The organism is Sphingobium psychrophilum (assembly GCF_012927105.1).
Lineage (GTDB): Bacteria > Pseudomonadota > Alphaproteobacteria > Sphingomonadales > Sphingomonadaceae > Sphingobium > Sphingobium psychrophilum.
In genome coordinates, this window is record NZ_JABBFV010000012.1 from 1 (window position 1) to 55,869 (window position 55,869).

A 55,869-nucleotide genomic window follows, 5' to 3' on the forward strand; every position below is an offset into this window, starting at 1 on the left:
TCGATCAATTCTTTCCGCGTTGCCATGCTCATCTTCCTCATCGTTCCCTCCCGACCGTTGCCGGGAGCATTCTAGATGAGGCAACGGCCTGTCACTCAGGAGCAAAAAGGGTGAGGCAATGCGCATGGCGGGCAGCGCGCGCGATGCTTGAGGGCGGGACTGTCCCCGTAATTTTCCCGATTTGCGACGCTCGACATCAACCCGTCGCGGGAACCTATCGCGTTACACATAGCGACGACACGCCATTCTCTGACGACAGCCTCTATTCCGGCGGCGATTGCACCGTAGCCGCCGCTGCGGACGTCGCCTTGCGCGGCACCGCCATGACGCTGGCCATCACCACACTCGGCAAGCCTCTCATTGGCGGCGAGCGGTTCAGCATCAAGCACCCGGTATGGGGCGACCGGCTTTACGAGATCAAGACCGTCGTCGGCAACGAGATCACGTTCCGTCCGCCGCTGCGCGAAGCAGTGACCGCCGGGACTGAAATCAACTTCTCCGCCCCACGCTGCGTGATGCGCCTGGCCGCAGACAGCGACATGGCAGCGCCGCTCAATGGGCCGCGCGCAGCAACCGGGTCGATCACCCTTATCGAAGATTTCACGGGGAGTTACACCTGATGGGCGCGGTTCAGGACGCTATCAATCTGGCATGGCGCGATTTCGTCACCGAGGGTGTCCCAGCGTCTGGCCCGAATGAGCCGCGCAAGGTGGAAATTCGCGCTGTCGGTGCCGTGATCGAGCAGTTTCTCGCCGTCGCTGGCATCGACAAAATCTACGAAACCACCGCCGCAGGCATAGCAGCCACCACCAGCGGCGACCTGTTTCTGGTAAAAGGAACCGGCGACAGCTTCGCGGATCTCTATAAGAACGCGAGCGGTTCGGCGGTCTATCAAGACATTAGTCTTCCCAGCACGGCTGGCATAGACCAACGTCTCCTCTCCGCCACCCGCACCGTCCAGACCTTCGCCGACCGCGACGCCATCCCCTCTGGCGACCGCTACGACGGGATGCAGGTCAAGGTCGCGGCGGCTGATCAATGGTTCCAGTGGGACGATGCGGTCAACGACTGGAAAACGCCGCTCGAATTTGTCGAGAACACGGTCGCTTTCGAAACGCCGCCGATCATCGACCGGGGCTATCTCTATTTCCCCTCGTTCCGGCTGCTGCGCTACCGCCAGAATGGCTATGGCGATTTCTACTCGCCCGCCGCTGGCGCGCTGTTCGCAGGGCAGGAAGTCAGCGCCACCTCCGAAATACGCCGCCACGTCTTTGATGGTGGCATTTATGCCGAGGAACTCGACGGCATCGGTTCGCCAACCGACGCGCAGAAAGCTGCCGCTGCACAGGCCGCGCTGGTCATAGTGGATGGCAATGACACTCCGCTGGTCGATACCGACACACAGGTCATTCTGGCGGTCACGGCGGGTGGCAAGATCGTTGACAGCAAGGGTTGGACCTTTGTGGGCGACGTTCCGGGCGGGGCGGTTGTCAACCAGTTCCGCTATGGCAAAGAGGTGGACGAGACGCCTTTTGTCTACCCCGGCGATGTTGCCGCGACGATCACCGATACCAATCTTGTGGCGCTCGGCTTCACGCGCGGCATTCGGGGCGAGGCCAACAGCATTGTCGCGGCTGGCGGTTATCTGGACGAAAACCCCAAGGCGGGCGATTTCATCTGCGCCCGCTTCTACCTGCATACATCTGTGTCGGGCCAGTTCGGTCAGCCGCGCGTCTATCTCTACGAGAGTGAGCCGACCGCCGATTATGTGGTGCCGACGTTGCTGCGCGTGATCAGCAGCACGGTTCGCGAATATTTCTACGCTGGCCGTATTGCCGATGCCGACCGCCTCAAATGGGCTGTGGGAACCGATAATAGCGCCAACGCCTCCATTGTCACGATCGCGGGCATCCAGTTCCACGTAGGTCCTGACCCGGCCTACTGGATCGGCAGCAACGACTATCCCAGCCCGCCTGGATGGGGCAGCGGGTCCGATCCGCTCTTGTCGGATGAGTTGTTTCTCGTGTCCGACCGACCCACGCCATTTTTCCCGGCGAACGGGCTGGCCAAGCGGTCGCTGCCTGCGATTGCCGAATTGTCGGCCTCCCCTGCGATTGATCCGCCTGTGCCGCCCTATTTCGACAGTGGGCGCGCGTCGGACCTGTTCTGGCTCGATCCCACCGCATTGGGCGACAACCTCAAAATCTCCATGCGCGCCGACGATGCCCCGCATATCGTTTCGACGCGCACGGTCGCGATCAATACGCGCGCAGTGCCGCTTGCCAGCCCGGTCAGCATCAATTGCGCCTATTTCGGGGACAGTCTGTCCAACGACAATTTCAGCCCTGACTTGAAGGCGCTGCTGGCCGCATGGAATGTGGACATCAATTTCCACGGCACGCTGGCAAACAATGCCGGAGAGACGGCGGAAGGGCGCGGCGGCTGGTCACTGGCCAACTATATCGGCACGCGGCAGGGCAGCGCATGGTCAAGCGTCGTGGCCGCTGGATCGCCCGCGACAACGGCCTATCTGGCCGGGGACTACACCGCCAGGCTGAACGCGCAGCCGTTTCTCAACAACGGGTCCAGCGGTTCTGCCGCGCCGGTGATTTCAGGCGGCCCTGCGAATGGCTATCGCTTCGATCTGGTGAACTATCGCACGCGCTTTGCCCTGCCGACGATCGATATTGTGTTGCTCAATATCTGGTCGAACGACATGAATCTCGTGCCAGCCTCGGATGGGCTGGCCGATGTTGTGGCGCTGTATCCCGTCATGTTGGCCGAAATCCGTCGCGCATGGCCAAGCGCCAAAATATTGTGCTGGGCGTCTGCGCCGGGCTTCGTGAACAATGCCGAACTGCGCTGGCGCGAACGTCGCCCGGCGCTGGAGGCTATTCTCAGCGCGATCCGCGAACAGCAGGATTGGGGCGATACCAGCCTGCATTTTGCCAGCGCATGGATGCACCACACAGTGCGCAGCGCATTCGACCTGTCCACCGGCACCACGGACGATGCGTCCAGCGTCAACAGGGCCACCGTGGCGGACGATATCCATACATCGCGACCCGCAGACGCGCAGGCCCATGAGGCCGTCGCCGCTGCCATCGTCAACATCATTTAAGGGGCTGATCCATGGCATTTGATAAAACTGCGCGGGATGGAATTTCGGTGGTTTCCCAGCAGATGCAAGACAGTGCCAATCGCACTGTCTTCGAAACCTTGTCACCACAAGGCGAAATGCCAATCATCAGCGGCGACCGTCGCCGTGTCGCTGGCATACCTTTAACCGCCGCAGGTGTTCGCTATTTTGAAACACTATCCAGCAGGCGACCTATCCTGCTTGATGATGCAGGTCATGTCCTGATCGACCAGCCTGGCCATGCCCTATCTCCACCTGCATTGACCGGCCCAAACTATCGCCCCGATCGCTTGCGCAAAACAAGTATCGCTTTGGGTGGCATCGAAGCGGGTGCGACTGGCTACAGGCTCAATATCACGTTGTTTGGCGATAGTTGGGTGGACACATCCAACTATTGGCTGCGCACGGCGCTGGCTACCCTGCGGACACGCTATGGCGACGGCGGTATCGGCTATGTCGATTTTGGGTCTCCCGATTTCCTGCGCCCGGAGATCAGCAAGACGGTTTCGGGATGGACGGTATACGACACGATTTCCAGCGGCGTGCCGATCGTCGGCCCCGCGCTATACATGCGCTCCGGCAGCGTCGGTGCATCTTTGACACTGACCTGCACCGATGGCCCTATCCCAACTAGCCCCCGGCTGATTTTTGAGGGCACTGACGATGGTGTCATGAGCTATGCCTGGAACGGTGGGGCACCTACGTCGATCAATGTGCAAGGTGCGTCAATGGGTTCGGTCAGCCTTGGCTCTCCACCGTCAGCGCGCAATTGGACCTTGGCCCTTGCCGTCACTGCCGGGACGGCGCGTATCGCGGGCGTAACCATGTCCAGCGCCGCCGATGGCGTGACGATAAACAAGGTCGGCAACAACGGGACGCGCTCAATCGACTGGAGCGCGGCGGACGCGGCAAAGTGGATAGCAGGCATCGCGGCAATCCCGACAGACCTAGCTGTGATCCTGCTTGGCACCAACGACGTGCGCGATGCGGTGAGCGCTGCGACCTATGCCGCCAACCTCAAGGAGATCGTGCGTCGTATCCGTCTAGCGCATCCGGCTACGGCTAATCTGCCCGGCCCGGACATCCTGCTTGTCGTGCCGCCGGAAGTTTATAGGACGACCGGCCGGACCCCCATGAAACCGTATCTCGCGGCTGTACTTGCATCAGCCGATGCGCTGGATGTTGCCGTCCTCGATCTGACTGAGAGCTTGGGCGATCCGTACACCCGGCGCGACTGGTTCGACACTGACGGCGTCCACACGCAACCCGCGACCGCTGGACAGATTATCGCCCGGCGCGTCGTTAAAACCCTGACAGCTTGAGAGGTCATAAAATGTCCAGCAAATATGCATATCCGGCGCTTTACACATCCCTTGAAGATGACACGGCCTCAGCGCCGCTGCGCGATGATCTGCTGATCGGCGCCAATGGTGGCGTGGCGTGGCTGTTCGATCTGTCATTCCCCTACAGCTATCCAGGCGGTCCTTATTCGGGTCGCCCGGACGCTGGCGCGCCTCTTGCTGGTGCGCAAGTCGCGGACATTGCCGGTGGCGCGGCTGGCTCTGTTTCCGTGTCAGCGCCCGGTGCGATCCAGTATGCCGGGGGTGGGTTTGACTTGAGCGCAGCTGCTGGTCGCAACAATTGTGTGCGCGGTCCTGCTGGCTGTCTCGATGGGATATACGATGATGGGCAGCAATTCATGGTTGTGGGCTATTATCGTCTGCCCGCTGAGGCCGACTGGTATGCTGACAGTGGCGTGATGCCCATTTTCGCCACCAACGAGCACACGGGTGGCTATCCCTCAGCAGTCGATATGCTGACTATAGCGGCCACAAGTGGCGGTGGGCTGTCTGCGCGCCGCCAAACTAATGGTGGCTCTACGGCCGCCACAGCCTCGCTGACCATCACGTCCGGCCATTTCGGCAAGGTTGCGCAGATCGGTTGTTATCGCAATGCCGCAGGTTTCCAGCTGCAACTGCGCACGTCGTTGGGGATTTTGCTTTCCAGTCTCCAGGCAACAGGGTCTAACAACAGCGGCGATTTTTCTTCGTTGCAGCCGCAGTGGGGAATTACACAATCTTTGTGGGACTTTGGCGGCAAGCCATCACTGGCAAATTTCCGGGAACAGCGGGTATACCGGGGCTGGATTGAAAACCTTGTCGTTTCGGCGCGCGATCCGTTGGCCGTTCTGGATGCTGATTGGACGCGCGTCATGGCCCGTGGGGATTTCACGTGATTGCCGCACATGGGCCATCTAATGCTACCCAACAGATGATGCTCATAATCGGCGCTATCGGCTGGTCGCTGGTCGCGATCTGTGCGTGGGTGCTGTATCGTCGCCGCCGCGACGCTGAAAGCATGACATGACCGACGAACCAACCACCGCGCAATGGCTGTCGGGAGGTGGCAATGACTGACCTCGATTCTGCATCCATGATCATCGGCGAACTCAAGGGCCAATTTGCGGCGCTTGAAAAGTATATTCACGCCAGATTCCACGACCAACAGCAGCAGGCGCAGGTGCAATACGGCTATCTCGAAACGATCCTGCGCGAATTGAAAAGTCTGCGCGAGGCAGACCGCCAAACCAGCATCGAGAGCCACGACGAACTGGAGCAGCGCATCGCCGCGCTGGAGGCTGTGAACACCAAACGCGACGGGCTTTTGGGCGGACTGGACTGGTTTCTGAAATCGCCCGTTGTGGGCTGGATTGTCGGCGCTGGCACGGCCGCGTGGGCGCTTATTACAGGGAGGCTGCATCTGTGACCTGGCAAACCAACCTACAGGGCCGTATCGGCGTCGCCCAAGATGGCGCGTTCGGCGTGAAGTCGTTCACCACCCTGTTCCAAAAGCTGGGCGCTTCGAAGGATCGAGCGGAAGAACTGGCGATAGGCGCAGCGGTCCATCTGCCTGCCTATGGTATCATGGACAGCGCGCAACGGCTCGCCCACTTCCTCGCCCAGGTCGGCCATGAAAGCGGTTCTTTCAAATATATGGAAGAGATCGCGAGCGGGTCCGCGTATGAGGGACGCGCCAATCTTGGCAATACGCAGCTAGGCGACGGCGTGCGATTCAAGGGCCGCGGGCCTATCCAGATCACCGGGCGCGCGAATTATCGCTTCTTCGGCCGGCAGATTGGCATCGATCTGGAGCGCCGCCCTGAGATTGCTGCATATCCGTCGATCGGGATGCATCTGGCCTGCGCCTACTGGTCCAACCGCAATCTGAACGGATTGGCCGACAAGGATTTGCTGGAGGACATTACCCGCAAGATCAACGGCGGCCTCAATGGGTTGGCCGATCGCAAGTCGCGGCTGGTGGCGATGAAGGGGTTAGTGGCATGAAACCCTGGGTCACAATCAAATTCGTCACCCCGCGCGATGGCCGCGGCTGGATTGGCCTCGGCTGCTTTGCGCTGGTCGTGTTCATTCTCGGCATGGTCGCCGCCGATAAGACAATCCTCGAAAGCGACGCTTTCCTGATCCTCGCCACAGCGCTGATCGTGACAGGCTGGGTCAACGGCCCGGTTGGCTGGGCCTATCAGGCGACCAAGGGCGGCGGGGAATTGGCCGATCGCAATGCGGCGCTGGTCCAGCGGCAGGCCGAGGCGTCGCCGCCGATATCGGAGGAACCAAAGCCATGACCCTCACCGATATCATGGCCGCCTTCTGGCTGACGATCGCAATCATCGGTTTCGGCGCGTGCATCCTGACGCGGGAGGCGATGCGATGATCCGCCTCCTCCCCTTACTCCTGCTCACTGGCTGCGCCACCATCCAGTCCTACGCCACCTGCGACAACGCCCAGCGCGCCATCATCCGCGCTCAGCAGGCGGTGGAGCGGGTTTGTCCGATAGCGCGCTGATCGGTATTCCGCCCAGCATCCCTAGCCGCCCAAATCTCACGCCTCTCGTAGCTTTCGAGATGGCGGTATACGCCAAAGAGATACATAAATCTGACCCAGCCTTCGCACCCATCGGTGAACCGGCAAGGGCTGCGGCGATCGATCAGGCTGTAGTTCTCATCCACCTTGGCGGCGAGCGCCTGCAAGTCGATGTCCTTGTGGCCGTCGCATGTCCAACAGATCGCGCGGACATGACACGCGGGTTCGGCCGCCATTGCGTGGACGGTTTGGACCCATGACGGGAGGTTACCGGGAGATTTTGCGCCCATGGTCCCTGTTCGCGTATTGTTCGCGAGTCGGTCAAGGCTATAGCGCCCGCCTTCGACATCCAGATCGCGACGAAGCATGAACCAATAATCACCTGAACAGCCCAACCACAAACGCCCCCGCCGCGGCCAGCATCAACAGCGCGATCGCAACCGCCTCGATCTTGAAAGCCAAGGTCGGCGGCTCATCGTCTCGCATCAGAAATCGACGTTCCGCAGCTCCATCATGCCCAGCGCCAATTCCTCGCGGCGGGTGGGATGCTCTGAATCCGGCGCGTCCATCCAGACCTTGATCAGGTCTTCATCGCTCAAGGTCGCCAGCTCGGCTTCGATTTCGTCGTCGGTCATGGGATCATGGTCATCTTCGTTCGCGAGTCGGTCAAGGGGTGCGGGTGACGGCGTTACCTGCGACTTTCGCCCAATGGGGATACCGTCACCCTTCGATTTCCGTCCCGTTAGGAAGCTGTGAAACCGCTGTGAGAAGTCCCCTTCTACCACACCCGCGACTCGCCGGGAAGCGTCAGTTTGCAGCCCCACACTCTCGCGTCAGCCTGCGTCCGCTGTCCCACTTCGCGACATATCGCGCCGCCCCCGCCCGCAACTGCTCGCACGCCACATTGCGCCCACCCGAATAGACCTGGGCCACGGTGCGCCCATAGCGGTCGCGCGTAAATGGCGCGATCGTCACGCCGCCGCGGATTAGCTTGGCAAGGTTGGCCTTGCTCTTGTGTGGGTTGCCAGGAACGCAGGCGCGTCCCTTGCGGCAATGTCCCGGCATTTCCGGGGCGTCGATGCCCAGCAGGCGGACACGTCCGATCTCGGAGCAGCGCAGCGTGTCGCCGTCGATCGCCACGCATTGGGTTGCCGGCGTCCAGATCGATAGCAGGAGAGCAACAAGGATCATCACCCCTGCCCCTTCATGACGCGGATGGCGGCGGCGATTTGTGTTCGAGCAGACGACAGGCCGTCAGGGACGCCGGACGACAAAGGTCCAGATAGCCCACATGCGTCCACCACATTCGCGCACCTTTCCCGCTCGTCCTTGCGCGCCTCGGATTCGAAGCGGGCGAATATCTGCAACCCAGATACAGCATCCCACTCTCCTGCTAAAATGCGTTGGCGGTCAAAGGCTTGTGGATTAAACAGTTGAATGTAAGCCTCCCGCGCCCTCTCGCTCGGCTCAATCGTCATGGCTGGTGTCCTCCATTTTTGGCCACGGACTTGGGGCACAACGGACATGATCGGGTGAAGCGTTCATCCATGTCCATGTGCGATGGCATTTGACGCAAGAAAAACCAGAACGCGCTCCGTCTATCCAGGGCAGTTTCTTGTGTCGTCCGTCCTCTGTCATGGGGCATAAAACCTCCCCGCTCATTGTCCCGATCCTTGCTGGAGGGCTGACTTGATCTCGCAGACTTTTTTCAGGAGCGCTTCGGTCCTGTTGCGCCCGTTGAAGGTTGAGGCATCCATAGCATTGCGGCTCCGAGTATAGGCGTCATCAGCCCGCCAAAGCTGCTCGCGCAAATCCTGCCGGTCCATCACTTATCCCCCTCGTCCAGAGCGGCGGGCGGGGTGGAGCGTGATACGATGTTGGCCACGTGCTTAAGCGCGTTTTCGGCGCTGTAGGCGGCATTGTCCGATACCTCACCTTCCCACCATGCCGTTTTCCATGATCCCCACGGCGCGAAATAGTTGTCCACGAATTTGCGGACTTGCTCGCTCAAAGCCTCCCGCACATCGGCATGGGCGGCGGGGGATAGGGATGCGATCGATTGGCGGCGATGCTGAGCGAGCAACTGGACAAGCTGATGGTCGTCGCAAGTGCCACTCGCAATTCGTCGCGCTTCATCTGGTGAGACAAGGTCTAGAGCAGCCTGCCGATCAGCCTCTATTACTTCCCCCACACCCGCCTTTTCCTCTGCGGCTGGGAGCGGGAGGGTGCGGATTGCGTCGATGATGTTGCAAATCTCCGAATATTCATCCGGGTTGCGCCTATGGACGCCGCGAAGTCGCTCTAAGATATCCTCCCGCATAGCCACCACCTCCCCGGCCTTTGCGTTTTCTGCGGGTTGGGCGAGGGCGGCGGTGGCGGCGCGCAACTGGTCCATGCTGATCGTTTGCGATTTGCCGTCGCATCCAGAGAATAGAACGATGTTCTCCGCGCCGCTCGGTGCTTCTGAAAGGATCGCATCTGCCAGCGCCGCAAACGGCTGCAGCGCGCTCCGCAAATCCTGCGCGGGGGTGGGTTCGGTGGTCATCTCGAATAGCTCCCTGAATGGCCGCGCTCACCATATTTGGCGCGGCGGGTTTTCCATGCTTGTTTGCGGATCTCAGATATTGAGCGAGCGGGCGTGTCGGGCAGTTTGATCTCGAAAACGTAATGGCCACCACGACGCCAGCTAAGCATGTGTTGCCTCAGATCGACGCGGCGGTTGACGAAGGCGATGATCGATTCCGCGCCAGACCATCCACCGGTGCTGAAATCGATCAGTATGACCGGCTTGCCAGTGATGCCCTTGCCCTTCCGAATCCGGCAGGAGCAGCACATATGCTCGGCAGCGCGCGGCAATTCACGCAAGAGCCATTCGCCGGCCTTCTTCATGTCGAGCGCAACCGCCTCCCATTCGATAAAATCCTCATCGACCGGATAGCATTCCTCGTATTCTATTTCGGGCCATCCCTCCCCGCTCACGACGCTTGGCCGTGTGAGAGGCGGGTGGCATCATAGGCTTCGCGCTCTTTACGGGCGTAGTAAGACTGCCGCAGATGGCGGGCCATTTGCTCCCACACCTCCGCGTTGATTAAGCACTTCGCCTGCATGATGGCGTTGTCCACATAATCAGGGCGATCCTTCCAGCCATCCAGTAGCGGGCCGCGGTAGTTTTTTGACATAAGGTCGCAAAACTCTGCTTCTGACCATGCCCACGCCTCCCGCTGCTCAAGATCGTCGGGCCTTTCCGGATAGTGGGGCATCAGTATCCCACCGCCGCTTGCGCCTTAGCGTCGTCATCTGGGTGTATAAATGCCCCCTGCCCGCCCGGCGCAGTTCGGCACCTCACGCCCGCAGATTTGAACACGCTGGCGTTTTCTGCGTACCAGAGCCAGCGAACGCCTTTGATCGTGCGATAGCATTCTGCGCCGTCCTTCACCCCCGATGCGTTTTTGCTCCAGCCAGTCATATGATGCTCACTCCATCATGTGCGCGGGTGGTGGTGGGGCGGGGAGGATTTAGGCGGGCGATCTCGGCAAGGATGTCGGGGTGGCGGACGAACCATTCGCCGTGGAGGCGGTGGGCGGCGAAGCGGGAGTGATAAAGCATCTCCGCGAACATGCCGCCATCGACCGCGGCCAGCAGTCTCAAGTCCTGCTTAGACTTGGTACGCAACTCCCGCAGGCGTCGCCCAACATCGCAAGTCGCGCCGATCTTGATCGGGCCATCGTCAGCGGCGGCAAAATAGACTGCTCGCTTATAGCTGGTGCGCGGCGTCGATTTGCAGGAATTGCGAGCGGCTGCCAGTTGTTCATCGGTGAGCCTGTGGCTTGCCCTCACATCACCCACGATTCGCCTCCCCGATTAGGAGGCGGCTATCGCTGTACCGTGATTGTACGAACAAACCGCGCGAATCGAAGTTTGTTCGCGTGCTGTTCTGCGATTTGGGGAACGGGCCGAAATTCGGCTGCCCATTAACCCTTGGATTATCAAGAGAAAATGGTGGGCGCGGCAGGGATTGAACCTGCGACCCCACCCGTGTGAAGGGTGTGCTCTACCACTGAGCTACGCGCCCCCTGTAAGGAGGAGGCGGCCTTTGGCATCGGTCGCGTGCCCTGTCAATATCGGGGGATCGATTTGACGCAAAAGCGTTTCCGCCCGGCCGCATCGCCCTCTATAAGGGACCGTGGAAATTAAGGAGCCCAGCCTTGATGTCAAAATCTCTCGCCCTGCTGATCGCAAGCCTGCTGCTCACGACACTGGCCGCCTGCAATACGGTGCAAGGCGTAGGCCGGGATATCGAATCGGTGGGACGCGCCGGCAAGGACGCGATGCACTGAGGGATTATTGGAGGATGCGGCTCATCGCGGTCATATTCTTGCGCAGGCGCACGCCATCGCAATCCGGCTCGCCACATTCGCACGCTTCGATGGTATAACGCACACCACACATCACCAGCACGTCATGATCGAACGAATAGTTGGAAATGCCCGCGCGCTCGACCTTTTCCTGTGCTCTGGCCTTGAGAGTCATGCATGTCCTCCCCGTCATGATGTGGGATGTCGATAATTCATGTTGCGATGCACAATGTCAATTGATCGACATTTGTTCCTCTCGTGCTTTTAACAATATTGTCGCTGAAATGACACGCTTCGCCCCATCGCCGCCGGCGACTTGCACGCGACGGCGCAGCCTCCCATATGCCGGCTCATGAACGACCAACGCAGCTCCTCCATGCCCGTCTGGCATGGCACCACCATCATGTCCGTCCGCAAGAATGGAAAGGTCGTCGTCGCTGGCGATGGCCAGGTTTCCATGGGCCAGACCGTGATGAAGCCCAACGCCCGCAAGGTCCGTCGCCTGCACGACGGCAGCGTCATCGGCGGCTTCGCCGGGGCCACCGCCGACGCCTTCACCTTGTTCGAACGGCTCGAAGCCAAGCTGGAGCGGTTCAACGGCCAGTTGATGCGCGCCGCCGTGGAATTGGCCAAGGACTGGCGCACGGACAAATATCTGCGCAATTTAGAAGCGATGATGATCGTCGCGGACAAGGATGTGACACTGATCCTGACCGGCAATGGTGACGTGCTGGAGCCGCTGCACGGCGTCGCCGCCATCGGTTCGGGCGGCAATTACGCCCTCGCCGCCGCCCGCGCGCTGATGGAATATGAGGAAGACGCCGAAACCCTGTCCCGCAAAGCGATGGCCGTCGCGGCCGACATCTGCGTCTACACCAACGACCAGCTGACGATCGAAACGCTGGATAGCGTCGCCTGACCCCATCTTCCCCTCTCCCGCCTTCGCGGGAGAGGCCGGGTGAGGGTCTTTCTTAAAAGAAGAGACCCTCACCGACTTCGCCTAGATCGCTTTGCGATCAAGTCTCCGTAGCCTCTCCCGTGAAGACGGGAGAGGACAAGAAGAGATCGAACACAGATGAACGACAACCTGACCCCCAAAGCCATCGTCGCCGCCCTCGACGCGCATATCATCGGCCAGCAGGACGCCAAGCGCGCCGTGGCCGTCGCGCTGCGCAACCGCTGGCGGCGACAGCACCTGCCCGCCGATCTACGTGACGAGGTGACGCCCAAGAACATATTGATGATCGGCCCGACCGGCTGCGGCAAGACGGAGATCAGCCGCCGCCTGGCCAAGCTGGCCGACGCTCCCTTCGTCAAGGTCGAAGCCACCAAGTTCACCGAGGTCGGCTATGTCGGACGCGACGTCGAACAGATCATCCGCGACCTGGTCGAGGAAGCGGTGCGCCTGGAGAAGGACCGCCGCCGCGAAGCCGTGCGCGAAGCCGCCTCCGAAGCCGCCATGGCCCGCCTGCTCGACGCGCTGACCGGCAAGGAAGCCAGCGAGGCGACCCGCCTCTCCTTCCGCCAGAAGATCGAAAACGACCAGATGAACGAGGTCGAGGTCGAGGTGGAAGTCGCCGATACTCCGTCGATGCCGATGGAAATCCCCGGCATGGGTGGCCAGGTCGGCATGATCAACCTGTCCGACATGATGTCCAAGGCATTCGGCCAGCAACAGAAGAAGCGCCGCAAGATGCGCGTCGCCGAAGCCTGGGACAAGCTGGTCGAGGAGGAGCAGGACAAACGCCTGGACCAGGACGACGTCGCCCGCGTCGCCATCACCAGCGCCGAACAGAATGGCATCGTCTTCCTCGACGAGATCGACAAGATCGCGGTCAGCGACGTGCGCGGCGGTTCCGTCAGCCGCGAAGGCGTGCAGCGCGACCTGCTACCCCTGATCGAGGGCACGACGGTTTCGACCAAATATGGCCCGCTCAAGACCGACCATATCCTCTTCATCGCGTCCGGCGCCTTCCACGTCGCCAAGCCCAGCGACCTGCTGCCCGAACTCCAGGGCCGCCTGCCGATCCGCGTCGAACTGAAGGCGCTGACCGAGGAAGATTTCGTCGCGATCCTCTCCGACACCAAGGCCAGCCTGGTGGCACAATATCGCGCGCTGCTGGCGACCGAGGAAGTGACGATCGACCTCACCCCGGACGGTATCCGCGCGGTGGCGAAAATCGCCGCCGACGTGAACAGCGAGATCGAGAATATCGGCGCTCGCCGTCTCCAGACGGTGATGGAGAAACTGCTGGAGGATGTCAGCTTCCATGCGGAGGATCGTCGGGGCGAAACCCTGCTGATCGACGCCGCCTATGTCAGCAAGCAGCTGAGCGAGATCGCGCATGACACGGATCTGAGCAAATATGTGCTTTAACTTAACTTGCTCCCCTCCCTTCAGGGAGGGGAGTTTTAGTAACTCCGTCCCACCAGCACTCGCTCCACCGCCACGCCGCCGGTGAAGATGCACACGCCATCCGCTGATTCCGCATCCAATGGCACATTGCGCAGCGTCAGCTTCTCACCCTTGAGCCACTGCACCACCTTGTCCAGTTCCGCGCCGGTCGGCTTGGCCCATTGCACCAGCGCCCAGCCCGGCTTGGCGCTGGCGTTGAAATAGGCTTTCAGCGCATCGAGATCGCCGATCGAGCGATCGATGCTGCTATCCAGACGCGCCTTGGCATCCGCGAACAGCGACGCCTGGATATCCTCCAGCATCGCAGTCGCACCAGTCACGAAATCGCCCTTCGCGACGATCTGGCTGTCGAGCTTGCCATCTTCGCGATACAGGCAATCGCGGCGAATGACCGACACATTGCCGCCCGCGACATCGCGGCCGCCCACTTCGATCACGATCGGCGCGCCCTTCTTGACCCAGCCCCAACGCTTTGTCGCCGCCTTGGCCGGGCGTTTGTCGAGCAGCGCGCGCACGGGTTCGCGGAACACGTCCAGCCCGTTCAACTGTGTCACCAGATCAGTGCAATAATCGACGATCGCGGCATCCTCGTCATTGTCGCGCAGCATCGGCACGACGACGACCTGATAGGGCGCGACACGCGGCGGCACGCGCAGGCCGTCGTCGTCGCCATGGACCATGATCAGGCCGCCGATCATCCGGGTGGACATGCCCCAGCTTGTCGTCTGCGCCAGTTCCTGTTGCCCTTCGGCATTCTGGAACTTGATATTCTGCGCCTGGCTGAAGGTCGTGCCCAGGAAATGCGAGGTGCCCGCCTGCAATGCCTTGCCGTCCTGCATCATCGCCTCGATCGAATAGGTGGCGACGGCACCGGGGAAGCGTTCATTCTCCGGCTTCTCGCCAGCGACCACCGGCATGGCGACGCAATCTTCCGCAAAGCTGCGATAGACCTCCAGCATCTTCATCGTTTCTTCCATCGCCTCATCGACGGTGGCGTGCGCGGTATGGCCTTCCTGCCAGAGAAATTCGGTGGTGCGCAGGAACATGCGGGTGCGCATTTCCCAGCGCACGACATTGGCCCACTGGTTGATCAGCACCGGCAGGTCGCGCCAGCTCTGCACCCAGCGACTGAACGCCGCGCCGATCACCGTTTCGGACGTCGGCCGCACGACCAGCGGCTCTTCCAGCTTCGCTTCGGGGTCCGGCACCAGCTTGCCGTCCTTCTGGATCAGCCGGTGATGGGTGACGACCGCCATTTCCTTGGCGAAGCCATCGACATGCTCGGCTTCCTTCTCGAAATAAGAGAGCGGGATGAACAGCGGGAAATAGCAATTTTCATGCCCCGTCGCCTTGATCCGCGCGTCGAGCAGCGTCTGGATGCGCTCCCATATGCCATAGCCCCAGGGACGGATGACCATGCAACCGCGCACGCCGCTTTCCTCGGCCAGGTCGGCCTCCGAAATGACGGCCTGATACCAGGCGGAAAAATCCTGCGCGCGGGTGACGGAAAGGGCGTGTTTCACGGGATCGAACCTTGGCTAAGTCGGGAAGAAAGAAAGGCGCGCCATAGGCCAGAGCCGCCATGCCTGTCGACCCCTGATGCCGAAGCAACAGGTCGCTTAGAGAAGGATGGATTTACTTTAACCCGTTCGTTTCGAGCGAAGCCTGTCCTGAGCCTGCCGAAGGGTCATGAAGCAGTTAGCGCCATGCCCACGTTTCTCGACTTCGCGCGAAACGAACGGAACAAGGTGGATCGACCTAACGTCGTCAGGCCCTAGTCGGCCGCGCCCATCTCTTCCAGCCAGGCCTTAGCCTGCTTGGGTTCGCCCACCGCATCGGCAGCCGCCGGACCGCGCGCCGCCATGAAACGCTGGTGCAGCGCAAACGGCTCCAGCCCAAGCGTATCGCGCATCCCGTCAATCTCGCTCGCCAGATCATCCAGCGCCGCGATGACGGGCGCGATACGGGCGCGCGCGACCTTGTCTTTCTGATGGTCGAACAGGCCCCATTGCCCGCCCGCCGCCACGCGCAGTGCCGCGATCAACGCCTCGCGATACTCCGCCTCCACCTCTTCCCGGCGGACGTCGAGCCGCTCCAGACGATCCGCCTTAGCCATCGATCAGGTCAGCTTGTCGATCTTGGCGTTGAGCGCCGCAAGTTGCGCCTTCAGGTCGCTGATCTCATCATCCTTGCTGTCGTCGGTCGCTGCGGCTGCGGCTGGCGGCGTCATCCCAGGAATACCCGGCATCCCAGGGATAATTGGCATACCCGGCATACCCGGCACGCCATTGCCGAAGGCGCTGGCCGCCGCCTCAAACATTTGCAGGTTGCGCTTGGCGATGTCGGCCAGTGGCCCGCCGCCGAACGCGCCCTTCATCGCTTCCTGAAACTGTTGCTGGTTCTTGCGGAATGCGTCCATCGACGCCTCCAGATATTGCGGCACCATCGATTGCATCGAATCGCCGTACATGGAAATCAGCTGACGCAGGAAATTGACCGGCAGCATGTTCTTCCCGCGCTGTTCTTCTTCCATGATGATCTGGGTCAGGACATTATGGGTGATGTCCTCGCCGCTCTTGGCGTCGACCACTGTGAACTCGCGCCCCTCGCGCGTCATCTGCGACAAAAGGTCCAGCGTGATATAACTCGAAGTTTCGGTATTATAGAGCCGCCGATTGGCGTACTTCTTGATAATGACCGGCTCCGATTCATTAGCGGTCTTAGATTTGGCCATGGATTCCTCTCCCATACCTGAACATCTCGCAGTAGCACAGGGCGATGCCGCACCGCAACATGGGCCGCGACCTTTACCCCTTTTTCTCAATATTTTATGGCGCGAAACGGAGGACGATCACGAACTTCGCCGCCGCGCCTTCACGGGGCTGCGCAAATATCAGGACGCGGTCCGTCCCCCCGCTCCGCCGCCCGCGCGTTGCGTTGCCACCGCCGGCCCTGCACGGCTGCTGCAACATGGTGCCGAAAACGGCCGTTCCCCGGTGGTTTTCATCCCCTCGCTGATCAATCCGCCGCGCGTGCTCGACCTGTCGGTAAGCCGATCTTTGCTGCGCCACATGGCTGCAGCAGGGCATGACGCGCATCTGGTCGATTGGGGGGCGCCAAGCCCGCAGGATGCGGCGCTCGGCCTCGATGGTCATGTCACCGATCGGTTGCTGCCATTGCTCGCCGCGCTGCCCCGTCCGCCGATCCTGGTCGGCTATTGCCTGGGCGGCAGCCTGGCGCTCGGCGCAGCAACCATGGCCGCCTTTCCCGCCGTCGCGACCATCGCCGCGCCCTGGCGGTTCGATGCCTTCCCCGCCGCCGATCTGCAACTGATCGGGGGATTATGGAACGGCGCGCGGGCCATGAGCGAACGGATCGGCTATGTCCCCATGGAGGTGCTGCAATCGGGCTTCTGGGCGATGGACCCGGCCCGCACCATCCGTAAATATGCCGCCTTCGCCGACATGGAAGCGGGGTCGGATGCCGAACGCGGCTTCCTGGCGGTGGAGGATTGGGCCAATGCGGGCGCGCCGCTGACCTATGCTGCGGGACGCGACCTGTTCGACAATTTCTACGCCGGCAATATCAGCGGCCGGGGCCAATGGCGCATTGATGGCCGCACCGTAGACCCTGCCGCGATCGACGGCCCAACCCTGTCGATCGTGTCCACCAGCGACCGCATCGTGCCCGCCGCTGCCGGCCCTCGCTTGCGCGAAGAACGCAGCCTTTCGCTCGGCCATGTCGGCATGGTGGTGGGCGGCCGCGCCCGCGAAACGCTATGGGAACCGTTGTCCCATTGGCTTTCCAGCCAAGGCGGTTGATGCTATTGCGCCTGCGAAAACAACCACTGGAATCGAGGATCAGGCCTTTGTCAGACATCGTCATTACCGCCGCAAAGCGCACCGCCGTCGGCAGCTTCATGGGTGCGTTCGGCTCGACCCCCGCGCATGAACTGGGTCGCCAGGCGATCATCGCCGCGCTCGCGCAGGCCGGCGTCGCCCCCGATGAAGTGGACGAAGTGATACTGGGTCAGGTCTTGTCCGCTGGCCAGGGGCAGAACCCTGCGCGTCAGGCCGCCGTCAACGCCGGCATCCCGGTCGAACGCACCGCCATCGGCCTCAACCAGCTCTGCGGTTCTGGCCTGCGCGCCGTCGCGCTTGCGGCGCAGGCGATCCGCGCCGGCGACGCCAACATCATGGTCGCGGGTGGCCAGGAAAGCATGTCGCTCGCCCCCCACGCACAATATCTGCGCGCTGGCAGCAAGATGGGCAATGTCAGCCTGATCGACACGATGATCCATGACGGCCTGACCGACGCCTTCAACAATTATCATATGGGCATCACCGCCGAAAATCTGGCGGAAAAATACCAGATCAGCCGCGAAGCGCAGGACATCTTCGCCGTCGCCAGCCAGAACAAGGCCGAAGCCGCGCGCGCATCGGGCCGCTTCGCCGACGAGATCGTGCCGGTCACGATCAAAGGGCGCAAGGGCGACACCATCGTCGATGCCGACGAATATATCCGCGCCGGTGCCACCATCGAAGCGATGGAAAAGCTGAAACCTGCCTTCAAGAAGGACGGCACCGTCACCGCCGCCAACGCCAGCGGCCTGAATGACGGTGCCGCCGCACTGGTGCTGATGACGGCCGATGCCGCCGCCAAGCGCGGCGCGACGATCCTTGGCCGTATCGCGGGCTTTGCGACCTGCGGCGTCGATCCCTCGATCATGGGCATCGGCCCGGCCCCGGCCAGCCGCAAGGCGCTGGAAAAGGCCGGCTGGTCGATCGCCGACCTCGACCTGATCGAAGCGAATGAAGCCTTCGCCGCGCAGGCGCTGGCCGTGGGCAAGGAACTGGGCTTCGATCCCGAAAAGCTCAACGTCAATGGCGGCGCGATCGCCATCGGCCATCCGATCGGCGCGTCGGGCGCGCGCGTGCTGACCACTTTGCTCTACGAAATGGCCAAGCGCGACGCCAAGAAGGGCCTTGCGACCCTGTGCATAGGTGGCGGCATGGGCGTCGCCATGTGCATCGAACGCTGATCGCCTGACTTGCCAAAAGGCCGTCGCTCCCACCGGAGCGGCGGCCTTTTTCGCGTCAGCCCTTCTTGGCCCCGGCCCGGCATCGGTCGGAACAATAGAGGACATTGTCCCAGTCCCGTTCCCACTTCTTGCGCCAGGCAAAAGGACGCTGGCACGTCGGGCAGGTCTTGGTCGGCAGATTCCGTTTGGCGACCCCGTTTGGCATATGATCAAATCCCTTCAGGCGTCGAGCGATCGATCCTTCGTCTCGGGCAAAGCAACCAGGCAAGTGACCAGCGCCAGCGCCACGATCGCCAGCGTATACCACAGCCCGGCATAGGGATTGCCCGTCCGCGCGACGATATACTGGCTGACCAGCGGCAGGAACCCGCCGAAATAGCCGGTCCCGATATGATAGGGGATCGACAACGAGCTATAGCGGATGCGCGCCGGGAAATATTCCGACAGCAACGCTGCCACCGGCCCATAGGTCGCCCCCGACAACGTCCACAGCAGCAGCAGCGCGGCGAACACCATCATCGCGCGCGGCCAGTCGGGCGTCACCGCGCCGAAATCATACCCCCGCGCGCCCAGCGCCGCGTCCAGCCCTTTCGCGCTCAGATCGCTGACCGCAACACCGCCGATCGCCACAGCCGGCACCACGCCGTCCCGCTTGTCATAAGGAATGCCGCGCTTGGAAAAATGGTCGAGCAGCTTGCCGCACGCGGTCGGCTGTACCTTGGCGAAGGGATCGAACCGGCAATCGGGACCGCTCACCACCACCGGCGCGCGCTGCGCCGCCTGCGTCAGCGCCGGGTTCGCGGTCGCACCCATGAACTGATAGAGCGGCAGCGCCAGCAGCAGCACCAGCGCATAGCCGATCACGATCGGCTTCTTCCGCCCGATCCGGTCGGACAGCCAGCCGAAGAAGATGAACGCGCCCATCCCGATGAAGGCGCTGCCCCCGACCAGCAATTGCGCCACGCCGGCCGCCACATGCAGCCCGTTCTGCAGGAAATAGAGCGCCTGGAACATCACGGTATAGGCGATGACGGTAAAGCCCGCCGCGATGCCGATCATCGCGACGAACATCCGCTTCTTGTTGCCTGGCGCGGTGAAGGCCTCCTTGATCGGGTTCTTCGCCTGCGCGCCCGCTTTCTTCATCGCCAGGAACACCGGGCTTTCGCGCAGCATCAACCGCATCCACAGCGAAATCGCCAGCAGCGCCAGCGACAGGATGAATGGAATGCGCCAGCCCCATGCCTCCCACACCGCCTTGCCAACAATCGCCTGCGTGCCCACCACGACGATCAGCGACAGGATGAACCCGCCGATCACGCCCGCCTGGATGAAACTGGTATAAAAGCCGCGTTTCCCGGCGGCGCATGTTCGGCGACATAGATCGCCGCCCCGCCATATTCTCCGCCCAGCGCCAGCCCCTGCGCGATCCGCAGGCCGATCAGGATGATCGGCGCGGCTATCCCGATGCTGGCGGCGGACGGCGTCAAACCGACCCCGGCGGTCGCCAGGCCCATCAGCACGATGGTCGCCAGAAACGTATATTTGCGCCCCAGCCGATCGCCCAGATAGCCGAACAGCACCGCCCCGATCGGCCGGAACGCAAAACCGATGGCGAAGCCCGCCAACGTATAGAGCAGTTCGACGGTCGGATTGTCGGTGGGAAAAAAGGTCCGCCCGATGATCGGCGCCAGCACGCCATAGATATAGAAATCATACCATTCGAACACGGTGCCGAGCGCCGACGCGGTAATGACCAGCCGGTCCCGCTTCGCATCCATCACATAATCGTTGCCGACCGTTTCGCTCATCCTACCCCCTGAAGACCCGTTGGCGTTGCTTATGGAGAAGAGACTATCTGTTCGACAAGCGCATGATGAACGGTGCAGGCATTAAAACAGCCGCGATCCATTCGGCACCGGCCTGTCCGGCGCGAACAGCATCACCGCGCCGGCTTCGTCGGCAAAGCCCAGCGTCAGCACTTCCGACATGAACTTGCCGATCTGGCGCGGCGGGAAATTCACCACGGCGGCGACCTGCCGACCCGGCAAATCCTCCAGCGCGTGGTTTTCGGTGATCTGCGCGCTGGACCGCTTCTGGCCGATCGCCGGACCGAAATCGATCAGCAGCTTATAGGCCGGCTTTCGGGCCTCCGGGTAAGGCTCCGCCGAAACGATCGTGCCCACCCGAATATCGACCTTCAGGAAATCGTCGAAGCTGATGGTGTCGGCCACGGCCGCAGCGGGATCATGGGTCAAGTGCATGACCGCTGCATAACAGAGCCACGTTTCCCCGCGAAGGCGGGAATCCAGTTCTACCGTCTGAAGTGGATTCCCGCCTTCGCGGGAAAACGCAACCTCCTCACTCCATCTCCAATATAACCGCGTCCACCGCCAGGCTCTCGCCCTGCGTAGCCGACACGCTCTTGACGGTGCCCGCCTTTTGCGCGCGCAGGATATTTTCCATCTTCATCGCCTCGATCACGGCGAGCGGCTGCCCGGCCTCGACCTTGTCGCCCGCCGCCACATGTAACGCGACTAGCAGGCCCGGCATCGGGCAGATCAGGAAGCGCGACAGGTCGGGCGGGATCTTGTCGATCATATGCTGCGCGTGCGGCGCAGCATGGGCAGGCAGGATACGCAGTTTGTGGCTGGCCCCATGCGCCGTCAGCAGGAAACCCGACCGCACCGGCGCGATCCGCACCGCCAACTCGTCTTCGCCAAACTCCGCCTCGATCAGCCGGTCGCCAGGCGTATATTCCAGCGCCATGTCGATCTCTTCGCCATCCACGCTGACCTCGTCGCCATCAATCACGACGTCATGGACCGCGTCCCCGATCTTGACCTGCCAGCCGGTCGGCGGGGCGAGCCGCTTGCCCAACTGCCCGTCGATCCGCCGCGCCCGGTCGGCCTGCGCCATCGCCGCGAACGCGCCGATCGCCGACAGCCGCTGGAGCAATTCGGGCGACGCGGGCGCACCCTGAAACCCGTCGGGATATTCCTCCGCGATGAAGCCCGTCGTGATGTTGCCCGACCGGAACCGCTCATGCTGCATCAGCGCCGACACGAAATCGATATTATGCCCCGGCCCTTCGATCTCGAACTTGTCGAGCGCCTCGATCTGCTTGTCGATCGCCTCCAGCCGCGTCGGCGCCCAGGTGATGAGCTTGGCGATCATCGGATCGTAGAACATGGACACTTCGCCGCCCTCCTCCACGCCGTCATCCACGCGGATCAGCGCGCCGCTCTCGTCCGCGCCGGTTTCGGGCGGATTGTAGCGGATCAGGCGGCCGGTCGACGGCAGGAAGCCGCGATAGGGGTCTTCGGCGTAAACGCGATTCTCGATCGCCCAGCCGTTGATCTTGACGTCATCCTGGGTGAAGCTCAACTTCTCGCCGTTGGCGACGCGGATCATCTGCTCGACCAGGTCGACGCCGGTGATCTCCTCGGTGACGGGATGCTCGACCTGGAGCCGCGTGTTCATTTCCAGGAAGTAGAAGCCCTCCCCGGTCGTATCCGCACCCGACACGATCAGTTCGACCGTGCCGGCGCTGAAATAGCCGACAGCCGCGGCCAGCGCGACGCACTGCTCGCCCATGGCCTTCCGCATCTTGGGCGTAACGAAGGGCGACGGCGCTTCCTCGACCACCTTCTGATGGCGGCGCTGGATCGAACATTCGCGTTCGTTCAGATAGACGATATTGCCATGCTGATCGCCCAATATCTGGATTTCGATATGGCGCGGGCTTTCGATGAACTTCTCGATGAACACGCGGTCGTCGCCGAAGCTGGCCAGCCCCTCACGCTTGGTCGCCTCGAAGCCTTCGCGAACATCCTGCTCGCTATAGGCCAGCCGCATCCCCTTGCCGCCGCCGCCCGCCGACGCCTTCATCATCACCGGATAGCCGATCTCGTTGGAGATTTTGACGGCATGTTCGGTGTCGTCAATCACGCCGACGAAACCGGGAACGACATTGACGCCGGCTTCGAGGGCGAGTTTCTTGGACTCGATCTTGTCGCCCATCGCCGCGATCGCATTGGCGGGCGGCCCGACGAAGATGATGCCCTCGGCGTCCAGCGCCTTGCGGAAGCTTTCGCGCTCCGACAGGAAACCATAGCCCGGATGCACCGCATCCGCGCCGGTCTGCTTGCAGGCTTCGATGATCTTGTCGGCGATCAGATAGGACTGCGCGGCGGGCGAAGGGCCGATATGCACCGCCTCATCCGCCATCAGCACATGCGGTGCGCGCGCATCGGCATCGGAATAGACCGCAACGGTCTTGATGCCCATCTTCTTGGCCGTACGCATTACACGACACGCAATTTCGCCACGGTTCGCGATCAGGATCTTGGTGATTGCCATTTTATTCCCTGTCCCAGTCCAAATTTCTAATCCCGTTCGGGCTGAGCGAAGTCGAAGCCTTCTCCTGAGCGGAGCGAAGGCACTTCACTTCGTTCAGTGGAGCCCTTCAACTTCGCTCAGGGCGAACGGGGTATTTCTTAATCGCCGTGCATGAACATGCCCGACTGCAACATTATCCAACCAAGGCCGACAAGCACGATCATCAACAGAGCGATCATTGGCCAAGCCTTCAATTGACCGGCCCCTTATATTCACCCGTCATGCCGGACTTGATCCGGCATCCCGCTTTCTTCACGCGCAACCGGAAAGAAGGAGCGGGCCCCCGGATCAAGTCCGGGGTGACGGAGGTGGGTGAGAAAATCACTCAGCCGCTTCCATCGCAACCTTCACCTCGGCCTGCATCGGCACCACGCCCAGCTTGGCGAACAGCGCCGCATCCGCATTGTCGCCCGCATTCGCCGTGGTCAGCAGCTTGTCGCCGGTGAAGATGCTGTTCGCGCCCGCCATGAAGCACAAAGCCTGGCACGCTTCCGACATGCTCTCACGCCCCGCAGACAGCCGCACCATGCTCTCCGGCATCACGATCCGCGCGACCGCAACCGTCCGCACAAACTCGATTTCGTCAATTTTCGCCAGCGGCGTGTCGGCCAGCATGTCGCCCAGCACCGTGCCCTTGACCGGCACCAGCGCGTTGATCGGCACGCTCTGCGGATGGGCCGGCAACACCGCCAGTGCGTGCAGAAACCCAACCCGGTCCTCGCGCGTCTCGCCCATGCCCACGATCCCGCCCGAACAGACGTTGATCCCCGAATTGCGGACATTTTCCAGCGTTTCCAGCCGGTCGCCAAAGGTCCGCGTCGTAATCACCTTCTCATAATGCTCAGGCGACGTGTCGATATTATGGTTGTAATAATCCAGGCCAGCGTCGGCCAGCACCTTGGCCTGCCCCTCGCTCAGCATCCCCAGCGTCATGCAGGTTTCCATGCCCATCTGGCGCACGCCCTGCACCATCTGGACGATGGCGGGCATGTCCCGCTCCTTCGGATTGCGCCACGCCGCGCCCATGCAAAAGCGCGAGCTGCCCGCGTCCTTCGCCTGCGCCGCCGCCTGCATCACCGCCTGCACGCTCATCAGCTTTTCGGCCTTCAGGCCGCTTTCCGCCGACGCCGACTGGTTGCAATAACCGCAATCCTCCGGGCAACCGCCGGTCTTGATCGACAGCAGGGTGGACAGTTGAACCTCATTGCGCGGAAAATTCGCGCGATGGATCGACTGCGCCTCAAACATCAAATCGTTGAACGACAGGTCGAACAGCGCGGCAATTTCGGCGCGGGTCCAGTCATTACGGGCAGTCAGGCTATTCATGCAGCGTCCTCGATCCCCGCAGGGGGCATGTTGTGGCCGAGGAGGCGCAGCACGTCGGCTGCCGCCTCCACGACGTTGGTGCCTGGCCCATAAATGCCCTGGACGCCTGCGTCACGAAGGAAGTCGTAATCCTTGGCCGGAATGACCCCGCCTGCGATCACCTTGATGTCCGTCCGCCCCGCCTCCCGCAGCTTGGCGATCAGGTCGGGGATCAGTGTCTTGTGCCCCGCCGCCAGGCTGGACGCGCCGACCACATCGACGTCATTCTGCAACGCCAGCACCACCGTTTCGTCCGGTGTCTGGAACAGCGGTCCCGATACTATGTCAAAGCCCAGATCGCCGAACGCCGACGCAATCACATTGGCGCCCCGGTCATGCCCATCCTGCCCCATCTTGGCGACGAGGAGTTTGGGCTTGCGACCGAGGCGCCGCTCGACGGCCTGCACGCCGTCAAGTACCTGTTGCCAGCGGCTGTCGCCGGCATAGGGCGCCGCATAGACGCCCTTCACCGGCGTCGGCTGCGTGCCATAGCGGTGGAAGCTTTCCTCCATCGCGGCGGAAATCTCGCCCAGCGTTGCGCGGGCGCGGGCGCATTCCACGGCGAGGGCGAGGAGGTTGTTCTCCAGGCTTGCCGGTGCCGCCGCGCCATCGCGCAGCGCCTGCAACGCGGCCTCGCAGGCCGCGCTGTCGCGCTCCGCCTTCACCTTGTTGATCCGCGCGATCTGCCCTTCGCGTACCGCCGCATTGTCGATGTCGAGCGTTTCGAGCAAATCCTCGGTCGCCAGCCGATATTTGTTGACGCCCACGATCACGTCGTCGCCACGATCGACCCGCGCCTGCCGCGCCGCCGCTGCCGTTTCGATCATCGCCTTGGGCCAGCCCGCCGCCACGGCCTTGGCCATGCCGCCATCGGCCTGCACCTTTTCGATGATCGCCCAGGCTTCATCGACCAGTTGCTGCGTCAGCGCCTCGACATAATAGCTGCCACCCAGCGGATCGACGACATTGCACATGCCCGTCTCTTCCTGAATCACGATCTGCGTGTTGCGCGCGATCCGGGCGGAAAAATCGGTAGGCAGCGCGATCGCCTCGTCCAGCGCATTGGTATGCAGCGACTGCGTGCCCCCCAGCATCGCGGCCATCGCCTCGATCGTGGTGCGCATGACGTTATTATAGGGGTCTTGCTCGGTCAGCGACACGCCGCTGGTCTGACAATGGGTGCGCAGCATCTTGGACCGCTCGTCCTTCGCGCCCAACTCCGTCATCGCCCGATGCCACAGCACCCGCGCGGCCCGCAGCTTGGCGATTTCCATGAAGAAGTTCATGCCGATCGCGAAGAAGAAGCTCAGGCGACCCGCGAACTTGTCGATGTCCAGGCCGCTCGCCACGCCATATTTCACATATTCCATGCCGTCGGCGATGGTGAAGGCCAGTTCCTGCACCTGCGTCGCGCCGGCTTCCTGCATATGATAGCCGGAAATGGAGATGCTGTTGAACTTGGGCATCTCACGCGACGTGTAACCGAAAATGTCGCTGATGATCCGCATCGATGGTTCGGGCGGGTAGATGTATGTGTTGCGGACCATGAACTCCTTGAGGATGTCGTTCTGGATGGTCCCGTCGAGCAGCTTGCGATCAACGCCCTGCTCCTCGCCCGCGACGATGAAGAAGGCCAGGATGGGAATGACCGCGCCGTTCATCGTCATGGACACGCTCATCTTGTCGAGCGGAATACCGTCGAACAATATCTTCATGTCGTCCAGCGTGTCGATCGCCACGCCCGCCTTGCCGACGTCGCCGGTGACGCGCGGGTGGTCGCTGTCATAGCCGCGATGGGTGGCCAGATCGAACGCGACCGACAACCCCTTCTGACCCGCCTTCAGGTTGCGATGATAGAAGGCGTTGGAAGCTTCGGCGGTCGAAAAGCCCGCATATTGCCGGATGGTCCAGGGGCGCCCCGCATACATGCTGGCCTTAACCCCGCGGGTGAATGGCGCAAAGCCGGGCAGGCCGGGATCGACGGTCACGTCGTCGGCTGTGTAGAGCGGCTTGACGGCAATCCCTTCCGGGGTCTGCCACGTCAAATCCTTGCCCTTCACTTCCTTGTCGGCAGCGGCGGCCCATTGGTCCAGCGTCGGCTTGTCGGTCATATTCTACCCTACCTTCTACCCCTCTCCCGCAGGCGGGAGAGGCAACGAGACTTAGGACCGCGAAGCGGGCCTTAGTCGCAGTGGTGAGGGTCTTCTGCACGGCAGGCCCTCACCAACTCCGGCTAGGCAGCAAGCTACCAAGCCTCCATATCCTCTCCCGCTTGCGGGAGAGGAGTTTAGTTCAGTGCCCGCCCTTCGGCGTCTCCATGATCTCGGTCAGCACCCCGTTCATATCCTTGGGATGCACGAAGAAGATCGGCGTGCCATGCGCCCCGATCCGCGGCTCGCCCAGCACCCGCGCGCCCTTGGCCTCGAACCACGCCTTCGCCTCATGGATATCGGCCACTTCATAGCACATATGATGCTGCCCCCCGGCCGGGTTCTTGGCGATGAAGGCGGTGATCGGCGACGTCGCATCGAACGGCTCGATCAACTCGATCTGCGTACCCGCGGTCCCATTCTCGCCCGGCGTATCGACGAAACACACCTTCACCCCCTGCGCGGGCAGGTCGAACGGTTCGTGAATTGTCGTCGCGCCCATCACGTCGCGATAATAAGCGATGCTCTTTTCCAGCGACGGCGTGGCGACGCCGATATGGTTGAGACGGCCGAGTTTCATATCGCTTTCCTAATCAGTCACCCCAGCGAAGGCTGGGGTCTCAGGCCTCATGGCCCGACTTGGCTGCACGCGGTCCCAGCCTTCGCTGGGATGACGACCCTTCGGGCCGTCAAAGCGGAATATTGTCATGCTTCTTCCACGGATTCTCCAGGCTCTTATTCTTGAGCTTGCGCAGCCCCAGCGCGATCCGCCGCCGCGTCGAATGCGGCTGGATCACCTCGTCGATGAAGCCCTTGCTCGCCGCCACGAACGGGTTGGCGAAGCGCCCCTCATATTCCGCCGTCCGCTCGGCGATCTCGTCCGCGGTCTTGCCGCGGAAGATGATCTCCACCGCGCCCTTCGCCCCCATCACTGCGATCTCCGCGGTCGGCCAGGCATAGTTCAAATCGCCGCGCAGATGCTTGGACGACATGACGTCATAGGCCCCGCCATAGGCCTTGCGCGTAATCACCGTGATCTTTGGCACGGTCGCCTCGGCATAGGCGAACAGCAATTTCGCGCCATGTTTGATGATGCCGCTATGCTCCTGCGCGGTGCCCGGCAGGAAGCCGGGCACGTCGACAAAGGTCACGATCGGAATCTCGAACGCATCGCAAAAGCGCACGAACCGCGCCGCCTTCTTAGATGAATTGATATCCAGCACGCCCGCCAGCACCATCGGCTGGTTGGCGATGATCCCTACCGTCTTGCCCTCGACCCGGCCGAACCCGCACAGGATATTGCCTGCATGCGCCGGCTGCACCTCGAAGAAATCGCCCTCGTCCACCACCTTGCGGATCAGTTCGTGCATGTCATAGGGCTGGTTCGCATTGGCCGGGATCAGCGTATCCAGGCTCGGTTCGATCCTGTCCCAATCGTCCGCGCTCGGCCGCTCCGGCACCGGCTTGCGGTTCGACGCCGGCAGAAAGTCCACGAAATCGCGCACCGCGAGCAGCGCCTCGATATCATTTTCGAACGCCACGTCCGCCACGCCGGACTTGGTCGTATGCGTCACCGCGCCGCCCAGTTCCTCCTGCGTGACCACCTCGTTCGTCACCGTCTTGACCACATCTGGTCCGGTCACGAACATGAAACTGCTGTCCTTCACCATGAAAATGAAGTCGGTCATCGCGGGCGAATAGACCGCCCCGCCTGCGCATGGCCCCATGATGACGCTGATCTGCGGTACCACGCCGCTGGCCAGCACATTGCGCTGGAAAATCTCCGCATAACCGGCGAGCGAAGCCACGCCCTCCTGAATCCGCGCGCCGCCGCTGTCGTTAAGGCCGATGACCGGCGCACCGACCTTCAACGCCATGTCCATGATCTTGCAGATTTTCATCGCATGCCGTTCCGACACCGCGCCGCCATAGACGGTGAAATCCTGGCTGAACACGAACACCAGCCGGCCGTTGATCGTGCCCGATCCGGTGACGACGCCGTCGCCCGGAATATGCTGCTCGTCCATGCCGAAATCGACGCAATTATGCTCGACATACATGTCCAGCTCTTCAAAGCTGTCCTCGTCCAGCAGCACGTCCAGCCGCTCGCGCGCGGTCAGCTTGCCCTTGGCATGCTGCGCGTCGATGCGGCGTTGGCCGCCGCCCATGCGTGCGCCTTCGCGCTTGGCTTCGAGCTGTTCGATAATGGCGAGCTTCGACATGCGGGCATCTCTCCGAATTTGCGGCACCAGATGTACGATGGTGCCGCCTTGAACCATCCCTACGCGGGCTTTCACTTTTTTCGCAAATGCAAATTTGCTAAATTGCAAATCACGACTTCGCAAATTACGGTGCAGTTTATGGCACGTGGCAACCGTATCTTCGCAGGCCCGCGCCTGCGCCAACTGCGTCTGGACCATCGGATGGACCAGGCGACGATGGCGCAGGCGCTGGGCATATCCGTATCCTATCTTTCGCAGATGGAAAATGACGATCGTCCCCTGACCGCCAAGGTCAAGGCCGCGCTCGCCAGCGCCTTTCCCACCGACTGGGCCAGTTTCGACAGCCGGGAGGATGAGCAGCTACTCGGCGCCTTCACCTATGCGCTGGGGCATCCCGAACTGCCCGGCAACCAGATGGAGCCGGAGCGGATCGAGAAGCTGCACCTGCAATTTCCCGAATTTGCCGCCCGCTATGTCGATCTCTACAACGCCCATATGCGCGCCAACGAACGCATCAACATGATTGAGGAAGCGATTGCCAACGATCATGAAGTGCAGGCGCGTTTGCCGTGGGAAGCCGCCCGCGACTGGTTTCATGAAGCGGGCAATTATGTCCACAGCATCGACTGCCTGGCCGAAGACATGGCCGAAAGCTTCACCGCCGGGCAATCCCTGGACGAAGGGATGCTGGTAGAGGCGCTGGCCCGCCGCCACGGCATCGAAACGCTGATCGCCGACACCCCCGGCTCTTCGCTGCGCAGTTACACCCGCGCCGACAAGCGCCTGTTCGTCAACGCCGCGCTGCCGACCGAAAGCCGCAAATTCATGCTCTCCCACCAGCTCATGATGCTGGAGGGGCAGGCGGTGATCGCCGACGTCGTAAGCAAGGCCGCCCTGCCCGTCCCCGGCGCAGACCGGCTGCTGGCGATCGGCCTTGGCAATTACGCCGCGGGCGCGCTGCTCATGCCCTATGCCCCGTTTCGGGAAGCGGCGCGGACGATGCGCCACGATATCGACCGGCTCGGCCGCACCTTCGGCGTCAGCTTCGAACAGGCCTGCCATCGCCTCTCCACGCTCCAGCGCCCCGGCCTGCGCGGCATCCCCTTCTTCTTCTGCCGCGTCGACATGGCCGGCAACATCACCAAACGCCATAGCGCCACCCGCCTGCAATTCGCCCGCTTCGGCGGCGCCTGCCCCCTGTGGAACGTGCATGAAGCCGTCGCCGTGCCCGACCGCATCAACGTGCAACTGGGCGAAACCCCCGACGGCGTGCGCTATGTATCGATGGCGAAGGGGCTGGTGAAACCTTCGGGCAGCTACAAGCGCACCCCCCGCCGCTACGCTGTGGTGCTGGGCTGCGAAGTCGCCCACGCCGCCAACTTCGTCTATGCCGATGGCTTGCATTTGCAGGAGGAGGGCGCCGCCACCCCCATCGGCATCACCTGCCGCCTCTGCCCCCGCCAAAGCTGCGACCAGCGCGCCTTTCCTCCGGCGGACCGCCCGATCCATGTCGACCCGGACAACCGCCAGATCGTGCCTTACTGGATTGGGTGAGCGGTGTCCCGTTCCGCTGGCGGCGGCGCGGCAGGTGCTTGTGTGAGGTCCAGCACGTCGAAGCCGCCGGTCGGTGCGCGCCGCGCTATCAGGCTGCCTTTGGGCACCATATATTCCGCACGCAATGTGTAGCGTTCGACGCGATAAGCGCCTTGGTTGCCTGCGCCGGTGGTGGTTGAATAGCGCCGTCCGGCAATCTGGCGCAGAGCAGGGGTCAGCCAGGCCTTCGCTCCCACTCCGCGCAACACCTCAATGTCCGCGGTGCGCCCGTCCGGGCGTATGGAAAATCCGACGTCGGCCCAGCGAATGCTGGACGTTTCTGCGCTACCGACATCGATCGCATTCGTCATGTCAAAGGCGCGGGACGCATTGTTCGCCTTGGTAACCGCGTCATCCTCATAGGCAGGAGCGGAAATAAGCACTGGCCCGCCACTCTGGTCTTCACCGATGTCTTTGACCAGCCGATCGATCTCGGTCCCATTCGCATCCCGCGCCGCCAGGCGTAGACGCAGCACGCGCAGCGCGGACCTGTAGGACGCTTGTTGCGCGATCGGGCGTCGCGCCAATGCGTCGAGCATCGACGCGGCCTCTTGGCGCTGCCCCATGGCAGACTTGATCCAGGCACGCTTCATGCCCGCTATAAATGCGGCCCCATCCTGACCGGACGACAGGGCCGACTTTTCCGCCGCGCTGAACGCAGCCTCCGCTTCGCGGAAACGACGCAATTCGATCCACATGTCACCATAAGCAGTTGTCGCGGCAAACACGGCAGGATCATCCTGGGGCAGGTTGTCGCGCAACGTCTGCACCTGCTTGGACGTCGCGCGGCGATAATCCAGCTTGCTGCCTTCGTGCAACGCGACAGTGGCATAGGCTTCATAAAGCGCAGCGACCGGGCGCGGCGCCTCCGCGGCATATTTCTCGTTACGTGATGCGGCGGCGGCCAGCAGAGCCTTGGCCTTTTGATAGTCTCCGTCGCGAAACTGGACTTCGGCCAGCGCAATAGTGGCTTGCGCGTCGCGCAACGGCGTACATCCGCCCTTGGCGCATTCTGCCTGCACCTGCTCCAGCTTTTGCCCGGTTACAACGATATCGCTTGGAAATTGCAGCAGCAACAAAAGAGCGAACATGGATAACTCCCATTGATCTCAACAGCTTGATGCACCGACAGGCAAAGCGCAACCCCCGCTCACCCCTCCACCACCAGCGTCCCGTCCAGAAAATCCAGAAACGCCCGCACCCTTGCCGCGCCGCGATCCTCCGCCGCATACAGCGCGTGAATATCCTCCCCGTCCCCCGCATCATAATCAGCCAGCACCTCCACCAGCCGCCCCTCGCGCAAATCGCTCGCCACATGAAACCGCCCATGCCGCGCAATGCCGCCGCCCGCGATCGCCATGCGCCGTACCACCTCGCCCGAATTGCCGAAAAACGCCCCCTGCACCGGCCGCTGCACCAGCCTGCCCTTCACCCGGAACGGCCAGCTATCCACTGACCGTCGAAAGCTGAAGCGCAAACATTCATGCGCCGCCAAATCATCGGGCGTCGTCGGTGTCCCCCGCCGCGCCAGATAATCGGGGCTGGCGACCAGCACCATCCGGCTATGCCCCAACTTCTTCGCCCGCAGCCTTGTATCCCGCAGCGGTCCGATGCGGATCGCGATGTCCGCCCGCTCCTCGACCAGATCCACGATCGCATCGGTCAGCGTAAGGTCCACCGTCACCGCCGGATACAGTTCGCCAAAGCGCGGCAAAATCGGGATCAGGCACTCGAACCCAAAGGACGGCGAGGCATTGATACGCAACAACCCGCGCGGCCCCTGCCCTTCGCTGCTCAGGCTGTTCTCCACGTCCATCATGTCGCCCAATATCGCGATCATCTTGTCATGATAAACCTGCCCCTCGCGGGTCAGCGCCAGCGACCGCGTCGTCCGCCGCACCAGCGCGACGCCCAGCCGCTGCTCCAGCCGCGCGATCGACCGGCTCACCGCCGACGGGGTCAGCCGCAATATCTTGGCCGCCGCGGCAAAGCTGCCCTCGCCCGCCACCATGAGGAAATTCTCGACGTCGCCGAACCGGTTATCCATGATTTCAATGCACTTCTGAAATGAAGACATGCAGTCTAATCATCAATCGGAAAAAGTCTATCTAACTGTTCAACTCGTTGTCTCATTCAAAAGGAAACAGCCATGGACCTGAAACTCACCGGCAAGACCGCCATCGTCACCGGCTCCACCGCCGGCATCGGCCTGGCCATCGCCAAGCGCCTTGCGGAGGAGGGCGTCGCCGTCACCATCACCGGCCGCAGCCAGTCCAAGCTGGACGCTGCCGCGGCCGACATCGGCCTGCCCGTCAACGCCGTCCTCGCCGATCCCGCAACGGCGGAAGGCGCCGCCGCGCTCATCGCCGCCGTCCCCGCCACTGACATCCTCGTCAACAATCTGGGCATCTACGAAGCCAAGGACTTCGCGGACATCAGCGACGCAGACTGGCACCATATCTTCGAAGTCAACGTCGTCAGCGGCGCGCGCCTCGCCCGCCATTATTTCCCGCAAATGCTGGCAAAGAACTGGGGCCGCGTCCTGTTCATCGCCAGCGAAAGCGCCTTGTTGCCACCCGCTGAGATGATCCATTATGGCATGACCAAGTCTGCCCAACTCGCCATCTCGCGCGGCTTGGCCGAACATACCCGCGGCACCGGCGTCACGGTGAACAGCGTCCTTCCTGGCCCGACCCGTTCCGAAGGCATCGTGGACTTCATCCGCTCCGTGGTCGACAATAAGGACGCCTCCGAAGCCAATCGCGAAGCCGAATTCTTCACCAAACTCCGCCCCCTCTCGCTCATCAAGCGGCTGATCGAGGCGGACGAAGTCGGCGCGATGGTCGCCTATCTCGCCAGCCCCTTGGCGGCCGCCACCAACGGCGCGGCGGTCCGTGTCGAAGGCGGCATGGTCCCGACGATCGCCTGAGTTCACTCACCTACGCCGTTCGTCCTGAGTAGCCATTGAGCCTGTCGAAATGGCGTATCGAAGGATCAAGCCCAGCGCCTGATGCTTCGATACTTGAACAGGTGAACCATCCCCCGGATGGTTCAGGATCGTCCGGGGGACGATCCGACCTGTTCAACTTCGACAAGCTCAGACCCCACTCAGCACGAACGGGGTGGGAGTGCCAACCCACCCTGCGGAAACTGGCCCTGTCGCTCGTCTCTTGCCTCCATTAAGGAAGCGAAGATGAGCGACACGGACAGCCTATCCAGAATCGACGATGCGCTGCTGACGGACGGCTATGCCCGCCTGTCCGGCGCAGCGATGTTCGGTCGGTTGGATATCGCCGAACCCGACTGGTCGGCCTTCGCCGCCAGTTGGAACGATCTCGGCCCCGACCTCTTCATGGCCGATGGCGGCCGCTATCGCCGTCGCCGCCACGCCGCCTTCGCGCTGGAACGGGGGCGCTTCACCCGCAAGCCGCACCAGCCCCATTATCAAAGCCGGGACTATAACCCGCTCAACGGCGACGTGCAGCGCTGGTTCGACCCGGTCGAAGCGGCGACGGTCGCCAACCCCGTCTGCGCTGCGATCTTCGCCTTCGCCGCCGACAGCTTCGACACCGCCCACCGCGGCGACTGGCATGTGGAAATGCACCAGTTCCGCATCGAAGCGAAACCGGGCGCGGCAGGCTCCCCTACTCCCGAGGGAATGCACCGCGACGGGGTGGATCATGTGCTGGTCATGCTGGTGGAGCGCCGCAACGTCCGCGAAGGCGTAACCCGCATCGGCGCGCCCGACGGCACGCCGCTCGGCGAATTCACCCTGACGGAAGCGGGCGACACGATGCTGATCGACGACCACCGCATCCTGCACGGCGTGACCGAAATTCACGCGCTAAACCCGGCGCAACCGGCGTGGCGCGACGCGTTGGTGGTGACCTTTTCCTCCCCGGCACGGGGAGGGGGACCGATCGCGTAGCGATTGGTGGAGGGGAGGCGCCGCACGGCACACCCCCTCCGTCTGGCCTATGGCCAGCCACCTCCCCGTACCGGGGAGGATCAGGTCATTTCAACAGCACCAGCTCTTCCGCCATGCTGGGATGCAGCGCCACAGTATCGTCGAAATCCTGCTTGGTCAGCCCGGCCTTCACCGCGACCGCGGCCGCCTGCAATATCTCCGGCGCATCTGGCCCGATCATGTGCAGCCCGATCACCTTGTCGGTCGTCGCGTCCACAATCATCTTGTACAGCGCCCGCTCCTCGCGTCCGGCCAGCACATTCTTCATTGGACGGAAATCGGAGGTATAGACCTTCACCGTGCCATAATGGTTCTTGGCCTCCGCCTCGGTCATGCCCACGCCCGCCAGCGGCGGATGGCTGAACACGGCCGACGGCACACAGCTATAATCGACCTTGCGCTTGTTCCCGCCAAACACGGTATCGGCAAAGGCATGGCCCTCGCGGATCGCGACCGGCGTCAATTGCAGCCGGTCGGTGACGTCGCCCACCGCATAGATGCTCTCGCAACTGGTCTGGCTATAGTCGTCGACCCTGATCGCGCCCTTCTCGGTCAACTCGACCCCTGCCGTCTCCAGCCCCAGCCCTTCGGTCAGCGGCTTGCGCCCGGTCGCGAACATCACGACATCGGCTGCGACAGGGTCGCCGTCCTGAAAGCGGACGCATAGCGTGCCGTCCTCATTCTTCTCGATCCGCTCCATCTTCGCATTGAAGCGGAAATTGATGCCCTTGGTCATGGAAATCTGGAGCAGCCGGTCGCGGATCTGCGTGTCATAACCGCGCAGCAGGTCGCTGCCACGATTGACCATCGTCACATGGCTGCCCAACTGGTGAAAGATGCCGGCGAACTCGTTGGCGATATAGCCGCCACCGACGATCACGATCCGCTTTGGGCACGCCTCCAGATGAAACACCTCGTTGCTGGTGATGCCATGTTCGGCCCCCTCCACTTCGGGGATCACCGGCCAGGCGCCAGTCGCGACCAGGATCGTCTTGGCCGTCACTTCCCGCCCGCTCGCCAGCTTCACGCCATGCGGCCCGGTAATGGTCGCCCGCTCGCGGATCACCTCGACCTTATGGCTGTCGAGCGTATTGCCATACAGGCCTTCCAGCCGATCGACCTCGGCCAGCACATTGTCGCGCAGCGTGGTCCATTCGAACCCGCATTCCGGCACATCCCAGCCGAAGCGGCGGGCGTCCTTCAAATCCTCGGCGAAATGCGCGCCATAGATGAGCAGCTTCTTAGGCACGCAGCCGCGAATGACGCAGGTGCCGCCGACGCGAAACTCCTCGGCCACCGCAACCTTCGCGCCATGCGCCGCCGCGACCCGCGACGCCCGCACGCCGCCCGATCCTGCACCGATGACGAAAAGGTCGAAATCATAGTCACTCATGCCGGGCCTCCGATGGAATAGGCGCGGATATGGCGGGTGAGAGCGCCAGTTACAAATGGGAATATTGTTGCTGGCAGCCAAACCACCTCCGTTCGTTTCTAGCGCAGTCGAAAAACGGGAAGCCCAGCGCCACCGTTTCTCGACACGCTCGAAACGAACGGCTGTTGACTATTCCCCGCCCAGCGCGATCTCGATCAGCGCCATAGTCGATGGATCGAACCCGACCGCCCCATCCGCCTCGATCGACTTGGCGATCTCCTTGCCCAATTCCACGCCGAACTGGTCGAACGGGTTGATCCCCATCAACACCGCATTGGCGAAGGTCCGATGCTCGTAGAAGGCGATCAGCGCCCCCAGCGCTTCGGGCGTCACGTCGTCCAGCAGGATCGTCGTCGACGGCCGGTTGCCGGGATAGGAGCGCGCCGGGTCGGCATCATTGTCCTTGCCCCGCATCAGCGCCGCGCCCTGCGCAAAGCAATTGACCAGCAAAGCGCGATGATGCGCCGGGTCCAGCGCATGGCCCGGCTCGATCGACGCGATGAACTCGACCGGCGAGACGATCGTCCCCTGGTGCAGCAACTGGAACACCGCATGTTGCGCATCGGTGCCCACCCCGCCCCAGGTGATCGGCGCGGTCGGGCCGTCCACTGGGCTGCCGTCGCGCTGCACGCTCTTGCCGTTGCTCTCCATCTCCAGCTGCTGGAGGTAGGAGGGTAGCAGCGCCAGCCGCTCGTCATAGGCGAACAGCGCGCGGGTCTGGCACCCCATCACGCGGGTATAATATTGGTCCACGAACGCCGCGATCAGCGGCGCGTTCTCGCGTGGATCGGACAGGCGGAAATGCCGGTCCATCGCCGCAGCCCCCTCCAGCAGGCTTTCGAACGCATCCCAGCCCAGCGCCAGCGCGGCCGGAAAGCCGATCGAAGACCAGAGCGAATAGCGCCCGCCCACCGATTCGGCGAAGGGCAGGATGCGGGTTTCATCCACGCCCCATTCCATCGCCTTGTCGGGCGCGGCGGTCAGCGCGATCACCTTGCCATAGGGATCGTCCACCCCTGCCTCGACCATCCAGTTGATCGCGCTCGCTGCATTCAGCAACGTCTCGCTGGTGGTGAAGGTCTTGGACGCGATCGCGATCAGCGTGGCGTTGGGATCGAACCCCTCGATCGCCCGCTCCAGCGCGGTGCCATCGACATTGGACACGATACCCACATCGTACCGCACCCCGTCGCCGTCCAGCGCATCGACGATCAGCTTGGGGCCAAGCGCCGACCCGCCAATGCCGATATGCAATATATGGCGAATCTCGCCCAGCGCGCCCGCCTCGATCGCGTCGATCAGGCCGCGCATCCGCCGATGCAGCATCTTGGCATGGGCGACGCTGTCGGCATTGCCCTCCCCCCGTTCAGCGGGATGCTCGGCAGCGCGGCCTTCTGTATTGTTCACCGCCTCGCCCGAAAACAGCGCATCGCGATGCGCCGCAAAGCCCTGTTGGTCGGCCAGCGCCAGGAAACCCGCCAGCACATCGTCGGTCAGATGCGTCTTGGACCAATCGAACCGGATCGGACCCTGGGATCGGACCAGCTTGTCCAGCCGGTCGGGATCGGTGGTGAAAATGGTCTTCAAATCGGCTTGCGGAAGCGCGGCGATCGCCGCCAAAGGACTTGGCAGTGCAGAACTGGGCATGGATATATCCCTCATGACGTTGGTCGATATCGACGCTGCACCGGTCGATTCCCGTTATGTCTAGCGCAAAGCCGCGTGCTTTGCATCGCTAAGGACTGCTTGACGCGCTATGGTTCACGCTTCAAAAGCCGCAACGGCCGCTTTCTCGGCCTCTCCAAGGGATCAGACGACACTCCATGACTGCCAAATCGGAAACGCGGGACTTTCTCTGGTTTCTCGCCAAGCTCGGGCTGTTTGTCTTCATCCTGCGCAGCTTCATCATATCGCCGTTCAATATTCCCTCGGAATCGATGCAGCCGCGGCTGCTGATCGGCGACTATCTGCTCGTCGCCAAATGGCCCTATGGCTATTCGCGCTATTCGCTGCCCTTCTCGATTCCCTTGATTCCCGGCCGCATCCTGGCGTCCACGCCCCAGCGCGGCGACGTCGCGGTGTTCAAGGCCCCGCCAAATCAGAAGAACGACTATATCAAGCGCGTCATCGGCCTGCCCGGCGACATGATCGGCGTGCGTGGCGGGACGGTCTATCTGAACGGTCAGGCGATCCCCAAGCAGAAGGTCGCCGATCTCGTCATTCCGGTGACGCCGAATATGGAGGACGCCGCCGCCAGGGAAGGTGCCGCGTCCCCCTGTTACCGCCCCGATTTCGAGGAAGCCGCGGCCGGCGGCGGCAAACAGTGCCGCTACCCCCAGTTCCGCGAAACCCTGCCCGGCGGCAAAAGCTACAACGTGCTCGACCTGCTGCCCGATGGCGCGGCGGACGATCGTGACACCGTACTGGTGCCGCAGGGCCATCTCTTCATGATGGGCGACAATCGCGATCGCAGCGCCGACAGCCGCTTCCCCGCGGTCGAAGGGGGCGGCATCGGCCTCGTTCCTGAAGAAAATCTGGTGGGCAAGGCGATGATCTCCGTCTTCTCGACCGACGGCAGCGCCAACTGGATACTGCCCTGGACCTGGTTCACCGCCGCGCGCTGGAGCCGTATCGGGGAAGGCTTTTGAAAGCTGCGTCTCCCCGGCCCGACACGGCTGGCTGGCTGAAAGATCTGATCGGCCGCGCGCCGAAAAATCCGGCGCGATTCGAACAGGCGCTGACCCATGGCAGCGCCAAGGCGCTGAACTATGAGCGGCTGGAATTTCTGGGCGACCGTATCCTGGGCCTGCTGATCTCGGAATGGCTGTTCGACCGTTTCACCGATGAACCCGAAGGCAAGCTGTCCCGCCGCTTCAACGCGCTGGTGTCGGGCGAAACCTGCGCCGAAGTCGCTCGCATCGCTGGTGTTCCCACCCATATGGTGCTGGGCAAGCAGGCCCGCGACGATGGCGCCGCCGACAGCGACAATGTGCTGGGCGACGTGATGGAGGCACTGATCGGTGCCCTCTATCTGGAAGGCGGACTGGAAGAGGCGCGCACCCTCGTCCGCCGCCTCTGGGGCAATCGGGTCGATACCCAGACCAGCGCCCCGCGCCATCCCAAATCCTATCTTCAGGAATGGGCCGCCGCCAACAAGCGCAAGCCGCCCGAATATGTCCTGACCGACCGCTCCGGCCCGCACCACGCGCTCCGCTTCACCGTCACCGTCGCAATCAAGGGCGCGGGCGAAGCATCCGCCACCGGCGCCTCCAAACAGGAAGCTGAAACGGCCGCCGCCAAGGCGCTGCTGGAGAAACTGACGGGTTGACGACGCGCCAATCTTTCTCCCCGTTCGCCCTGAGCCTGTCGAAGGGCCTTCCCTCTTTTTCGGCCCGCATATGACATTCTGGACCTACATGCTGCATTGCGCAGACCGCAGCTTCTACGTCGGTCATACCGATAATCTGGAAGTCAGGATTGGCCAACACGAAGTCGGACAAATCCCAGGCTACACGCAAACACGCAGTCCTCTAAAACTGGTCTGGTCGCAGGCCTTCTCCAGCCGTATAGAGGCGCTTGAAGCCGAACGACAGATAAAGGGATGGAGCCGCGCGAAAAAGCTGGCCCTCATCCGTGATGACTGGACGTTGATCTCATCCTTGGCGCGATCAAAGACAGAAAAGTGAAGCCCTTCGACAGGCTCAGGGCGAACGGAGTTTAATTTGGAAAGTTCGGAAATTCAGTCATCCCAGCGCTGTGGCGTCATCGCCGTCGTCGGCGCGCCCAATGCGGGCAAGTCCACGCTGGTCAACGCGCTCGTGGGGCAGAAGGTGGCGATCACCAGTCCCAAGGCGCAAACCACGCGCACCCGCGTCATGGGTGTCGCGATCGAGGGCGATGCGCAGATCGTGCTGGTCGATACCCCCGGCATCTTCGCGCCGAAGCGGCGGCTGGACCGCGCGATGGTGCAGGCCGCCTGGGGCGGCGCACAGGGCGCGGACCTGATCGCGATGGTGGTCGATGGCAAGGCGGGGCGCGGCCCCAAGCTGGAACCGATCATCGAAGCGCTCAAGCATCGCACCGAACGCAAATGGCTGATCCTCAACAAGGTCGACATCGCGATCAAGGAAAAGCTGCTGACCCATACCCAGGTGCTGAACGACACGTTGGGTTTCGACGAAATCTTCTTCGTGTCCGCCGCGACCGGCGATGGCCTGCCCGAACTCAAGGCCGCTTTCGCCAAAGCGATGCCGGAAGGGCCATGGCATTTCCCAGAAGACCAGGTGTCGGACGCCACCGACCGTATGCTGGCCGCGGAAATCACGCGCGAGCAACTCTATCACCAGCTCCACGCCGAACTCCCCTACGCCACCGCGGTCGATACCGAACAATATAAGGAACGCGACGACGGGTCGGTGGAAATCCACCAACAGATCCTGGTCGGTCGCCCGACGCAACGCGCCATCGTACTGGGCAAGGGCGGGCAGCGCCTGAAGGAAATCGGGTCGAAGGCGCGCGCCGAACTCGCCACCCTGTTGGGCGTCAAGGTCCACCTCTACCTCCACGTCAAGGTGAAGGAAAATTGGGAGGACGACCGCAGCATCTATCGCGACATCGGCCTCGACTGGGTGGAATGAATGTTCACGACATAGGGTCAATCCATCCTTTACCTTATGTCGTTACGTCCCCGTTCCATGGGACCGAAACAGAAAATCGCTTTTGCCGTGGGCGTCTCCGTCATGGGGACGATCCTCATCATGGCGATCGTATCGACCATCCCCGGCATGTTCATCCCACTGCGCTATTTCAGTGTCGGCATTTTCTGTTCGGCCAGCATTTCCACCCCGGTCTGCGTCCTGCTGGTGCGGCAAGGTGAAGAAAACCGGCTGCTCCGCCACGAATTGGAACGGCGTGTGGAGGAACTAGCCTATCTGGCCGATCGGGACGGGTTGACCGGCCTGCTTAGCCGGAACGCCTTTTTCGACCGCGCTGGCCGGGTTCATGCGCGGCCGGGCAACTGGTATCTGCTGATCGACATCGACCATTTCAAACGCTTCAACGACGATCATGGTCATCAGACGGGCGACGCCGTCCTGCATGCGGTGGGATCGGCCATCGCGCAGGCGCTGGGACCGGCCGACCTGAGCGGACGACTGGGTGGCGAGGAATTTGCCGTCTGCCTGACCGATTGCGCCGCCGACCTGGCGACCCGCCGCGCCGAACATGTCCGCGCGTCGATCCAGGCGTTGCGGGTACGTGCGGCGTCCGGCCATATCGTGCGCGTGACCGCCAGCATCGGCCTGAGCGCGAGCGATCCGATACGGCCAATAGAGGCCAGCCTGCACCGCGCCGACCTCGCCATGTATGCCGCCAAGACCGGCGGCCGCAACCAGGTACGGCGCGCCGCCTGACCTTATTCCGCCGCAGTCGCCTTCTTCGCCGGAGCAGCTTTCTTCGCAGAAGCCTTCTTGGCGGCCGGCTTTTTTACGGTTTCCCCGTCCTTCTTGGCAGCGGGCTTCTTGGCCGCAGCCTTTTTCGGCGCCGCCTTCTTGCCCTTCTTCGCCGGTGCCGCCGCGGCACGCGCGTCGATCAGTTGCGCGGCTTCCTCCAGCGTCAGTTGGTCCTTGTCCACCGTCTTGGGCAGGGTAGCATTGGTCGTGCCGTCGGTGACGTAAGCGCCGTAGCGACCCTCCATCAGCTTGATCTCCAGTTCCGTGCGCGGATGCGCGCCCAGCACCTTCAACGGCTCCCGCCCGGCGCTGCGCGGACCACGGTTGGCCGCTTCCGCCAGCTTCACGACGGCGCTGTTCATCCCGACCTCGAAAATCTCCGACGTCGATGACAGCCGCCCATATTTGCCGTCATGCAGCAGATAGGGACCGAAGCGCCCGATATTCGCCACGATCGGCAAGCCGGTTTCGGGATGCAGCCCCACCTCGCGCGGCAGGCTCAGCAGCTTCACGCCCCAATCCAGCGTCAATTCGCCATCGGGCAGATCCTTGGGGATCGACCCGCGCTTGGCCTCCTTGCCCTCGCCCATTTCGATATAGGGGCCAAAACGGCCGGATTTCTTGACGATATCCTGCCCAGTCTCGGGATGCTGGCCCAGCACTTCCGGCCCGGTATCTTCGCCATCCTTGCCGCCCGGCTGGCCGAACTTGCGCGTATATTTGCACTCCGGGTAATTGGAGCAGGCGATGAACGCGCCAAAGCGCCCGCCCCGCAGCGAAAGCTGCCCATCGGCACACAGCGGGCAGGCGCGCGGGTTGCTGCCGTCCGCCTTGGGCGGGAACAGCATGGGTTCGAGGAACTTGTCCAGCTCCGCGGTGATATCCGACGGCTTCTGCTCCATGATCTCGGCGGTCTTGGGCTTGAAATCCTTCCAGAAGGCTTCCAGCACTTCCTGCCACTGGGCGCGGCCGCCGGAGACATCGTCCAGCTGGTCCTCAAGCCCTGCCGTGAAATCATAGGACACATAGCGTTCGAAGAAGCGCTCCAGAAAGGCCGTGACCAGCCGCCCGCTTTCCTCGGCGAAGAAGCGGTTCTTCTCGATCCGCACATAGTCGCGGTCCTTGAGCACCTGCAAGGTCGAGGCATAGGTGGACGGACGCCCGATCCCCAGTTCCTCCAACCGCTTGACCAGCGATGCTTCGGAATAGCGCGGCGGCGGCTGGGTGAAATGCTGGTCCGCCGTCACCTTCTTCTTGGCCGGCGTATCGCCCTCGCTCATCCGCGGCAACAGCTTGCTGTCGTCATCGTCGCTGTCGTCGCGCCCTTCCTCATACAACGCCAGGAAGCCGGGGAAGATCACCACCTGTCCCGTCGCGCGCAGCGTATGCGTGCCGGTGGCGTCGTTCATGTCGATGGTCGTGCGTTCCAGCCGCGCCGACGCCATCTGGCTGGCCAGCGCCCGCTTGAACACCAGGTCGTAAAGCCGCGCGTGATCGCCGCTGCCCACCTTGTCGCGCGAAAAATCGGTCGGACGGATGGCTTCATGCGCTTCTTGCGCATTCTTCGCCTTGGTCTGGTAGATGCGCGGCTTGTCCGGCACATAGCCGCCATCATAGCGCTGCGCGATCGCGGCGCGAGCAGCGGAGATGGCGCTATGGTCCATCTGCACGCCATCGGTCCGCATATAGGTGATCGCGCCATCTTCATAGAGTTGCTGTGCGATCCGCATCGTATGGCTGGCAGAAAAGCCGAGCTTCCGCGCGGCCTCCTGCTGGATGGTCGATGTCGTGAAGGGCGGCGGCGGGTTGCGGGTGAGCGGCTTTGTCTCGACCTTCTCCACCGTAAAGCGCCCGGCTTCGACATCGGCCTTGGCCGCCATCGCGTCGCCCTCGCGACCGATCGTCAGCCGCTCGATCTTTTCACCCTTCCAGCGGACGAGGCGCGCGGTAAAGGCGGTGCCGTCCTGCTCCATATCGGCGGCGACCGACCAATATTCCTGCGCGGTAAAGCTTTCGATCTCCCGCTCGCGCTCCACCACCAGGCGCAGCGCGACCGATTGCACCCGCCCAGCCGACTTGGCACCGGGCAGCTTGCGCCACAGCACTGGCGATAAAGTGAAGCCCACCAGATAGTCTAGCGCGCGGCGCGCGCGGTAGGCGTCGATCAGATCCTCGTCCAGCGCGCGCGGCTTGGCCATCGCCTCCAGCACCGCCGCCTTGGTGATCGCGTTGAACGTCACCCGGTCTACGACCGGAGGCAATGCCTTCTTGGCGCGCAGCACCTCCTGCACATGCCAGCTGATCGCTTCCCCTTCGCGATCAGGGTCAGTCGCCAGGATCAGGCGCGTCGCCTTCTTGGACGCGTCGGCAATGGCCTTGAGCTGCTTGCCCTTGTCGCCATAATTTTCCCAGGACATCGCAAAGCCGTCGTCCGGGTCCACCGACCCGTCCTTGGCGGGCAGGTCGCGAATATGGCCATAACTGGCGAGGACATGGAAATCGCCGCCCAGATATTTCTCGATGGTCTTCGCCTTGGCCGGCGATTCTACGATGACAAGCTGCATTTAGGCCCCGGAAATAAGTCTCTCACGTATACGCGCGAGTGTGGAAGGCGATGACGGCAAGCGTCAAGCGGGCTGTGCGTAAGGGAGAAGGCGCGCTAACGCCAGTATCTTGTCGATCCGTCCCGGTTGCAGCACCACCCGACCGCGGACCGTCCACTATCCCACTGATGCAAATCAAGTCGGTCGCAAACCGTGCGACTTTTATCGCGGCATTGGGTTCTAGCCCCATCGCCGGAACGCCCCGACCGGCGACATCCCTTATCTAGACAGGAATGACGATGTCCGATTCCAACAGCCATGATATTTCCACACTCAACGGCCTGATCGCCACCACGCTCGACAGCGCGGACGGCTATACCGAAGCGGCGAAGGACAGCGACCATGGTCGCTTCACCGCGCTTTTCACCAGCCGCGCGGCCGAGCGCCGCCAGGTCGTCACCCGTCTCCAGCAGGAAGTACGCACCCTTGGCGGCAACCCGGAAGATGACGGCACCATCCTGGCCGGTGCCCACCGCCTGTTCTTGAACCTGAAGGCGACGCTGACCGGAAAGGATGACAAGGCCATCATTAATGAGGTCGAGGCCGGCGAGGATCATATCAAAGCGAAATATGAAGATGCCATCGCCGACCGTGAATTGTCCCAGGCGGTCCGCGCCGTGATCGAACAGAGCTATGTCTCGGTGAAGCAGGGCCATGACGAGATGCGTGACCTCAAGCACAGCATGCAGCATTAATCGCAGCGGATCGGGCGGCGGGGGCGACAATGCCTTCGCCGCCATTATTCAGCGCAGGCTGACCCGTCCCCCTGCCTGCCGCTCCAGCCCGCCCGCCAGTTCCAGTTCCAGCAGCACCGTCTGAACCACCGCAGGTGACAGGCCCGACAGGCGGATCAGTTCGTCGATCGGCACCGACACCGGCCCCAGCAGCCCGATCACCGCCGCCCGCTCCTGCGCCGCGACATCGCTCGACACCGGCGCGCCGATGAAATCGAAGCTGCCCTGCCGCACCATGCGCGGATCGATGCTGCCCACCGCCTCCAGCACGTCGGCGGCATTCTGGATCAGGATCGCGCCCTCGCGGATCAACTGATTGCAGCCCTGCGCCCGTGGATCGAGCGGCGATCCCGGCACCGCCATCACCTCGCGCCCCGCCTCGCCGGCCAACCGCGCGGTAATCAGCGACCCCGACTTGGGCGCCGCCTCCACCACCACTGTTCCCAGCGCGAGTCCCGCGATGATCCGGTTGCGCGCCGGGAAATGCCGCGCCAGCGGCTGGACGCCGGGCGGATGCTCCGTGACCAGCAGACCGCGCTCCGCCACCTGTGCCTGCAAATCCCGGTTCTCCGGCGGAAAGGCGATGTCGATCCCGCTGGCGATGACGCCGATCGTCCCGCTCTCGATCGATCCGCGATGCGCCTCGGTATCGATGCCGCGCGCCAGCCCCGACACCACCACCGCGCCCCGCTGCCCCAGATCCTGCGCCAATGTGCGTGCAAAGCGGCACGCGGCGGCCGACGCATTGCGCGCGCCGACCATCGCGATGCACTGGCGGCTCGCTAATGCCGTATCGCCGCGCAGGATCAAGGCTGGCGGCGCACCGTCAAACTGGTCGAGCAGCACAGGATAATCGGGATCGCCCATCAGCAGATAGCGCGCGCCCAGCGCCCGGCTCTGCGCAATCTCTTTCTCCACCGCGCCGGCATCGGCCACGCTCGCCTTACCGCCGCCCCGCGCCGCAAGATCGGGAATGGCGCGCAATGCCTCTGCCGCCGTCCCGAACCGCGCGAGCAATTGCCGATAGCTGACCGGACCAATCCGGGGGGAGCGGATGAGCCGCAGCCGGTCGAACCGCTCCCGCTCGCGCATCAGGCGGAAATGCCTTTGGACCCGCCAATCTTGGGTTCGTCACCCTTGGCGAGCCGGGCGATATTCGCCCGATGCCGCCACAGCACGATCAGCGCCAGCGCAAGGGCGACCGGCACCAGGTCGATCCGCCCGAACACCCACATGGCAACCGGCGCACTGACCGCCGCCGCCATCCCGCCGACCGACGACCATTTCGTCCCGAACAGCGCCGCCAGCCAAACCGCCGCGAACATGCACCCCGCTGGCCAGAACATCGCCGTCACCACGCCCATCATCGTCGCCACGCCCTTGCCCCCGGCAAAGCGCAGCCAGACCGGATAGCAATGGCCGATAAACGCCATCGCCCCAGCCATCGGCCCGCCGCCATCAACCAGCGCCGCGCCGATCAGCACCGCCGCCGCGCCCTTGAGCAGGTCGAGCAGCAACGTCGCCGCCGCCAGCCCCTTGCGCCCGGTGCGCAGCACATTGGTCGCGCCGATATTGCCTGACCCGATCTGCCGCAGGTCGCCCGCGCCGGTAAAGCGAGTCAGCAGCAGGCCAAAGGGGATGGAGCCGAGCAGATAGCCCAGAACCAGGACGAATGTGGGAAGCAGCCAGGGAGGTGTCATGAAAATCGCCGATAAATGGTGCGCGCGACCATAGCGTGACAGCCGCGCGGAGCAATCCACAACATATGGGTTGCCCCTTCAATTCCATGCTAAACGTCGCAACCCATGCAATATGAATCGGACCTTGTCGCTATCCTTGCAAGCGATGCCGTGCGGATGAAGGCGCTGGCGGATGTGAGGGCGATGGCGCTGGCGGACGGATGGATCGGCGCAGGTTTTGTTCGCGATGCCGTTTGGGACCAATTGCATGGACGCGGCTCGCTTCGTCCGGCAGGCGACGTCGATATATTGTGGTTCGACCCTGCCCAATCGGGAGCCGCAATCGACAGGAGCCTGGAAATTGAACTGAAGCAACGATGCTCCACGCTCGTCTGGTCAGTCAAGAATCAGTCGCGCATGAACGTGCGAAATGGTGATGCTGCTTATAATTGCGTTGCGGATGCTATGCGACATTGGCCTGAAACAGCGACGGCCGTTGCCGTGCGGCTTTCAGAAAAGGGCGATCTGGAAATCAACGCGCCTTATGGACTGGATGACCTGTTTGATTTTTGTCTGGTGCCAACGCCTTATTTCCTCACATCGAAACATCATATTTTCCAGCAACGCTTCCTGCAAAAACAATGGCTGAAACGCTATCCCCAACTTACGCTGCCGGCCCCGCGCATGTTGACACGTCCGCCGCCTGCCGCGACACAGCGGCTATGACGGTCGCACCTGACGCTCCCATCCTGTTCTTCGATTCAGGCGTCGGGGGCCTTTCCATCCTCGCCCCGGCGCGCGCTGCGCTCCCCACCGCGCCGATCGTCTATGCCGCCGACAGCGCGGGCTTCCCCTATGGCACCAAGAGCGAGGCGGAAATCGCCGCACGCGTGCCCGCCCTGCTCGGACGCCTCGTCGAACGCTACCGTCCGCGTCTCGCCGTCATCGCCTGCAACACCGCCTCCACCATTGCGCTCCAGCATGTCCGCGCCGCGCTCGACATACCCGTCGTCGGCACGGTTCCGGCGATCAAGCCCGCCGCGCTCCTATCCAAAAGCCGCGTCTTCGGCGTCCTTGGCACCGACGCCACAGTGCGCCAGCCCTATGTCGACCGGCTCGCCGCCGCACATGGCGCCGATTGCACCGTGCTGCGCTATGGCTCGGCCGCTTTGGTGCAACTGGCCGAAGCCAAGCTGCGCGGCGAGGCGCTCGATCCCGACGTGGCGCGGGATGCGCTGGCGGGCCTGCTCGACCAGCCCGGCGGCGACCAAATGGACATGGTGGTCCTGGCCTGCACCCATTTCCCGCTGGTGGAGGCGGAACTCGCCGCCGCCGCCCCGCACCCCATGGGCTTCGTCCATGGCGGCGAGGGCATCGCGCGGCGGATCGCATTCCTTACCCAGGGGCAAAAATGGCCCACGACAGCCGCGCCAGGTATCGCGGTGTTCACCCGGATCGACGCAAATGTAGACGCGCTACGCCCCGCTCTGGCGGGTTATGGCCTCGATCGGCTGGACGCTCTTTAATGAAGGGGTAGGCCATTTGTCCAATGGCCGATCTGTGTGATCGATATATTGAGGCACCTATCTGCCTACATTGCGAGCGGTTATCGCTGGTAATGGCGGGGCTGGGTGGTTAAACGCTGCATCGGGCAGAGGAAGGCGCAGCGGCACAACCAGCGCGCGGGCAAACGGGAAGAAGCGTAGTGAACTACAAACACATCTTTTCGCAGGCGATCGACCGGCTTCATGAAGAAGGCCGCTACCGCGTGTTCATCGACATCCTGCGCAATCGCGGGTCTTATCCCAATGCCCGCTGTTTCCACGGCCATAACGGCCCCAAGCCGATCACCGTCTGGTGTTCCAACGACTATCTCGCCATGGGCCAGCATCCCAAGGTCGTCGCCGCGATGGAAGAGGCGCTGCATGATGTCGGCGCCGGCTCCGGCGGCACCCGCAATATCGGCGGCAACACCCATTATCATATCGATCTTGAAGGCGAACTGGCCGATCTGCATGGCAAGGAAGCCGCGCTGCTGTTCACGTCAGGCTATGTCTCGAACGAAGCGACGCTCTCCACCCTCGCCAAGCTGCTGCCCGGCTGCATCATCTTCTCCGACGAACTGAACCATGCCAGCATGATCGCTGGCATCCGCAATTCGGGCTGCGAAAAGCGCGTCTTCCGCCACAATGACGTCGACCATCTGCGCGAGCTGCTGGCCGCCGAAGACCCCGAAGCGCCCAAACTGATCGCGTTCGAAAGCGTCTATTCGATGGACGGCGACGTTGCTCCTATCGCGGCGATCTGCGACCTAGCCGACGAATTTAATGCGCTCACCTATCTGGACGAAGTCCATGCCGTCGGCATGTATGGCGCGCGCGGCGGCGGCATTTCAGAACGCGATGACGTCGCGGACCGCCTCACCATCATCGAAGGGACGCTGGGCAAGGCGTTCGGCGTCATGGGCGGCTATATCGCGGCCGACCAGATGATCGTCGATGTGATCCGCAGCTATGCGCCCGGCTTCATCTTCACCACCTCGCTTTCGCCCGTATTGGTCGCGGGCGTCCTGGCCAGCGTGCGCCACCTCAAGGCATCGAGCGAAGAGCGTGAGGGCCAGCAGGCATCCGCCGCTTTGCTCAAGCACCTGATGGCGGAGGCCGGCCTGCCGGTCATGCCGTCGGTCACGCACATCGTCCCGCTGATGGTCGGCGACCCGGTCAAGGCCAAGCGGATCAGCGATATTTTGCTCGCCGAATATGGCGCCTATGTGCAGCCGATCAACTATCCCACCGTGCCCCGCGGCACGGAGCGGCTGCGCTTCACGCCCGGCCCGGCCCATGACGAAGCGATGATGCGCGCACTGGTGTTGGCGCTGGCGGAGATCTGGGATCGGCTGGAACTGGAAAAGATCGCGCGCCAAGCCGCTTGAATTGCGGCGGGGCGTCACCCTGCATCGGCATCGATGATCGCCATCAGCCGATCGAGCGGCTGGCCCGGCTTCATTTCCAGCGGCGCATTGGGCGCGCGCGCCGCCAAGGCGCACGGGAGGCCAGTGCCACTGTAGATCACGAACGGCACGCCGCGATCGAGCAATTGCAGTGCAACCGGGGTAATATCCCGATCCAGCAGGTTGGCGTCCATTACTGCGCCGGCAACCTTGTTGTCCGCCAGGATGGCCAGCGCGTCGGCGACGCTGGCGAATGGCCCCAGCACGATGCCGCCCAACGCCTCGACATCCTCGGCCATCAGCATCGCAATGATCGGCTCGTCCTCGACGATCAGAATCGACAGTCCAGTGAGCATGCGCGCGCCTCAGTAGAGCGGGAGCGCCTGTGTCTCTCAGTCGATGATGCTCGGAACGGGCCAACGATGAGGAGATAACGACATTAATTCAGGTTAGTTGCAAAATCAGGCCGATCTACCTCCCCCATCCGTCGCATAGTAGTCGCCTCGGCTTGTTCGAAGTGGAGGTGAAGCTGGTCATACCCGCATCACGCCAACGCGCAGGGCATAGCCGCGATAGAGCGACCGGCAACTGGGCAATCCGCCGACCGCCTCCGCCGTCCGCTGCACCGCGGGGGCCAGGTCGGCCCGCGGCGACACATGAAATTGCGCCAGCCAGCCGAACAGGGCGCGCTTCCACAGCATCGGCAACTCGTCCTGCTGCCCGAAATCCACGATCTCCAGCCTGCCGCCCGGCGCGACGCATCGCGCGGCCTGACGCAACGCCGCCTCCCAATCGGGGATCATCGACAGCGCATAGCTGATGAACACCCGGTCGAACCCCGACCGCCCGAACAGCGCTTGCGGATCGAAGGCGCAGGCGTCCCCCTGCGCCAGCGTCACGCGATCCGCCAGCCCGGCCTTCGCCACCCCGGCGCGCGCCGTCTCCAGCATCGCTGCGCTGATATCGACGCCATAGAGGCGCGTGCCCGGCCACGCCCTGCCCACCGCGATCAGATTGCGCCCGGTGCCGCAGCCAATCTCCAGCACCGCCCCGCCCGGCGGCGGATCGAGATCGGCGATCAGCCCGTCGCGCCCCAGCAGATAATATTTGCGGGTCAGGTCGTAGATATGCCGCTGATAGCGATAGACCCCGTCCATCAGCCCGCCATGGTCGTTCGCCTTTTGCGCTGTCACTGGGCCGACTTCAGCACATAGAGATGAACGCCACCATAGATCGCCGACCGGTCGCGCCTGCTATAGTCGCGCGACGCCTCGGCCCGATAGTCCCAGCGATCCAGCACATCGCTGGCCACCCGCCCCGGCAATAGGCTGGGTTCGCCGGCAGTGCGGAACAGCACGCGCGCGCCGGGCTTGGCCGTCCGTGTGATCTGACCCCAAAGCGCGTTCAACTGCGCATCGTCCATCCAGTCCTGCGCATCCAGCAGGATATAGCGGTCGCACGACGCCGTCGGCTGGCTGGCGAGGAAATCGGTGAAGTTGATATGCAGCACATCCACGCGGCTCGCCCGCACCCGCACCGCGTCATGGTTCGCCGCCTGCAAATAGGGCGGCAACGGCCCCTCACCGCCAGCATAGCCACGCCCAAAAGCCTGCACCGCGAAATAATTATCCTTCAGGTCGAAATCGCAGGCCAGCTTCTCCAGCCGCGTCTTGAGCACGCTATCCATCCGCGCGTCACCGGCCAGCGCCTCGAACTGGGCGGGCGGGATGCCCAGGCCGAACAGCGACGCCGGCTGGCTGGTCAGCCAGCGCACGAAACCCTTGTCGAAGATCGGCGCCAGCTCCCGCTCAAAAATCTCGCGCTGCTCCTCGCGGCTGCGCGCATCCAGCATCCGCTTGGGATTGACGCCATGCAGCCGCGCCAGCAGATGCGCCGCACCGATGAAGCGGCCAAGCAGCCCATGCTTATAAATGCCGCGCGCGAACCCGCCGATCCGCCGCCGCCCGATCAGATCGCGTCCCTCCCAATAACGCCGCGTCGCCTCGTCCAGCTGCGGCGCCACGACATCGCGATAGGCGGCGATATTGGCCTTGTTGTCCGCCTGAGCGAAGAAGCGGTGGAAGGCCGCATGGTCCGGCAGGCTCTGCGCAGCCATCAGCTTCAACCGGTTGAGCGCGATGTGCGCGGTATTGAGGTCGACCGCGGTGATCTTCGCCGGATCGGCCGTCAGATAGCTCAGCACATTACAGCCGCCCGACGCGATCGTCACGACATGGCTGTCGGGCGTGATCGCCAGCGCCTCCATATCCACCGCCGGATCTTCCCAGATCTGGGCATAGACCAGCCCCCGAAAGGCGAAGGTGAAAGCGCGCTCCAACAGTCCCTGTTTCGACAGATGCCGGTGGCGATGCACGGCGTTGGTGATTTTCTGGTGACCAGTCTGGTCCGCTGTCGCTGCCATGGTGCGCACTCCTGCTGCCGGGTCGTTCCGGCGCGCTTAGGGCAATGGCATGTCGCGCGCATGACGGCCGGGTTACGCCATGATGACGGTCTTTAGGGAAGCCGCCTTGCGGAACCGCAACGCCCTCTCCCATCTTTTGCATTCATGGCCCATTGGATCGAACCCCACCCGACCGGCATCTATGTCCGTCCCGCCGATGCCTGGATCGATCCGTCGCTGCCGCAGGAACGGGCACTGGTGACCCATGGCCATGCCGATCATGCCCGCGGCGGCCATGGCCATGTCTGGGCAACCCGCGAAACACTGGCGATCATGGGGCTGCGCTACGGCACCGCCAGCGGCACCGCGGTCGGCTATGGCGAAGAAGTGCGCATGGGCGGCGTCACCATCCGCTACGTCCCCGCCGGTCATGTGCTCGGATCGGCGCAGATCGTGCTGGAACATGCCGGCGAGCGAGTGGTGGTGACGGGCGATTACAAGCGCCGCCCCGACCCGACCTGCAAGCCCTTCGAGCCTGTCCCCTGCGACATATTCGTGACCGAAGCGACCTTTGGCCTGCCCGTCTTCCGCCACCCCGACACTGGCAGCGAGATGGACCGCCTGCTCGCCGCGCTCCACGCCAACCCGGACCGCTGCGTGCTGGTCGGTGCCTATGCGCTGGGCAAGGCGCAGCGCGTCATTTGCGAACTGCGTGCGCGCGGCCATCATGACCCCATCTACATCCATGGCGCGATGGAGCGGATGTGCGCCCTCTATGAAGAGTTCGGCGTCGCCATGGGCGAACTGCGCCCGGCGACCGGCGTCGCGGCGAAGGACATGCGCGGCCACATCATCGTCTCGCCCCCCTCCGCGCTCAACGACCGCTGGAGCCGCCGCCTGCCCGATCCGATCACCGCCATGGCGTCGGGCTGGATGCGTGTGCGCCAGCGCGCGCGGCAGAAGAATGTCGAACTGCCGCTGGTCATTTCCGACCATGCCGATTGGGACGAACTGACCGACACGATACGCGAAGTCGCGCCGACCGAAACCTGGATCACCCATGGGCGCGAGGAAGCCCTGCTCCACTGGTGCATGACCCACCAGATCCGCGCGCGGGCGCTTGCCATGGTGGGACGCGAAGATGAGGATGAAGGGTGATGGATAAACGCACAGCATCCGTTCGTTTCGAGCGCAGTCGAGAAACGCTGGAGCAGCCCTATCCGCTTCTCGACTGCGGTCGAAGCGAACGGAGATAGGTCATGCGCGCTTTCTCCCAACTCCTCGACGGCCTCGTCTATACCCGCTCGCGCAACGCGAAGCTGAACCTGATCGCCGCCTATATGCGCGACGCGCCGGCCGCGGATCGCGGCTGGGCGCTCGCCGCGCTCACCGGCAATCTGGACCTCAAAGCCGTGAAATCCTCCGCCATCGGCGAAATGATCCGCGCCCGCACCGACCCCGTCCTCTATGAAATGAGCCGCGACTATGTCGGCGACCTTGCCGAAACCGTCGCCCTGCTCTGGCCCAAGCGGGACGAGCAACCCGCCGAACTGGACGACGGCTCGCTCAGCCTGTCCGCCGTGATCGACCGCCTGCTTGGGCTGAGCCGCGCCGCCGCGCCCGACGCGCTCGCGCAGATGATGGATCATCTCGATTCCTCCGGCCGCTTCGCCCTGCTCAAACTCGCCACCGGCGGACTGCGCGTCGGCATTTCCGCCCGCCTCGCGAAAACTGGCTTCGCCCAAGGCTTCGGCCTCGACGTCGATGATGTCGAACAGGTCTGGCACGCCCTCGCCCCGCCCTATGCCGAACTGTTCGACTGGGCCGAAGGCCGCACCGGCCGCCCGGACCCCGAAGGCACGCCCTATTTCCGCCCCTTCATGCTCGCTCATCCGCTGGAGGCCGACAGCGTCGACTTGGCTGACTATGCCGCCGAATGGAAATGGGACGGCATCCGCATCCAGATCGTCGGCACCGGCAGCGAAACGCGCCTCTACAGCCGCGCGGGCGACGATATCTCCGGCAGCTTCCCCGAAATCGCCGCCGCCTTCGCCGGCCATGCGGTTCTCGACGGCGAATTGCTGGTGAAGGGCGAGGTGCAGGGCGCCGCCGAACATGGCGGCGCCGCAGCCAGCTTCAACGCCCTACAACAACGCCTGGGCCGCAAGGCGGTCAGCGCCAGGATGATGGAAGAATATCCCGCCTTCGTCCGCCTGTACGACCTGCTGATCGAAGGCGACACCGACCTGCGCGCATTGCCCTGGACCGATCGCCGCGCCCGGCTGGAAGCCTTCATGCCTGGCCTCGATCCCGACCGCTTCGACCTGTCCGCCATCATCGACGCCCCCGATTTCGAATCCTTGGCCGACATCCGCGCCGGCGCGCGCGACGCCGCGATCGAGGGTGTCATGCTCAAACGCCGCGACAGTCCCTATGTCGCCGGGCGCAAGGCCGCACTCTGGTATAAATGGAAACGCGATCCGCTGACCGCCGATTGCGTGATGATGTACGCGCAACGCGGCCACGGCAAACGCTCATCCTTCTATTCGGATTACACGTTCGGCTGCTGGACGGATGACGGCGAACTGCATCCGGTGGGCAAGGCCTATAGCGGCTTCACCGACGAAGAACTGAAATGGCTGGATCGCTTCGTTCGCCAGAACACCGTCGCCCGCTTCGGCCCGGTCCGCGAGGTAGAAAAGACGCTAGTGCTGGAAGTCGCCTTCGACTCCATCCACGTCAGCAAGCGCCACAAATCCGCCCTTGCCATGCGCTTCCCCCGCATCGCCCGGATCAGAAAAGATAAGCCCGCGCAGGAAGCGGACACAGTGGAAGGGTTGAAGAAACTGGTGAGTTAGGGCAGCTTGGACCAAAAGGAGAACGATCATGTCCTATACCGGAAGCTGCCATTGCGGTGCCGTCACTTTCACCGTCGCGGCGGACGCGCCGACCGAAGCCATGACCTGCAACTGCTCCCACTGCAGCCGCAAGGGGATGGTCCTGACCTTCGTCTCCGCCGACCAGTTCAATCTGGAAAGCGGCGCGGACCAACTGACCGACTATCTCTTCTACAAACACGCCATCACGCATCAATTCTGCAAAACATGCGGCACGGAAGCCTTTGCGCTCGGCAAGTCACCGCAGGGCGATATGCGCGCGATCAACCTGCGCTGCGTGCCGTCGATCGACATCGACATGCTAACCATCAATCAAGTCGATGGTGCCAGCTTTTGAGCGCAAAACAAACGGGCCGACGGCCAGGGGTGCAGCCGTCGGCCCGTCGGCCGTCACAACATGACCACGAGGTCAGGGGACAACTGGGGTCAGGGCATCAACACCGTGTCGATGACGTGAATGACGCCGTTGGACTGGTTAACGTCGGCGATCGTAACCTTCGATTTGCCGCCCTTGGCGTCCTGCAAATACACCGACGATCCTTCGACCCAGGCGGTCAGCGGCTCGCCCTGAACGGTCGTCAGCGTCGCCTTCCCGCCAGCGGCCTTCGCCTGAGCCACCAGATCAGCGGCGCTCAGCTTGCCGGCCACCACATGATAGGTCAGGATTTTCGTCAGCGTGTCCTTGTTCTCAGGCTTCACCAGCGTTTCGACCGTGCCGGCAGGCAGCTTGGCGAAGGCCGCATTCGTCGGCGCGAACACGGTGAACGGGCCAGCGCTCTTCAACGTATCGACAAGACCCGCGGCCTTGACCGCTGCGACCAGCGTGGTGTGGTCCTTGGAATTGACCGCATTGTCGACGATATCCTTCGTCGGATACATCGCCGCGCCGCCGACCATCGGGTTTTTGGCCATCTGTGCATTGGCAATTGCGCCGCCGCTGGCGGTCAACAAAACGCTGGCGATCGCGATCGTCATGGGGGTGAATTTCATCGGAGCATCCTTCTACCATCTTGGCATCCCAAGAGTGTCGGGATGCGCGGCAGATACGTCCGAGCACGGCCAATGGATGCATGCATGACCTAAAGGGTACAGGGGAAGCCGGCACGATCCTACTGCGTCTTTGCTCTGTCACGCGACGTCCCTATATGGGCGCTTTCGCGCGTCCGGCGCGACCATAAGGATGGAGCAGTTGAATT

The 55,869-nt window shown here is 62.9% G+C and carries 59 protein-coding genes, 1 tRNA gene and 1 pseudogene (1 of these 61 only partly in view); 29 read left to right on the forward strand and 32 right to left on the reverse strand.

Features of this window, described 5'->3' with window-relative positions; translation table 11 throughout:
• From HHL08_RS25355 to HHL08_RS25955, 8 genes are all read left to right on the forward strand, one after another.
• Positions 1–620: hypothetical protein (locus HHL08_RS25355; RefSeq protein WP_206377919.1), on the forward strand; the 620-nt coding region annotated here is incomplete at its 5' end.
• Positions 620–3,121 carry a hypothetical protein gene (locus tag HHL08_RS15900; RefSeq protein WP_169574052.1) on the forward strand — a complete coding sequence of 834 codons (2,502 nt, stop codon included), beginning with the start codon at positions 620–622 and terminating at the stop codon, positions 3,119–3,121. The genes HHL08_RS25355 and HHL08_RS15900, both read left to right, overlap by 1 nt.
• An 11-nt stretch (positions 3,122–3,132) precedes the next feature.
• On the forward strand, positions 3,133–4,461 hold the full coding sequence (locus HHL08_RS15905) for an SGNH/GDSL hydrolase family protein (RefSeq protein ID WP_169574053.1): 1,329 nt from the start codon (positions 3,133–3,135) through the stop codon (positions 4,459–4,461).
• Positions 4,462–4,472: 11 nt separating this feature from the next.
• On the forward strand, positions 4,473–5,375 hold the full coding sequence (locus tag HHL08_RS15910) for a hypothetical protein (RefSeq protein WP_169574054.1): 903 nt from the start codon (positions 4,473–4,475) through the stop codon (positions 5,373–5,375).
• Between the two features lie 173 nt (positions 5,376–5,548).
• Positions 5,549–5,905, forward strand: a complete 357-nt coding sequence (locus HHL08_RS15915; protein WP_169574055.1) for a hypothetical protein — start codon at positions 5,549–5,551, stop codon at positions 5,903–5,905.
• Complete coding sequence (locus tag HHL08_RS25655; RefSeq protein ID WP_169574056.1) at positions 5,902–6,483, forward strand: glycoside hydrolase family 19 protein; 582 nt, start codon at positions 5,902–5,904, stop codon at positions 6,481–6,483. The genes HHL08_RS15915 and HHL08_RS25655 overlap by 4 nt, the downstream gene beginning before the upstream one ends.
• Entirely contained in the window at positions 6,480–6,782 is a 303-nt protein-coding gene (locus HHL08_RS15925) for a hypothetical protein (protein WP_169574057.1), read from the forward strand. Before HHL08_RS25655 ends, HHL08_RS15925 begins: the two co-directional genes overlap by 4 nt.
• 85 nt (positions 6,783–6,867) lie before the next feature.
• The gene (locus HHL08_RS25955) at positions 6,868–7,002 is read left to right on the forward strand and encodes a hypothetical protein (RefSeq protein WP_268932720.1); all 135 of its coding nucleotides are present in this window, start codon (positions 6,868–6,870) and stop codon (positions 7,000–7,002) included.
• A gap of 503 nt (positions 7,003–7,505) precedes the next feature.
• Here HHL08_RS25955 and HHL08_RS15930 read toward each other — a convergent pair.
• The 9 genes from HHL08_RS15930 to HHL08_RS15970 all read right to left on the reverse strand — a co-directional run bounded on the left by HHL08_RS15930 (position 7,506) and on the right by HHL08_RS15970 (position 11,092).
• A complete protein-coding gene (locus HHL08_RS15930) occupies positions 7,506–7,655 on the reverse strand; it encodes a hypothetical protein (protein ID WP_169574058.1) in 150 nt (49 codons plus the stop codon).
• Between the two features lie 172 nt (positions 7,656–7,827).
• Positions 7,828–8,211: a thermonuclease family protein gene (locus HHL08_RS15935; protein WP_169574059.1), complete on the reverse strand. Its 384-nt coding sequence runs from the start codon at positions 8,209–8,211 to the stop codon at positions 7,828–7,830.
• Complete coding sequence (locus tag HHL08_RS15940) at positions 8,211–8,498, reverse strand: hypothetical protein (protein WP_169574060.1); 288 nt, start codon at positions 8,496–8,498, stop codon at positions 8,211–8,213. Before HHL08_RS15940 ends, HHL08_RS15935 begins: the two co-directional genes overlap by 1 nt.
• Before the next feature lie 180 nt (positions 8,499–8,678).
• Positions 8,679–8,846: a hypothetical protein gene (locus tag HHL08_RS15945; protein ID WP_169574061.1), complete on the reverse strand. Its 168-nt coding sequence runs from the start codon at positions 8,844–8,846 to the stop codon at positions 8,679–8,681.
• On the reverse strand, positions 8,846–9,565 hold the full coding sequence (locus HHL08_RS15950; RefSeq protein WP_169574062.1) for a hypothetical protein: 720 nt from the start codon (positions 9,563–9,565) through the stop codon (positions 8,846–8,848). The genes HHL08_RS15945 and HHL08_RS15950 overlap by 1 nt, the downstream gene beginning before the upstream one ends.
• Complete coding sequence (locus tag HHL08_RS15955; protein WP_169574063.1) at positions 9,562–9,909, reverse strand: hypothetical protein; 348 nt, start codon at positions 9,907–9,909, stop codon at positions 9,562–9,564. Before HHL08_RS15955 ends, HHL08_RS15950 begins: the two co-directional genes overlap by 4 nt.
• Positions 9,910–9,995: 86 nt before the next feature.
• A complete protein-coding gene (locus HHL08_RS15960; protein ID WP_169574064.1) occupies positions 9,996–10,280 on the reverse strand; it encodes a hypothetical protein in 285 nt (94 codons plus the stop codon).
• Between the two features lie 202 nt (positions 10,281–10,482).
• Positions 10,483–10,866, reverse strand: a complete 384-nt coding sequence (locus HHL08_RS25960; protein ID WP_169574065.1) for a GIY-YIG nuclease family protein — start codon at positions 10,864–10,866, stop codon at positions 10,483–10,485.
• Positions 10,867–11,017: 151 nt separating this feature from the next.
• Positions 11,018–11,092, reverse strand: a tRNA-Val gene (locus HHL08_RS15970).
• Positions 11,093–11,228: 136 nt separating this feature from the next.
• Here HHL08_RS15970 and HHL08_RS15975 point away from each other — a divergent pair.
• On the forward strand, positions 11,229–11,357 hold the full coding sequence (locus tag HHL08_RS15975) for an entericidin A/B family lipoprotein (protein ID WP_169574155.1): 129 nt from the start codon (positions 11,229–11,231) through the stop codon (positions 11,355–11,357).
• Positions 11,358–11,361: 4 nt separating this feature from the next.
• Here HHL08_RS15975 and HHL08_RS15980 read toward each other — a convergent pair whose 3' ends face one another.
• The gene (locus HHL08_RS15980) at positions 11,362–11,550 is read right to left on the reverse strand and encodes a hypothetical protein (protein WP_088182131.1); all 189 of its coding nucleotides are present in this window, start codon (positions 11,548–11,550) and stop codon (positions 11,362–11,364) included.
• A 177-nt stretch (positions 11,551–11,727) separates the two neighbouring features.
• Here HHL08_RS15980 and hslV point away from each other — a divergent pair, with 177 nt between their 5' ends.
• Both hslV and hslU read left to right on the forward strand, forming a co-directional pair.
• The gene (gene hslV, locus HHL08_RS15985) at positions 11,728–12,294 is read left to right on the forward strand and encodes an ATP-dependent protease subunit HslV (RefSeq protein ID WP_169574066.1); all 567 of its coding nucleotides are present in this window, start codon (positions 11,728–11,730) and stop codon (positions 12,292–12,294) included.
• 156 nt (positions 12,295–12,450) lie between these two features.
• Entirely contained in the window at positions 12,451–13,752 is a 1,302-nt protein-coding gene (gene hslU, locus HHL08_RS15990; protein ID WP_169574067.1) for an ATP-dependent protease ATPase subunit HslU, read from the forward strand.
• Between the two features lie 35 nt (positions 13,753–13,787).
• On the opposite strand, the gene proS is transcribed toward hslU, so the two are convergent.
• The 3 genes from proS to phaR form a co-directional block, all read right to left on the reverse strand.
• Positions 13,788–15,314 (reverse strand): proline--tRNA ligase, encoded by a 1,527-nt coding sequence (gene proS, locus HHL08_RS15995; protein WP_169574068.1) that lies wholly within the window; start codon positions 15,312–15,314, stop codon positions 13,788–13,790.
• A gap of 251 nt (positions 15,315–15,565) precedes the next feature.
• Positions 15,566–15,907: a hypothetical protein gene (locus HHL08_RS16000; protein WP_169574069.1), complete on the reverse strand. Its 342-nt coding sequence runs from the start codon at positions 15,905–15,907 to the stop codon at positions 15,566–15,568.
• 3 nt (positions 15,908–15,910) lie between these two features.
• Positions 15,911–16,525: a polyhydroxyalkanoate synthesis repressor PhaR gene (gene phaR, locus HHL08_RS16005; RefSeq protein WP_169574070.1), complete on the reverse strand. Its 615-nt coding sequence runs from the start codon at positions 16,523–16,525 to the stop codon at positions 15,911–15,913.
• Here phaR and HHL08_RS16010 point away from each other — a divergent pair.
• Together HHL08_RS16010 and HHL08_RS16015 are read left to right on the forward strand one after the other, a co-directional pair.
• On the forward strand, positions 16,524–17,612 hold the full coding sequence (locus tag HHL08_RS16010; protein WP_169574071.1) for an alpha/beta hydrolase: 1,089 nt from the start codon (positions 16,524–16,526) through the stop codon (positions 17,610–17,612). The genes phaR and HHL08_RS16010 overlap by 2 nt on opposite strands.
• A 47-nt stretch (positions 17,613–17,659) precedes the next feature.
• Positions 17,660–18,832 carry an acetyl-CoA C-acetyltransferase gene (locus HHL08_RS16015; protein ID WP_169574072.1) on the forward strand — a complete coding sequence of 391 codons (1,173 nt, stop codon included), beginning with the start codon at positions 17,660–17,662 and terminating at the stop codon, positions 18,830–18,832.
• Positions 18,833–18,887: 55 nt separating this feature from the next.
• Here HHL08_RS16015 and HHL08_RS16020 read toward each other — a convergent pair whose 3' ends face one another.
• The 8 genes and pseudogenes from HHL08_RS16020 to HHL08_RS16055 form a co-directional block, all read right to left on the reverse strand.
• Positions 18,888–19,037 carry a DUF2256 domain-containing protein gene (locus HHL08_RS16020; protein ID WP_169574073.1) on the reverse strand — a complete coding sequence of 50 codons (150 nt, stop codon included), beginning with the start codon at positions 19,035–19,037 and terminating at the stop codon, positions 18,888–18,890.
• A gap of 14 nt (positions 19,038–19,051) precedes the next feature.
• Positions 19,052–20,640 (reverse strand): annotated as a pseudogene (locus HHL08_RS16025) (MFS transporter).
• Between the two features lie 81 nt (positions 20,641–20,721).
• A complete protein-coding gene (locus HHL08_RS16030) occupies positions 20,722–21,093 on the reverse strand; it encodes a tRNA-binding protein (RefSeq protein WP_169574074.1) in 372 nt (123 codons plus the stop codon).
• A 97-nt stretch (positions 21,094–21,190) separates the two neighbouring features.
• Positions 21,191–23,191, reverse strand: coding sequence for an acetyl-CoA carboxylase biotin carboxylase subunit (locus HHL08_RS16035; protein WP_169574075.1), 2,001 nt, complete (start codon positions 23,189–23,191; stop codon positions 21,191–21,193).
• A 360-nt stretch (positions 23,192–23,551) separates the two neighbouring features.
• The gene (gene bioB, locus HHL08_RS16040; protein ID WP_169574076.1) at positions 23,552–24,556 is read right to left on the reverse strand and encodes a biotin synthase BioB; all 1,005 of its coding nucleotides are present in this window, start codon (positions 24,554–24,556) and stop codon (positions 23,552–23,554) included.
• Positions 24,553–26,706: a methylmalonyl-CoA mutase gene (scpA, locus tag HHL08_RS16045; protein ID WP_169574077.1), complete on the reverse strand. Its 2,154-nt coding sequence runs from the start codon at positions 26,704–26,706 to the stop codon at positions 24,553–24,555. Before scpA ends, bioB begins: the two co-directional genes overlap by 4 nt.
• A gap of 181 nt (positions 26,707–26,887) precedes the next feature.
• Complete coding sequence (mce, locus tag HHL08_RS16050; protein WP_169574078.1) at positions 26,888–27,325, reverse strand: methylmalonyl-CoA epimerase; 438 nt, start codon at positions 27,323–27,325, stop codon at positions 26,888–26,890.
• 109 nt (positions 27,326–27,434) lie between these two features.
• Positions 27,435–28,967, reverse strand: a complete 1,533-nt coding sequence (locus HHL08_RS16055; RefSeq protein WP_169574079.1) for an acyl-CoA carboxylase subunit beta — start codon at positions 28,965–28,967, stop codon at positions 27,435–27,437.
• A gap of 138 nt (positions 28,968–29,105) precedes the next feature.
• On the opposite strand from HHL08_RS16055, the gene HHL08_RS16060 reads away from it, so the two are divergent.
• The gene (locus tag HHL08_RS16060) at positions 29,106–30,521 is read left to right on the forward strand and encodes a helix-turn-helix domain-containing protein (RefSeq protein WP_169574080.1); all 1,416 of its coding nucleotides are present in this window, start codon (positions 29,106–29,108) and stop codon (positions 30,519–30,521) included.
• Here the strand turns inward: HHL08_RS16060 and HHL08_RS16065 are convergent.
• Together HHL08_RS16065 and HHL08_RS16070 are read right to left on the reverse strand one after the other, a co-directional pair.
• Positions 30,506–31,651, reverse strand: a complete 1,146-nt coding sequence (locus tag HHL08_RS16065) for a hypothetical protein (RefSeq protein ID WP_169574081.1) — start codon at positions 31,649–31,651, stop codon at positions 30,506–30,508. The genes HHL08_RS16060 and HHL08_RS16065 overlap by 16 nt on opposite strands.
• Before the next feature lie 59 nt (positions 31,652–31,710).
• The gene (locus HHL08_RS16070; protein WP_169574082.1) at positions 31,711–32,607 is read right to left on the reverse strand and encodes a LysR family transcriptional regulator; all 897 of its coding nucleotides are present in this window, start codon (positions 32,605–32,607) and stop codon (positions 31,711–31,713) included.
• 102 nt (positions 32,608–32,709) lie between these two features.
• Between HHL08_RS16070 and HHL08_RS16075 the strand changes: the two genes are divergently transcribed.
• Entirely contained in the window at positions 32,710–33,489 is a 780-nt protein-coding gene (locus HHL08_RS16075; RefSeq protein ID WP_169574083.1) for an SDR family NAD(P)-dependent oxidoreductase, read from the forward strand.
• Between the two features lie 264 nt (positions 33,490–33,753).
• Positions 33,754–34,488, forward strand: a complete 735-nt coding sequence (locus tag HHL08_RS16080; RefSeq protein WP_169574084.1) for a 2OG-Fe dioxygenase family protein — start codon at positions 33,754–33,756, stop codon at positions 34,486–34,488.
• Between the two features lie 85 nt (positions 34,489–34,573).
• Here the strand turns inward: HHL08_RS16080 and gor are convergent, their stop codons facing one another.
• Together gor and pgi are read right to left on the reverse strand one after the other, a co-directional pair.
• Complete coding sequence (gor, locus tag HHL08_RS16085) at positions 34,574–35,920, reverse strand: glutathione-disulfide reductase (RefSeq protein ID WP_169574085.1); 1,347 nt, start codon at positions 35,918–35,920, stop codon at positions 34,574–34,576.
• 168 nt (positions 35,921–36,088) lie between these two features.
• On the reverse strand, positions 36,089–37,591 hold the full coding sequence (pgi, locus tag HHL08_RS16090) for a glucose-6-phosphate isomerase (protein ID WP_169574156.1): 1,503 nt from the start codon (positions 37,589–37,591) through the stop codon (positions 36,089–36,091).
• Between the two features lie 191 nt (positions 37,592–37,782).
• On the opposite strand from pgi, the gene lepB reads away from it, so the two are divergent.
• The 5 genes from lepB to HHL08_RS16115 all read left to right on the forward strand — a co-directional run bounded on the left by lepB (position 37,783) and on the right by HHL08_RS16115 (position 41,370).
• On the forward strand, positions 37,783–38,607 hold the full coding sequence (gene lepB, locus HHL08_RS16095) for a signal peptidase I (RefSeq protein ID WP_169574086.1): 825 nt from the start codon (positions 37,783–37,785) through the stop codon (positions 38,605–38,607).
• Entirely contained in the window at positions 38,604–39,287 is a 684-nt protein-coding gene (rnc, locus tag HHL08_RS16100) for a ribonuclease III (RefSeq protein WP_169574087.1), read from the forward strand. The genes lepB and rnc overlap by 4 nt, the downstream gene beginning before the upstream one ends.
• A gap of 70 nt (positions 39,288–39,357) precedes the next feature.
• The gene (locus HHL08_RS16105) at positions 39,358–39,645 is read left to right on the forward strand and encodes a GIY-YIG nuclease family protein (RefSeq protein WP_169574088.1); all 288 of its coding nucleotides are present in this window, start codon (positions 39,358–39,360) and stop codon (positions 39,643–39,645) included.
• 36 nt (positions 39,646–39,681) lie between these two features.
• Positions 39,682–40,596, forward strand: a complete 915-nt coding sequence (gene era / locus HHL08_RS16110; RefSeq protein WP_169574089.1) for a GTPase Era — start codon at positions 39,682–39,684, stop codon at positions 40,594–40,596.
• Between the two features lie 57 nt (positions 40,597–40,653).
• Positions 40,654–41,370, forward strand: a complete 717-nt coding sequence (locus HHL08_RS16115) for a GGDEF domain-containing protein (RefSeq protein WP_169574090.1) — start codon at positions 40,654–40,656, stop codon at positions 41,368–41,370.
• A 2-nt stretch (positions 41,371–41,372) separates the two neighbouring features.
• Here HHL08_RS16115 and topA read toward each other — a convergent pair whose 3' ends face one another.
• On the reverse strand, positions 41,373–43,973 hold the full coding sequence (topA, locus tag HHL08_RS16120) for a type I DNA topoisomerase (RefSeq protein WP_169574091.1): 2,601 nt from the start codon (positions 43,971–43,973) through the stop codon (positions 41,373–41,375).
• A gap of 278 nt (positions 43,974–44,251) precedes the next feature.
• Between topA and HHL08_RS16125 the strand changes: the two genes are divergently transcribed.
• Positions 44,252–44,707, forward strand: a complete 456-nt coding sequence (locus HHL08_RS16125) for a PA2169 family four-helix-bundle protein (RefSeq protein ID WP_169574092.1) — start codon at positions 44,252–44,254, stop codon at positions 44,705–44,707.
• Between the two features lie 48 nt (positions 44,708–44,755).
• Here HHL08_RS16125 and dprA read toward each other — a convergent pair whose 3' ends face one another.
• Both dprA and plsY read right to left on the reverse strand, forming a co-directional pair.
• Positions 44,756–45,838, reverse strand: a complete 1,083-nt coding sequence (gene dprA / locus HHL08_RS16130) for a DNA-processing protein DprA (protein WP_169574093.1) — start codon at positions 45,836–45,838, stop codon at positions 44,756–44,758.
• Positions 45,838–46,446, reverse strand: a complete 609-nt coding sequence (gene plsY / locus HHL08_RS16135; protein WP_169574094.1) for a glycerol-3-phosphate 1-O-acyltransferase PlsY — start codon at positions 46,444–46,446, stop codon at positions 45,838–45,840. The genes dprA and plsY overlap by 1 nt, the downstream gene beginning before the upstream one ends.
• Positions 46,447–46,551: 105 nt before the next feature.
• On the opposite strand from plsY, the gene HHL08_RS16140 reads away from it, so the two are divergent.
• The 3 genes from HHL08_RS16140 (at position 46,552) to hemA (ending at position 49,357) form a co-directional block, all read left to right on the forward strand.
• Complete coding sequence (locus HHL08_RS16140; protein WP_169574095.1) at positions 46,552–47,151, forward strand: nucleotidyltransferase family protein; 600 nt, start codon at positions 46,552–46,554, stop codon at positions 47,149–47,151.
• Complete coding sequence (gene murI / locus HHL08_RS16145) at positions 47,148–47,951, forward strand: glutamate racemase (protein WP_169574096.1); 804 nt, start codon at positions 47,148–47,150, stop codon at positions 47,949–47,951. Before HHL08_RS16140 ends, murI begins: the two co-directional genes overlap by 4 nt.
• A gap of 179 nt (positions 47,952–48,130) precedes the next feature.
• Positions 48,131–49,357 carry a 5-aminolevulinate synthase gene (hemA, locus tag HHL08_RS16150; protein ID WP_169574097.1) on the forward strand — a complete coding sequence of 409 codons (1,227 nt, stop codon included), beginning with the start codon at positions 48,131–48,133 and terminating at the stop codon, positions 49,355–49,357.
• A 14-nt stretch (positions 49,358–49,371) separates the two neighbouring features.
• Here the strand turns inward: hemA and HHL08_RS16155 are convergent, their stop codons facing one another.
• From HHL08_RS16155 to HHL08_RS16165, 3 genes are all read right to left on the reverse strand, one after another.
• The gene (locus tag HHL08_RS16155; RefSeq protein WP_206377920.1) at positions 49,372–49,731 is read right to left on the reverse strand and encodes a response regulator; all 360 of its coding nucleotides are present in this window, start codon (positions 49,729–49,731) and stop codon (positions 49,372–49,374) included.
• Between the two features lie 177 nt (positions 49,732–49,908).
• The gene (locus HHL08_RS16160; protein WP_169574158.1) at positions 49,909–50,532 is read right to left on the reverse strand and encodes a class I SAM-dependent methyltransferase; all 624 of its coding nucleotides are present in this window, start codon (positions 50,530–50,532) and stop codon (positions 49,909–49,911) included.
• A 32-nt stretch (positions 50,533–50,564) separates the two neighbouring features.
• Positions 50,565–51,797, reverse strand: a complete 1,233-nt coding sequence (locus HHL08_RS16165; protein WP_169574098.1) for a DUF3419 family protein — start codon at positions 51,795–51,797, stop codon at positions 50,565–50,567.
• Between the two features lie 144 nt (positions 51,798–51,941).
• Here HHL08_RS16165 and HHL08_RS16170 point away from each other — a divergent pair, with 144 nt between their 5' ends.
• From HHL08_RS16170 to HHL08_RS16180, 3 genes are all read left to right on the forward strand, one after another.
• Positions 51,942–52,934 carry a ligase-associated DNA damage response exonuclease gene (locus tag HHL08_RS16170; RefSeq protein ID WP_169574099.1) on the forward strand — a complete coding sequence of 331 codons (993 nt, stop codon included), beginning with the start codon at positions 51,942–51,944 and terminating at the stop codon, positions 52,932–52,934.
• Between the two features lie 101 nt (positions 52,935–53,035).
• Positions 53,036–54,634 (forward strand): cisplatin damage response ATP-dependent DNA ligase, encoded by a 1,599-nt coding sequence (locus HHL08_RS16175; RefSeq protein ID WP_169574100.1) that lies wholly within the window; start codon positions 53,036–53,038, stop codon positions 54,632–54,634.
• A 28-nt stretch (positions 54,635–54,662) separates the two neighbouring features.
• Entirely contained in the window at positions 54,663–55,010 is a 348-nt protein-coding gene (locus tag HHL08_RS16180; protein ID WP_169574101.1) for a GFA family protein, read from the forward strand.
• Positions 55,011–55,099: 89 nt separating this feature from the next.
• Here HHL08_RS16180 and HHL08_RS16185 read toward each other — a convergent pair whose 3' ends face one another.
• On the reverse strand, positions 55,100–55,663 hold the full coding sequence (locus HHL08_RS16185; RefSeq protein WP_206377921.1) for a fasciclin domain-containing protein: 564 nt from the start codon (positions 55,661–55,663) through the stop codon (positions 55,100–55,102).
• A 204-nt stretch (positions 55,664–55,867) separates the two neighbouring features.
• Between HHL08_RS16185 and HHL08_RS16190 the strand changes: the two genes are divergently transcribed.
• Positions 55,868–55,869 carry a 2-nt sliver of a saccharopine dehydrogenase family protein gene (locus HHL08_RS16190; protein WP_169574102.1) on the forward strand. 1,216 nt of this gene lie beyond the right edge of the window, so a 2-nt sliver of its 1,218-nt coding sequence is all that appears in the window; its start codon straddles the right edge of the window (only 2 of its three bases are visible, at positions 55,868–55,869); the stop codon falls past the right edge of the window.

Excerpts from the sequence above, each read along its gene's own strand:
- topA (WP_169574091.1), bottom strand. The coding sequence starts at position 43,973 with ATGCAGCTTGTCATCGTAGAATCGCCGGCCAAGGCGAAGACCATCGAG.
- HHL08_RS16125 (WP_169574092.1), top strand. The coding sequence starts at position 44,252 with ATGTCCGATTCCAACAGCCATGATATTTCCACACTCAACGGCCTGATC.
- HHL08_RS16175 (WP_169574100.1), top strand. The coding sequence starts at position 53,036 with ATGCGCGCTTTCTCCCAACTCCTCGACGGCCTCGTCTATACCCGCTCG.
- phaR (WP_169574070.1), bottom strand. The coding sequence starts at position 16,525 with ATGGCCAAATCTAAGACCGCTAATGAATCGGAGCCGGTCATTATCAAG.
- HHL08_RS16140 (WP_169574095.1), top strand. The coding sequence starts at position 46,552 with ATGCAATATGAATCGGACCTTGTCGCTATCCTTGCAAGCGATGCCGTG.
- HHL08_RS16065 (WP_169574081.1), bottom strand. The coding sequence starts at position 31,651 with ATGTTCGCTCTTTTGTTGCTGCTGCAATTTCCAAGCGATATCGTTGTA.
- HHL08_RS15915 (WP_169574055.1), top strand. The coding sequence starts at position 5,549 with ATGACTGACCTCGATTCTGCATCCATGATCATCGGCGAACTCAAGGGC.
- HHL08_RS15975 (WP_169574155.1), top strand. The coding sequence starts at position 11,229 with ATGTCAAAATCTCTCGCCCTGCTGATCGCAAGCCTGCTGCTCACGACA.
- HHL08_RS15945 (WP_169574061.1), bottom strand. The coding sequence starts at position 8,846 with ATGGACCGGCAGGATTTGCGCGAGCAGCTTTGGCGGGCTGATGACGCC.
- HHL08_RS16055 (WP_169574079.1), bottom strand. The coding sequence starts at position 28,967 with ATGTCGAAGCTCGCCATTATCGAACAGCTCGAAGCCAAGCGCGAAGGC.
- HHL08_RS15950 (WP_169574062.1), bottom strand. The coding sequence starts at position 9,565 with ATGACCACCGAACCCACCCCCGCGCAGGATTTGCGGAGCGCGCTGCAG.
- HHL08_RS16060 (WP_169574080.1), top strand. The coding sequence starts at position 29,106 with ATGGCACGTGGCAACCGTATCTTCGCAGGCCCGCGCCTGCGCCAACTG.
- HHL08_RS15900 (WP_169574052.1), top strand. The coding sequence starts at position 620 with ATGGGCGCGGTTCAGGACGCTATCAATCTGGCATGGCGCGATTTCGTC.
- HHL08_RS16020 (WP_169574073.1), bottom strand. The coding sequence starts at position 19,037 with ATGCCAAACGGGGTCGCCAAACGGAATCTGCCGACCAAGACCTGCCCG.
- murI (WP_169574096.1), top strand. The coding sequence starts at position 47,148 with ATGACGGTCGCACCTGACGCTCCCATCCTGTTCTTCGATTCAGGCGTC.
- HHL08_RS16165 (WP_169574098.1), bottom strand. The coding sequence starts at position 51,797 with ATGGCAGCGACAGCGGACCAGACTGGTCACCAGAAAATCACCAACGCC.
- hslU (WP_169574067.1), top strand. The coding sequence starts at position 12,451 with ATGAACGACAACCTGACCCCCAAAGCCATCGTCGCCGCCCTCGACGCG.
- mce (WP_169574078.1), bottom strand. The coding sequence starts at position 27,325 with ATGAAACTCGGCCGTCTCAACCATATCGGCGTCGCCACGCCGTCGCTG.
- HHL08_RS16160 (WP_169574158.1), bottom strand. The coding sequence starts at position 50,532 with ATGGACGGGGTCTATCGCTATCAGCGGCATATCTACGACCTGACCCGC.
- HHL08_RS15935 (WP_169574059.1), bottom strand. The coding sequence starts at position 8,211 with ATGATCCTTGTTGCTCTCCTGCTATCGATCTGGACGCCGGCAACCCAA.
- HHL08_RS16035 (WP_169574075.1), bottom strand. The coding sequence starts at position 23,191 with ATGGCAATCACCAAGATCCTGATCGCGAACCGTGGCGAAATTGCGTGT.
- HHL08_RS15955 (WP_169574063.1), bottom strand. The coding sequence starts at position 9,909 with ATGAAGAAGGCCGGCGAATGGCTCTTGCGTGAATTGCCGCGCGCTGCC.
- HHL08_RS16010 (WP_169574071.1), top strand. The coding sequence starts at position 16,524 with ATGGATTCCTCTCCCATACCTGAACATCTCGCAGTAGCACAGGGCGAT.
- HHL08_RS16030 (WP_169574074.1), bottom strand. The coding sequence starts at position 21,093 with ATGCACTTGACCCATGATCCCGCTGCGGCCGTGGCCGACACCATCAGC.
- HHL08_RS15960 (WP_169574064.1), bottom strand. The coding sequence starts at position 10,280 with ATGCCCCACTATCCGGAAAGGCCCGACGATCTTGAGCAGCGGGAGGCG.
- HHL08_RS16155 (WP_206377920.1), bottom strand. The coding sequence starts at position 49,731 with ATGCTCACTGGACTGTCGATTCTGATCGTCGAGGACGAGCCGATCATT.
- HHL08_RS15940 (WP_169574060.1), bottom strand. The coding sequence starts at position 8,498 with ATGACGATTGAGCCGAGCGAGAGGGCGCGGGAGGCTTACATTCAACTG.
- HHL08_RS16115 (WP_169574090.1), top strand. The coding sequence starts at position 40,654 with ATGGGACCGAAACAGAAAATCGCTTTTGCCGTGGGCGTCTCCGTCATG.
- HHL08_RS15930 (WP_169574058.1), bottom strand. The coding sequence starts at position 7,655 with ATGACCGACGACGAAATCGAAGCCGAGCTGGCGACCTTGAGCGATGAA.
- scpA (WP_169574077.1), bottom strand. The coding sequence starts at position 26,706 with ATGACCGACAAGCCGACGCTGGACCAATGGGCCGCCGCTGCCGACAAG.
- HHL08_RS15910 (WP_169574054.1), top strand. The coding sequence starts at position 4,473 with ATGTCCAGCAAATATGCATATCCGGCGCTTTACACATCCCTTGAAGAT.
- HHL08_RS15980 (WP_088182131.1), bottom strand. The coding sequence starts at position 11,550 with ATGACTCTCAAGGCCAGAGCACAGGAAAAGGTCGAGCGCGCGGGCATT.
- gor (WP_169574085.1), bottom strand. The coding sequence starts at position 35,920 with ATGAGTGACTATGATTTCGACCTTTTCGTCATCGGTGCAGGATCGGGC.
- HHL08_RS16105 (WP_169574088.1), top strand. The coding sequence starts at position 39,358 with ATGACATTCTGGACCTACATGCTGCATTGCGCAGACCGCAGCTTCTAC.
- lepB (WP_169574086.1), top strand. The coding sequence starts at position 37,783 with ATGACTGCCAAATCGGAAACGCGGGACTTTCTCTGGTTTCTCGCCAAG.
- hslV (WP_169574066.1), top strand. The coding sequence starts at position 11,728 with ATGAACGACCAACGCAGCTCCTCCATGCCCGTCTGGCATGGCACCACC.
- HHL08_RS16080 (WP_169574084.1), top strand. The coding sequence starts at position 33,754 with ATGAGCGACACGGACAGCCTATCCAGAATCGACGATGCGCTGCTGACG.
- HHL08_RS16185 (WP_206377921.1), bottom strand. The coding sequence starts at position 55,663 with ATGAAATTCACCCCCATGACGATCGCGATCGCCAGCGTTTTGTTGACC.
- bioB (WP_169574076.1), bottom strand. The coding sequence starts at position 24,556 with ATGAATAGCCTGACTGCCCGTAATGACTGGACCCGCGCCGAAATTGCC.
- HHL08_RS15905 (WP_169574053.1), top strand. The coding sequence starts at position 3,133 with ATGGCATTTGATAAAACTGCGCGGGATGGAATTTCGGTGGTTTCCCAG.
- HHL08_RS15925 (WP_169574057.1), top strand. The coding sequence starts at position 6,480 with ATGAAACCCTGGGTCACAATCAAATTCGTCACCCCGCGCGATGGCCGC.
- HHL08_RS16180 (WP_169574101.1), top strand. The coding sequence starts at position 54,663 with ATGTCCTATACCGGAAGCTGCCATTGCGGTGCCGTCACTTTCACCGTC.
- HHL08_RS16070 (WP_169574082.1), bottom strand. The coding sequence starts at position 32,607 with ATGGATAACCGGTTCGGCGACGTCGAGAATTTCCTCATGGTGGCGGGC.
- HHL08_RS25955 (WP_268932720.1), top strand. The coding sequence starts at position 6,868 with ATGATCCGCCTCCTCCCCTTACTCCTGCTCACTGGCTGCGCCACCATC.
- HHL08_RS16000 (WP_169574069.1), bottom strand. The coding sequence starts at position 15,907 with ATGGCTAAGGCGGATCGTCTGGAGCGGCTCGACGTCCGCCGGGAAGAG.
- HHL08_RS16075 (WP_169574083.1), top strand. The coding sequence starts at position 32,710 with ATGGACCTGAAACTCACCGGCAAGACCGCCATCGTCACCGGCTCCACC.
- HHL08_RS16170 (WP_169574099.1), top strand. The coding sequence starts at position 51,942 with ATGGCCCATTGGATCGAACCCCACCCGACCGGCATCTATGTCCGTCCC.
- plsY (WP_169574094.1), bottom strand. The coding sequence starts at position 46,446 with ATGACACCTCCCTGGCTGCTTCCCACATTCGTCCTGGTTCTGGGCTAT.
- dprA (WP_169574093.1), bottom strand. The coding sequence starts at position 45,838 with ATGCGCGAGCGGGAGCGGTTCGACCGGCTGCGGCTCATCCGCTCCCCC.